The 42,952-nt window shown below is 60.4% G+C and carries 38 protein-coding genes and 6 pseudogenes; 28 read left to right on the top strand and 16 right to left on the bottom strand.

Annotated features, from left to right (window positions below; genetic code table 11):
* A partial coding sequence (locus AC0L2R_RS31815; RefSeq protein WP_473513641.1) for a YciE/YciF ferroxidase family protein occupies window positions 1–519 on the top strand: 519 nt, incomplete at its 5' end.
* Here AC0L2R_RS31815 and AC0L2R_RS31810 read toward each other — a convergent pair.
* Window positions 516–827, bottom strand: coding sequence for a hypothetical protein (locus AC0L2R_RS31810; protein WP_473513639.1), 312 nt, complete (start codon window positions 825–827; stop codon window positions 516–518). The genes AC0L2R_RS31815 and AC0L2R_RS31810 overlap by 4 nt on opposite strands.
* Before the next feature lie 128 nt (window positions 828–955).
* Here AC0L2R_RS31810 and AC0L2R_RS31805 point away from each other — a divergent pair, with 128 nt between their 5' ends.
* Both AC0L2R_RS31805 and AC0L2R_RS31800 read left to right on the top strand, forming a co-directional pair.
* Window positions 956–1,186 (top strand): hypothetical protein, encoded by a 231-nt coding sequence (locus AC0L2R_RS31805; protein WP_473513637.1) that lies wholly within the window; start codon window positions 956–958, stop codon window positions 1,184–1,186.
* 186 nt (window positions 1,187–1,372) lie between these two features.
* On the top strand, window positions 1,373–1,882 hold the full coding sequence (locus AC0L2R_RS31800) for a ferritin-like domain-containing protein (protein ID WP_065008846.1): 510 nt from the start codon (window positions 1,373–1,375) through the stop codon (window positions 1,880–1,882).
* 89 nt (window positions 1,883–1,971) lie between these two features.
* On the opposite strand, the gene AC0L2R_RS31795 is transcribed toward AC0L2R_RS31800, so the two are convergent.
* Window positions 1,972–2,370: a YdbL family probable chaperone protein gene (locus AC0L2R_RS31795; protein WP_473513635.1), complete on the bottom strand. Its 399-nt coding sequence runs from the start codon at window positions 2,368–2,370 to the stop codon at window positions 1,972–1,974.
* A 726-nt stretch (window positions 2,371–3,096) separates the two neighbouring features.
* Between AC0L2R_RS31795 and AC0L2R_RS31790 the strand changes: the two genes are divergently transcribed.
* From AC0L2R_RS31790 to AC0L2R_RS31780, 3 genes are all read left to right on the top strand, one after another.
* On the top strand, window positions 3,097–3,336 hold the full coding sequence (locus AC0L2R_RS31790; protein WP_473513634.1) for a hypothetical protein: 240 nt from the start codon (window positions 3,097–3,099) through the stop codon (window positions 3,334–3,336).
* 99 nt (window positions 3,337–3,435) lie between these two features.
* Window positions 3,436–3,723 (top strand): DUF6894 family protein, encoded by a 288-nt coding sequence (locus tag AC0L2R_RS31785; RefSeq protein WP_473513633.1) that lies wholly within the window; start codon window positions 3,436–3,438, stop codon window positions 3,721–3,723.
* Window positions 3,724–3,990: 267 nt separating this feature from the next.
* The gene (locus tag AC0L2R_RS31780; protein WP_473513631.1) at window positions 3,991–4,569 is read left to right on the top strand and encodes a Crp/Fnr family transcriptional regulator; all 579 of its coding nucleotides are present in this window, start codon (window positions 3,991–3,993) and stop codon (window positions 4,567–4,569) included.
* A gap of 283 nt (window positions 4,570–4,852) precedes the next feature.
* On the opposite strand, the gene AC0L2R_RS31775 is transcribed toward AC0L2R_RS31780, so the two are convergent.
* The 5 genes and pseudogenes from AC0L2R_RS31775 to AC0L2R_RS31755 all read right to left on the bottom strand — a co-directional run bounded on the left by AC0L2R_RS31775 (window position 4,853) and on the right by AC0L2R_RS31755 (window position 8,532).
* Window positions 4,853–5,707, bottom strand: coding sequence for an inorganic diphosphatase (locus AC0L2R_RS31775; RefSeq protein WP_473513629.1), 855 nt, complete (start codon window positions 5,705–5,707; stop codon window positions 4,853–4,855).
* A 103-nt stretch (window positions 5,708–5,810) separates the two neighbouring features.
* Window positions 5,811–6,227, bottom strand: a pseudogene (locus AC0L2R_RS31770) (DUF983 domain-containing protein).
* 1,106 nt (window positions 6,228–7,333) lie between these two features.
* The gene (locus AC0L2R_RS31765; protein ID WP_352966219.1) at window positions 7,334–7,510 is read right to left on the bottom strand and encodes a hypothetical protein; all 177 of its coding nucleotides are present in this window, start codon (window positions 7,508–7,510) and stop codon (window positions 7,334–7,336) included.
* A 79-nt stretch (window positions 7,511–7,589) separates the two neighbouring features.
* On the bottom strand, window positions 7,590–8,141 hold the full coding sequence (locus AC0L2R_RS31760; protein ID WP_473513627.1) for a response regulator: 552 nt from the start codon (window positions 8,139–8,141) through the stop codon (window positions 7,590–7,592).
* Window positions 8,142–8,352: 211 nt separating this feature from the next.
* Window positions 8,353–8,532: a DUF3606 domain-containing protein gene (locus AC0L2R_RS31755; RefSeq protein WP_473513626.1), complete on the bottom strand. Its 180-nt coding sequence runs from the start codon at window positions 8,530–8,532 to the stop codon at window positions 8,353–8,355.
* Window positions 8,533–8,973: 441 nt separating this feature from the next.
* On the opposite strand from AC0L2R_RS31755, the gene AC0L2R_RS31750 reads away from it, so the two are divergent.
* The 3 genes from AC0L2R_RS31750 to AC0L2R_RS31740 all read left to right on the top strand — a co-directional run bounded on the left by AC0L2R_RS31750 (window position 8,974) and on the right by AC0L2R_RS31740 (window position 10,617).
* Window positions 8,974–9,468, top strand: a complete 495-nt coding sequence (locus tag AC0L2R_RS31750; protein ID WP_473513624.1) for a DUF2243 domain-containing protein — start codon at window positions 8,974–8,976, stop codon at window positions 9,466–9,468.
* Between the two features lie 157 nt (window positions 9,469–9,625).
* Entirely contained in the window at window positions 9,626–10,366 is a 741-nt protein-coding gene (locus AC0L2R_RS31745; RefSeq protein ID WP_473513623.1) for a Crp/Fnr family transcriptional regulator, read from the top strand.
* Entirely contained in the window at window positions 10,366–10,617 is a 252-nt protein-coding gene (locus tag AC0L2R_RS31740) for a DUF6894 family protein (protein ID WP_473513621.1), read from the top strand. The genes AC0L2R_RS31745 and AC0L2R_RS31740 overlap by 1 nt, the downstream gene beginning before the upstream one ends.
* Before the next feature lie 102 nt (window positions 10,618–10,719).
* Here the strand turns inward: AC0L2R_RS31740 and AC0L2R_RS31735 are convergent, their stop codons facing one another.
* The 3 genes from AC0L2R_RS31735 to AC0L2R_RS31725 form a co-directional block, all read right to left on the bottom strand.
* Entirely contained in the window at window positions 10,720–10,959 is a 240-nt protein-coding gene (locus AC0L2R_RS31735; RefSeq protein ID WP_473494795.1) for a hypothetical protein, read from the bottom strand.
* Window positions 10,928–11,146 (bottom strand): hypothetical protein, encoded by a 219-nt coding sequence (locus AC0L2R_RS31730; RefSeq protein WP_065008840.1) that lies wholly within the window; start codon window positions 11,144–11,146, stop codon window positions 10,928–10,930. Before AC0L2R_RS31730 ends, AC0L2R_RS31735 begins: the two co-directional genes overlap by 32 nt.
* Window positions 11,147–11,365: 219 nt before the next feature.
* Complete coding sequence (locus AC0L2R_RS31725) at window positions 11,366–12,040, bottom strand: Crp/Fnr family transcriptional regulator (protein WP_473513645.1); 675 nt, start codon at window positions 12,038–12,040, stop codon at window positions 11,366–11,368.
* A gap of 1,910 nt (window positions 12,041–13,950) precedes the next feature.
* On the opposite strand from AC0L2R_RS31725, the gene AC0L2R_RS31720 reads away from it, so the two are divergent.
* On the top strand, window positions 13,951–14,883 hold the full coding sequence (locus tag AC0L2R_RS31720; protein ID WP_473513620.1) for an alpha/beta fold hydrolase: 933 nt from the start codon (window positions 13,951–13,953) through the stop codon (window positions 14,881–14,883).
* Between the two features lies 1 nt (window position 14,884).
* Here AC0L2R_RS31720 and AC0L2R_RS31715 read toward each other — a convergent pair whose 3' ends face one another.
* On the bottom strand, window positions 14,885–15,226 hold the full coding sequence (locus tag AC0L2R_RS31715; protein ID WP_065008838.1) for an acetyl-coenzyme A synthetase N-terminal domain-containing protein: 342 nt from the start codon (window positions 15,224–15,226) through the stop codon (window positions 14,885–14,887).
* 604 nt (window positions 15,227–15,830) lie between these two features.
* Here AC0L2R_RS31715 and AC0L2R_RS31710 point away from each other — a divergent pair.
* A complete protein-coding gene (locus AC0L2R_RS31710) occupies window positions 15,831–16,463 on the top strand; it encodes an alpha/beta fold hydrolase (RefSeq protein ID WP_473513618.1) in 633 nt (210 codons plus the stop codon).
* A complete protein-coding gene (locus tag AC0L2R_RS31705; RefSeq protein ID WP_473513616.1) occupies window positions 16,463–16,774 on the top strand; it encodes an alpha/beta fold hydrolase in 312 nt (103 codons plus the stop codon). Before AC0L2R_RS31710 ends, AC0L2R_RS31705 begins: the two co-directional genes overlap by 1 nt.
* Window positions 16,775–16,801: 27 nt before the next feature.
* Here the strand turns inward: AC0L2R_RS31705 and AC0L2R_RS31700 are convergent, their stop codons facing one another.
* Window positions 16,802–17,290, bottom strand: coding sequence for an Lrp/AsnC family transcriptional regulator (locus AC0L2R_RS31700; RefSeq protein WP_432430957.1), 489 nt, complete (start codon window positions 17,288–17,290; stop codon window positions 16,802–16,804).
* A 127-nt stretch (window positions 17,291–17,417) separates the two neighbouring features.
* Here AC0L2R_RS31700 and AC0L2R_RS31695 point away from each other — a divergent pair, with 127 nt between their 5' ends.
* Window positions 17,418–18,437, top strand: coding sequence for a 1-aminocyclopropane-1-carboxylate deaminase (locus tag AC0L2R_RS31695; RefSeq protein ID WP_473513614.1), 1,020 nt, complete (start codon window positions 17,418–17,420; stop codon window positions 18,435–18,437).
* Window positions 18,438–18,489: 52 nt separating this feature from the next.
* Complete coding sequence (locus AC0L2R_RS31690; RefSeq protein WP_473513612.1) at window positions 18,490–20,886, top strand: transketolase; 2,397 nt, start codon at window positions 18,490–18,492, stop codon at window positions 20,884–20,886.
* A gap of 43 nt (window positions 20,887–20,929) precedes the next feature.
* Here the strand turns inward: AC0L2R_RS31690 and AC0L2R_RS31685 are convergent, their stop codons facing one another.
* Entirely contained in the window at window positions 20,930–21,112 is a 183-nt protein-coding gene (locus tag AC0L2R_RS31685) for a hypothetical protein (protein WP_141246630.1), read from the bottom strand.
* 156 nt (window positions 21,113–21,268) lie between these two features.
* Between AC0L2R_RS31685 and AC0L2R_RS31680 the strand changes: the two are divergent.
* The 12 genes and pseudogenes from AC0L2R_RS31680 to AC0L2R_RS31625 all read left to right on the top strand — a co-directional run.
* Window positions 21,269–22,918: pseudogene (locus AC0L2R_RS31680) on the top strand (acetoacetate--CoA ligase); the annotation flags it as partial.
* A gap of 100 nt (window positions 22,919–23,018) precedes the next feature.
* Window positions 23,019–23,618 (top strand): annotated as a pseudogene (locus tag AC0L2R_RS31675) (recombinase family protein); the annotation flags it as partial.
* Window positions 23,619–24,190: 572 nt separating this feature from the next.
* Entirely contained in the window at window positions 24,191–24,760 is a 570-nt protein-coding gene (msuE, locus tag AC0L2R_RS31670; RefSeq protein WP_473513610.1) for an FMN reductase, read from the top strand.
* 24 nt (window positions 24,761–24,784) lie between these two features.
* Window positions 24,785–25,885: a dimethylsulfone monooxygenase SfnG gene (gene sfnG, locus AC0L2R_RS31665; RefSeq protein ID WP_473513608.1), complete on the top strand. Its 1,101-nt coding sequence runs from the start codon at window positions 24,785–24,787 to the stop codon at window positions 25,883–25,885.
* Window positions 25,886–25,939: 54 nt separating this feature from the next.
* Window positions 25,940–26,842, top strand: coding sequence for an ABC transporter ATP-binding protein (locus AC0L2R_RS31660; RefSeq protein ID WP_473513606.1), 903 nt, complete (start codon window positions 25,940–25,942; stop codon window positions 26,840–26,842).
* Entirely contained in the window at window positions 26,842–27,738 is an 897-nt protein-coding gene (locus AC0L2R_RS31655; protein ID WP_473513604.1) for a branched-chain amino acid ABC transporter permease, read from the top strand. The genes AC0L2R_RS31660 and AC0L2R_RS31655 overlap by 1 nt, the downstream gene beginning before the upstream one ends.
* A gap of 3 nt (window positions 27,739–27,741) precedes the next feature.
* The gene (locus tag AC0L2R_RS31650) at window positions 27,742–28,836 is read left to right on the top strand and encodes a branched-chain amino acid ABC transporter permease (RefSeq protein ID WP_473513602.1); all 1,095 of its coding nucleotides are present in this window, start codon (window positions 27,742–27,744) and stop codon (window positions 28,834–28,836) included.
* Window positions 28,833–30,163, top strand: a pseudogene (locus AC0L2R_RS31645) (ABC transporter substrate-binding protein). The gene AC0L2R_RS31650 and the pseudogene AC0L2R_RS31645 overlap by 4 nt, the downstream one beginning before the upstream one ends.
* A gap of 64 nt (window positions 30,164–30,227) precedes the next feature.
* Window positions 30,228–31,019, top strand: a complete 792-nt coding sequence (locus AC0L2R_RS31640; protein ID WP_473513601.1) for an ABC transporter ATP-binding protein — start codon at window positions 30,228–30,230, stop codon at window positions 31,017–31,019.
* Window positions 31,016–32,263: an SfnB family sulfur acquisition oxidoreductase gene (locus AC0L2R_RS31635; RefSeq protein ID WP_473513599.1), complete on the top strand. Its 1,248-nt coding sequence runs from the start codon at window positions 31,016–31,018 to the stop codon at window positions 32,261–32,263. The genes AC0L2R_RS31640 and AC0L2R_RS31635 overlap by 4 nt, the downstream gene beginning before the upstream one ends.
* A gap of 31 nt (window positions 32,264–32,294) precedes the next feature.
* Window positions 32,295–33,469 (top strand): annotated as a pseudogene (gene ssuD / locus AC0L2R_RS31630) (FMNH2-dependent alkanesulfonate monooxygenase).
* Complete coding sequence (locus AC0L2R_RS31625; protein WP_473513597.1) at window positions 33,466–34,932, top strand: FAD/NAD(P)-binding protein; 1,467 nt, start codon at window positions 33,466–33,468, stop codon at window positions 34,930–34,932. Before ssuD ends, AC0L2R_RS31625 begins: the two are co-directional and overlap by 4 nt.
* 483 nt (window positions 34,933–35,415) lie before the next feature.
* Here the strand turns inward: AC0L2R_RS31625 and AC0L2R_RS31620 are convergent, their stop codons facing one another.
* Window positions 35,416–36,396 (bottom strand): class I SAM-dependent methyltransferase, encoded by a 981-nt coding sequence (locus tag AC0L2R_RS31620; RefSeq protein WP_473513643.1) that lies wholly within the window; start codon window positions 36,394–36,396, stop codon window positions 35,416–35,418.
* A 276-nt stretch (window positions 36,397–36,672) separates the two neighbouring features.
* Here AC0L2R_RS31620 and AC0L2R_RS31615 point away from each other — a divergent pair, with 276 nt between their 5' ends.
* Both AC0L2R_RS31615 and AC0L2R_RS31610 read left to right on the top strand, forming a co-directional pair.
* Window positions 36,673–36,864 carry a hypothetical protein gene (locus AC0L2R_RS31615; RefSeq protein ID WP_473513595.1) on the top strand — a complete coding sequence of 64 codons (192 nt, stop codon included), beginning with the start codon at window positions 36,673–36,675 and terminating at the stop codon, window positions 36,862–36,864.
* Window positions 36,865–38,471: 1,607 nt separating this feature from the next.
* A complete protein-coding gene (locus AC0L2R_RS31610) occupies window positions 38,472–39,137 on the top strand; it encodes a methyltransferase family protein (RefSeq protein WP_473513593.1) in 666 nt (221 codons plus the stop codon).
* A 22-nt stretch (window positions 39,138–39,159) separates the two neighbouring features.
* On the opposite strand, the pseudogene AC0L2R_RS31605 reads toward AC0L2R_RS31610, so the two are convergent.
* Window positions 39,160–39,360 (bottom strand): annotated as a pseudogene (locus AC0L2R_RS31605) (EamA family transporter); the annotation flags it as partial.
* Between the two features lie 272 nt (window positions 39,361–39,632).
* Window positions 39,633–41,651, bottom strand: a complete 2,019-nt coding sequence (locus tag AC0L2R_RS31600; protein WP_473513591.1) for an LTA synthase family protein — start codon at window positions 41,649–41,651, stop codon at window positions 39,633–39,635.
* Between the last annotated feature and the right edge of the window lie 1,301 nt (window positions 41,652–42,952).

Raw genomic sequence — 42,952 nt, 5'->3', positions numbered from 1 at the left:
ACGAAAAAGGAATCGCAAAGCAAGGCCAAGGGCCTCGAAGATCTTTTCCACGACGGACTGAAGGACGTCTACTACGCTGAGCGCAAAATCCTGGTTGCGCTGAAGAAGATGGCGAGGGGTGCCGAATCCGACCAACTGACCGCCGCATTCGAAAAGCACCGCGACGAGACGGAGGCTCAGATCGAACGGCTGCAGCAGGTCTTCGAGATGTTCGGCAAACGGCCACAAGGAAAGACATGTCCCGCGATCGATGGCATCATTGAGGAAGGGCAGGAGATACTTGAGGAATTCAAGCAAGCTCCGGCTCTGGACGCTGGTCTTGTGGCGGCGGCGCAAGAGGTTGAACACTATGAGATCGCCCGCTACGGCACCCTGGTCACCTGGGCCGGATTGCTCGGCCTAAAGGATGCCGTGCCGCTGCTCGAGGAGACGCTCGAAGAGGAAAAGGCGACTGACGAGGCGCTGACGCAGCTTGGAGAGACCAGCGTCAACGAGAGAGCGATGCAGGAAGCTGCCTAGGTAATCGGCGCTTCGACGGAATCAATGAGCACGTCATGAACAATAGAGAGACCGCGCCTCCGGACGACGGTGGCGCGCCTTTGTCGCCGGTGCCGGCCGGCCAGGCGCCAAGCCTGCGGCAACTCCTGTTCGAGCCTAACATCTCGGTCAACGGTCTGATCGACGACGGCACTGTCGTCTTCTTTCTTGGTCGCCTGGAAGCCGTACGCCAGAGCGGCGACGACCTCATCATGGAGCTCAACACCAACGGCGGGGATGCCGATGCGGCCCCGCGGATTGCCCTCGAAATTCGGCTGTTTGGGCAGCATTCAGGCCGGAATGCGTACTGCGTCGGCAAGACGAAAGTGTATTCGGCGGGGGTGACTATCTTCGCGGCTTCCCGAAGCCGTTCCGCTTCCTCACCACGGACGCGGTTCTCCTGGTGCATGAGCGGTGTATGCAGACGAGTGTCGAACTGAATGGCCCGATGAAATCTTCCATTCAGATCGTGCGCGAGCAGCTTGCGCTACTTGAGACAGCGGAGCGACTGGAAATGGAGGGTTTTAAGGAACTCGTTGAGGGCAGTTCGCTTAGCATTGACGAACTCTACCGCCGAGCGACAACGAATTCCTACATCCACTCTGAAGAGGCCCTCGACCTGGGGATAGTCGCAGATCTGCTGCGCTAGCATAGCCGTTCAGGCGAGATATCCGCGGCGATATCCGGAGTATCGGATTGACAATGCAAATCCCGCGCTTCTTGGGAGAGAGCACGGGCCACGAGTATCGACTGCACTTGGCGGGCGATCGGAACCAACGGTGGGTGGCGACGTTGCGATGGCAGTAAAACTAATGCTGACCCAACGGAGACCAACATGACAGAGCCCAAGGAACGTCTGGTGCAGTGGCTTCGCGACGCTCACGCCATGGAAGAACAGGCCGAGACCATTTTGAGCGGCCAAATCGAGCGTCTGGAAAACTATCCCGAGATTCGTGACCGGATGAACACGCATCTCGAAGAAACGAGGCAACAGGCGAAACGTCTCGAACAATGCCTCGACCGGATTGGCGATGGATCTTCGACCCTGAAGGATGCCGGGGGTAAGATAATCGCCTTCGGACAGAATATCAGCGGCATTTTTGCAGGCGACGAGGTGATGAAAGGATCGCTAGCCAGCTACACGTTCGAGCATATGGAAATCGCCAGCTACAAGATGCTCATTGCCGCAGCCGACGAGGTCGGCGACCTCGAGACCCAAAGCGCGTGCAAAGCAAATTTGCGCGAAGAAGAGGCGATGGCCGACTGGCTGGAAAACAGGCTCGGCACAGTCACCAGCGAGTTTCTCAGACGCGACGAGCGGGACTCTGACACCGCGAAACGGTGACGTGCAGAGGCGCCGCTCTATTTGCGCTTAAGGGCGAGCTGTCGCGACCCATACGCGGGGGAATGGCGAGCCCTTCACCTGCTACGAGCCTATTGCTCCGGAACCGCGGAGGTCTGCGGATGATTTCGCGCGGCCTCGGCAATCTCGGGGATGTATTTGGTCGCGGTGCAGCTTCGGTTCGTGTTCGAGCGCGCATCGAACACCTCTTTTTCGCAGACCCGCTCAGCGAGCTCGATGGGAACATGTACAGCCAGAGGCACCTCAGTCTCAGAGATTCCGAGCTTGGCTGCGATTTTCTGTTTCACCTCTTGCCTACCGAGCGAAACGTCAACGCCGACGTCTTGCGGGTCCTGAGAATCTTCCGTCGTCGGCGATGCGCCTTGCCCGGGTAGATCGTCTTGCTGCCCAGTCTGAGCAAATGTCTGAACGGTAAAGAGCAGCCATGTAATCACAGCCGGCAGCAATAATCGGTGGGGGAGTGTTTTCATGCCCAGCCTCCTGCAGGTGCCTTGAACAACGGGCAAAGTGGTCGAAGCGTTCCAGAGGAGCGGCGTGCGCTTTGGGGAGCCGATGCAGCCCGCCGTGCCGAAGAATGTGGCAATTTTTGTGCTGTGCTGTTGGAACCTGATTTGGCGACAATTTCAGTGCGGCGACACGCGCTGTGCTGTCGGATCGGGGAGAACAATGCGGCAAAAGGCAAGCATTCACCGACAAAGAAAAACAAGACAGAAAGGAGCGCACGTCGGATGCTGCGCGGGAATTGATCGAGGTCGAGCGCGCGGCACGAAATGCAAAGACGGCTCGGCTCCGGCAAAAACCGCTCTTGCTGGGGCACCGGCACCGCAACCGAAGAGGGATTGGAAGGTGAAGAGGTGGTAGTAGTTACGCTGCACGTGGCGCTCTCCAATCATCCGCGGCGGTGCCGGAAGGCGCCGGCTTCCTGCGCCGCTTGGCCGGCGGCGAGATTCGGCGTGCGCAAAAAGAAGGGCTTGGTGCAGCTCACGCAAGCTTTGCCGCCTCAGACCTCAGCATAGGAATTAATGTACGGGAATTACCAAGCCGTAGCCGCCTTGGAACGAATAATCCGGCTCAAGCTTACTTGGGCGATCCAGGTCCCTCACTCGGATCACCGGTCACTCGATCGGATTGGGCCCGCCCTCGCACAGGGGCGGGCCATTGTTTCGGGGCGACCTGACTGACAGGAGTGAACAACAATGTTTGCAGATGAGATTGCGGCAAGGCGTCTGAAATCCCTGGTCGACCACTATATGGAGACCAGGAAAAGGCGGCACGATGTGGTTTCAACATCGAGAGCTGAAACCGCCATACGGGAAGTCCTCCCCAATTGCCCTGTGTCCGGCAAAGCCCTTGATGACATGATCGCCGCCTGTGCCGTCGAGCATGGCCTCGGCGTGCTGTTCGACAGGTCAGAAATCACCGACAGCGTCAGCTGATCCGCTGGCCTGCGAAGGCGCTCAAGCAGTCCGACACGTCGAGTGTCCGGTTCATATATCCCCCGGTTGGTACGTTTCCGACACTATCCATGAGCCTCCATGCATCTAGATAGCCATGGAGGTGGAGTGAGCATGCCGAGATATTTTTTCCATATCCGGAGCGAGGACGGGCACCTCGTGGAGGACCTCGAGGGGCAGGAATTCGCGGATATGGCGCAGGCTGAGGAGAACGCGATGGCCTCCGCCAAGGAGATCCTGGCGGAAGGACTGCTCAGCGGGAAGCCAGTGCTGACAGGCGCAGTCTTTGAGATATGCAACGAAAAACACGCATTGGTGTTGCGATTTCCTTTCTCGGATGCCGCTACAAAGCCCGGTGCCCGCCCTTAATGCCTAAGTGACTGGCTTTCGGACTTTAGCACCCCATATGTAGTTTCATCGTTCGCACGTTGTCACGGGCGCGAACGGCTGGGAGATCAGAAAGCTCTTGCCCTACCGAGGGTGGAGCTATGTTTAACCAGCCCAGTATTCCCTATCAGAATGCTTTATTACGGCGACTTTCCCCTGGCGATCTGGCATCGCTCGAACCCAACATGGAACGGGTAGCGCTGCAGATGCGGACCCAGCTTGAGTCGACGAAGTCCGTTATCGAAAAACGTGTATTTCCTGGAAGACGGCATCGCGTCGGTCGTCGCCAAACTACCTAAGGGCCGGGATACCGAGGTCGGCCTGATCGGCATGGAAGGCATGACCGGAGCGTTAGTGGCCCTAGGCGGCGATCGCGCCGCACATGACACCTATATGCAACTGGCGGGAAGCGGCTTGCGAATTCCAGCCTCGGCACTGTCGTCTGCTCTGTCTGAGAGCACTACGCTGAAGGCCCTTCTGCTTCTCTATGTCCAGACCCTCTATATTCAGACCAGCTACACCGCCCTGGTAAACGCACGGTCGAAGTTGGACGAACGTTTGGCTCGCTGGCTTTTGATGTGCCACGATCGCGTCCGCAACGACCGGCTTGCAATCACCCACGAATTCATGTCCGTCATGCTGGGTGTGCGGCGACCGGGTGTCACGGTTGCTATCCAGGAGCTTGAGGGCAGGGGCCTAATCAAAGCCACGCGGGGTGAGATCGTCATCAGGGATCGTGATGGTCTGTTCCAGTTGGCCGATGGCACCTACAGCGAGCCGGAGCGGGAATATGATCGGTTGCTGGGGACAATCGACAAGCCGCTATGATCGGGGGCTTCGGCGAAAGTCACGTTAGCGACGAGCGCCACCATTGTCGGCAATTCAAACGACGCCTCGCGCTGGCGCTCCCCACCGCCTAACCCTTTCGCCATCCATATTCTTCACGGCATAAATCGCTTTCGCGAACCGGCACTTGCATGATCTGGGACTTCGCTACCCAGCGGCAGTTTGCGTGTGCACTTCGCCGAAGTTGGACCCGAGAAGGTGCCCATCCGGCGTCCAGGCAGCCTTGTGTTCTCAAGTTACATTCTTATCAATATTGTGGGAGCGCTCAGAGACCGGCGGCTCGTTGTTTCCGCTCGAAAGTTCTCATGGCCCGATGGATGTTCCGGAGAGCTTGGCTGGAATCGTGCCACCCTTCGAATTCGATCTGCTTGTCGGTGCCGGACACCGACGCCAGGAAAAACTGCTCGATCTCGGATCGCAAACGATCCGGAATATTCTCGCCAAGGAGAGACTCGCTATGCGCATCTTGCTTGTGCGGGCAAAATACATAGCGATCGTTTCTCACGGTCTCGCCGTTCTCCGTTTGCATGACACGAAGGGCCGCCAGCAGATCGCACTTGATGACAACACCGGGAGCGCTGGCTGCCTCATGGATGACTAGACCGTCGAGGGCGTCGCCATCGTCGCCGAGCGTAGAAGGCAGAAAGCCCCAGTCGTAGGGGTAGGCTAGGCCTGCTGGAAGCGGCCGCGTAAATTCGAAAAGCTTCTTCTTGGGTTTGTAAGTCAACTTTGCTTCGGTGCCACGCGGTGTTTCCACGACTACCCTGATCCGACCCTTCGATGTAGTCGTAGGCAGTGTCAGATAATTCGCCACGTTTGGTCCTCGCCAGTCCATCCCAATGGCCCTAGACTTCTCTAAGCGGCGGATGGCGGATTTGTTCCGAACGTGCCTATCCGCGTCTTCACAAAAAACCGGTGCGGATTGGACGCGCAAATACACTGGGCTCATCGAAGCCGCCAGAGAGCTTGAGGTCGAGAATGCGATCATCGACGGCAAGGCTTCAGGAACACGCCGGTCCACTGCCCAAAGAGTTGAGGAAACGGCCGGCGAAGCAGTCGGCCAGAGGCGGTGAAGCTGCATATCGAGCACCTCCGCGGCGAGCAGGGTTATATCCGACACGGTTCCGTGCTGGGAATCAGCGACGAATGGGAACCGAGGTAGTTGGGAGCATTGGCTGGCTGAAAAGGTGCGGCAGCTCTACATACGTCCTTGGCCCATAGCTTCACGTATTCGGCGGCTGCTGCCGATGGCGCTCAGCTTCGGCTGCATGCCATTCTCGGTCGATGGAGCCTTCCTCAGCCTTGTGGAAGTACTGCGAGCAAACTAGCCAGCCTTTGAGCGGCCTTAGCAATGCAACACACGCTCCAACGGTGAGGGGTAAGGTTGTGAGCGCATGCATCCAGTAGGACGGCTCATACGTGAGCTGAAACCATAGTGCGAAAGCCAGCGCCGGGAATGCCACAATCGACATGGAAAAGAAGGCCGGGCCGTCAGCCGGATCGGCGAACGAGAAATCCAAACCGCATACATCGCAATGGTGCGCCAGCTTGAGATAGCTGCTGAACAGATGCTCCTGTTGTCAGCGGGGGCAACGCCCCTTAATACCGGTTAGGACGGGGTTGGTCGTTTCGCTAGGCATTCTACAAAACCACATCGCCCCGGCATTAGTTCCGAGGCAGGCTGCGTCCTTGTTGGGGTTTCGGCGACGAGGAGTAACTGGTTTTGCTCGCGCCAATGTCGCGTAGATAGCGCAGCTTAAGGAATCTAGCAAAACCCCTAGCTCCGCTCGCCGAACTCTGTCCCGTTCCAGGCGTCCAGCGACGATCGTCGGGTGGAATCTGGATGCCTGGTGCGGCCGAACTCACGGCCAATTTGAAATCCCGCGTAAATGAACAGCCGCTGGGTTCGAACAGCGCGTAATAACCGATGATGGCAGGCGTCGAACGTGCGAACATTTTGGCGCGGCAAGCTTCCGTTCCTATAGGCGGGAAATTCAATCAATTGCAGGAATCGAGCGCTAGCTGTTCGCCCACCTCAGTGGACGCAGACAGTGGCCAACAGCACTGCAGGATCCATGTTGAAACACTCTCCAGATCGCTGCCGAATAGCTGGAGCCAAGCGTCCTGCGCGCGGTAGGCGAGAACTTCGCGCTGAGCTCGGCCGCTGAAATGCGAACGATGAACTCTGACGCCGATGCAGTGCGCCAAGCACGATCTGGGTGCTTTTGGTCTCAACGAGATTGCGATAGGCGGCAATACATGGGATCGCGGTTCTGGCGTCATTGCCTCATAGCGGTAGCAGCTCGTACATGAGCGCGGATGGCAGTGGCGTCTCTGATCTCCATTCGGAGTAGGGCGATCTCACCGCGCAAGACGACCATTCGCACCCGATGATGCGTAAGGCTGGCACGCAGAACCCGCGCTAGCTCGATCTCGTTAAATGGGTAAATTTCGCCCATGTAGCACGGCTTGTCGGGTATCTGCTAATTGGGTCTGTCAAAGGCGGCGCTCGTCAGCTTTGTTTTCATCGCGTCGCCTTCCGCCAGCGGCCGATCGCGCCCCGGCCTCGCTGCAAAACCACCGTTCACCTTTGCTCGAGGTAATCAGCGTCTCATTGTAATATTCTTGGCCTGGTACACGGTAGATATGCTCACCAGAGTTCACGCCGATGTTGCCTTTAAAGTTGCAACCTGAGCCGAGAAGGCTGACGCCCGTCGATGACTCGCGGACCGTCTGCAGGAAAGCCTTAAAGCTTCGGCCCTAGATCACGGCGCATGAGACGCGCTTCTCTCAGGATCGAGGCACGATCAAGTCCGATCAGCGATACAATGTCGCGTATTTGCTGCTCGGTGGCACCTGTTTCCTGCGCAAGTGAGCGTACATAGTCGTCTGTCAGGCGGGCCCGCCCTGCTTCTTCTGCCATCGGACAATGCCTTACGTTTGGGGCAGGAGTCCGATGGTCGCTCCCAAGCGTCAGCGCCCATTGTGTGTGGCTGGCGATCTCACACTGTACCGACTTGCCTAGATTTTATCCAGATGGAAGCGTGCTCGCCAGCCGCGGATGCCCTGGCCATCGAACTCGCCAAAGCTACGAGCACGGAATCGTCGGCAGGTTTCTCGACAAAAGTTCCGGCCTTGAAGGCCTCACCTCGGCCCTCGATGTCCGTGGCACTATAAATCACAAAGGGGATGTTGCGGGCCACCAGTTCTTCAGCAACCGAAGAGCTGACGCCGTCCTGCAAGAGCACGTCCAGTATAACGACGTCCGGCTCAACCAGGGCCAAAATTTGTCTTGCACGAACGCAACTCGGCTCTGAGGCTACCGCAAATCCGGCCTGTTTAAGGGACGCCTCAATGTCAACGACGATCATCGGCTCGTCCTCAACAATAAGTGCTAGAGGCTTTCTCATGTGCTCCTCCTTGCTGGGCAGGAGCACGATGTGCGCTGACACCACGGCAATCAGTTCATAAGCCTGTCCGGACCAGAGTGCATGCTCATTTGTTAAAGCGAGCGAAAACACATCGCGCCAAGAGACATGGAGCCAGGCTGTCATGCGATCGTCGACTGCATGCTGGATGCCGGACGGGTACGTCGGGAGATCATGCGCTCGCTCCGGCCGATCGCCGCCGACAACACGCCAAGGTCGAGGAGTGCAATGATCACTGCCGGGCCGGCCTATTTGAGTCACGACCGGTCTCAAAAGGCGTACACTTCACAGGTCGCCCACACTTCCGCGGCAAAGGGGCCGGAGATCGGGAACCCGACTATTCGTCTTTCTTCAACTCTTCAGCTTCGTGCTTCAGCCGCTGCCAGTCCGCGCCGTGCTTGCGAAGCAATGCCCGCGCCTGTTTGGGCGTCACATCTGTCACCTCCGCCAGGTGCTCAACTTCGAGTTCTGCACCCTTCTTAACTCGGCTCGTGTCGCTCGTCCTCTTGTGCGCCATCTGTTGCGTCCTCCTGACCCACGGTCAGTGCAACGGATGTTCAACGTTGTGGTTCCGCCCCTGTGGAACTAACTGCCGGCCGTGTAGTTTTACCGCCGAATGAGATCCCAAATGCTTCGGTTCTTAATCGGTCTTGGCGCGCTGTATGCGGCATTTCAAATCGGCCGGGAGTTTGGCCGCACAGACGCGGAGGTCATCCAGACTCCACCCGACGATCGTCGCACGACGCCTGGAAACGGGCAGAGTTCGGCGAGCGGAAATAGGGGTCTGGTAACTCCTCAAGCTTGCGCTATCTACGCGACATTGGCGCGATTACGCACTTATTCGGTTCTCGGCGATCGGCTTACATTAGCCAGAGTGAACGGAACGGGTTCCGCTGGGCCGCGGCAACGAAAGTTGGTCGTCGGCGTTGCGCTTGTTCGCCCGAGGAGGAAATAACTTGTGCCAAGCCTGGATGCGAAGCCCCGCCAGTTTCCCACGCTCGCAGGCATTCTGTTTGGCCTTGGTTTGGGCGGCTTTTTCGACGGCATCGTCTTTCATCAGCTGCTCCAGTGGCACCACATGCTAACCAGCGCCGGCTATCCCGCCGACAGCGTCGAAAACCTACGATTCAACACGCTCCTCGATGGCCTGTTCCACGCCGCCACCTATCTGTTCGTTGTGCTTGGGCTGCTCCTGCTCTGGCGCGCCGCGCATCAATCGCACCTTTGGTGGTCGGGAAAGATGCTGGTCGGCACAATGCTCATCGGATTTGGCTTGTTCAACCTCGTCGAAGGGCTGGTGGATCACCAGATCCTGGCCATCCACCATGTCAACGAGACCGTCCCGCGGGAGCAATGGATCTACTGGGATTTGGGTTTCCTGCTTTGGGGTGCGCTTATGTTGGTCGGCGGGTGGAGGCTGTGGAGGCAGGGCAGGCGTGCCTCGCGAGGCTAGTTGCGTTGAGGTGCCTGCCTAGTAGCGCGATCGCCGCGCAGATGCCAGATGCGCAGCTTCATCTCGGGCGTGTCCACCTCTTATCCGCATCAGCAGCGTGGAACATCTGAGGCGAATGCAAGTTCGGCCGGTAACACCCACGGAGGTAACCAAGTCCTTGTGTCCAGCTTTCTCCTCGGACGTGCTCATCCGCAAGCTGCGTGGCATCGCTGAGATCAGCGATGATGACGCCGCAGCCTTAGGAGGCCTCACGATTCAGGAGAAGGATGTTCCGGCTAACAGGGATATCCTCATAGAAGGCGATCGGCCAACCAACTCATTTGTCGTCTTGGACGGCGTAGTATGTTCATACAAGCACACAGGTGAGGGAAAGCGGCAGATCACCAGCTTCTTTGTCGCCGGCGATCTCCCGGATCTGCACGGCATCCATCTGGCAGTCATGGATTGCAGCTTCTCCAGCATGACGCCGGGCAGATTGGGGTTAATCCGCCACAGCGCTCTTCGCTCGATTTGCGAACAGCGCCCGCGCGTTGCAGCCGCGTTCTGGCGATCGACCCTGATTGACGCTGCAATCTACCGGGAATGGGTCACCAACGTCGGGAGACGGGACGCCTACGCTCGTATGGCCCACATGTTATGCGAACTCATTGTGCGGTTAAGGTTTGCTGGACGCATTGAGGACCACGTCGCGGATCTGCCGATCACCCAGGCAGCATTTGGTGATGCGGTGGGTTTGTCCGTGGTTCACGTGAACCGCACGCTTCAGGCGCTACGAGGCGACGGGCTGATCGCGATGTCAGGTACAAAGTTCCGTGCCGTCGATTGGCCGGGTTTGGTTCAGGCAGGGGACTTTGATCCGACTTACCTGCACCAGAAGGACCCGGACGTGGCATTCTAATGACGGAAGCCAATATGCCAAGGTATTTCTTTGATAGCGGCGATCGCCAGCATCTCGTGGAAGACAATACGGGTCTGGAATGCGAGGGGATTGAGGCAGCGCGCAATGCAGCCGTCGAAGGATTGACCGAGCTGGCAAAGGACGAACTGAAAGGTCTCGATGGGCAGCAACTCATCATGGATATCAGGGACGAGAGTGGCAGAAAGGTTCTGAGGCTTAGCCTGTCGCTGGTGATCGAACCGCTTGAGTAAATGCCGTCTCGCCGACATCCAACAAAGATGAACCTCGACGTCGCGGTTGAACATGCGGCGCACCAGCCGCTCGTAGCTGTGCAGTGAACGAGGACCGGGCTTTTAGCCGACCTCGCGGATCAAGGCGGTGCGGGCTTTGCCGAGCGATACGAACAGCCGATCTAAAAGGCCTTCGTCCACTTCGGAAGCCAGGCCGAACCGCCGGTCGTGCTCAACGATCCTGTCTTGGATCGACACGAGGATTTCATACCGAGCGACAAGGCTCGTCAGGACTTCCTGATGTTGGGAGGTCAACGCTTTTCTTTCCGCGCTACAATCGGGCATAGAGTCGAAGGCGTTCATAAAGAACTGCCGTCTCGTCAAATTCGCCATCTGAGAAGAGTTCCATTGCGCTAACGCTCAGGCGCTCCGCCTGCTCGCTACCGACGGGAATACCTTCCTCAACGCAAACACGATCAAAGACCTGCTTCAACAAAGTCAGGTCACTAGGAAAGGCAATGCCACTCTTTGCAGACTTAAGGCCGACCATATGCCTTTCCTCTCATTGGGGCGGAATCGCGTTAGTCGCTAACCGCGGGCGGTACCCGAGAGTGATTAGCGCCGATCGGAAGAGGGTAAGGCAATGGGCGCATAGAGTCTTGAAAAACGTTTGTACGTTTTTATCAAATGCCGTGGCTCTTAGAAACCAAGTGCGACCTTCCGATGTCTCGGCATACAGGAGACGGCCGCCGTGACCGTTGCCCTGAGATCATGTGGATGCCGGATCACCGATCAAGCGGGCATACTCTGCCTCCGGCTGCCCATATGAGCCGTCTGCCAAGGCGATGAGCCCATCTCGGTCGCGGACAATAACCTCTCCACGATTTGACCTGATCAGGCCGCGGCCCTCCAGCAACTGAAGTGCCACGGTGACGCCCGGCCGTCGTACTCCCAACATGACTGACAGGAACTCATGGGTAACCGGCAGCCGGTCGCCTTCGATGCGGTCGTCGCACATGACCAGCCAACGTGCCAGCCGTTCTTCTATTTTCAAGCGCGCATTGACCAGGGCGGTGTAGCTCGCCTGGATATGCGCGTAATGCACATAGCGCAGCAGAAACAGCCGCAGCGTCGGGCTGTCGGAAAGCGCTTCATTGAATGGCTCGGCGTCCATGCTGAGAACCTCGGCCTCCACCTGAATGTAGCAGTCGTGCGGGGATCGATCGCTACCCATGATCAGCGCCGAGCCGGTCATGCCCTCGAAGCCGATGAGGCGAACCTCGGCATCAATCACCGGACGAAGCTTCGCCACCACCGAGCCGATTCCCGCCTCAAAGAAGTGGACGGCCTCGATCGCGGCGTTTGCGGTTTCGAGCTGAGTTCTCAGAGGCAGAAAGCTGCTTTGAAGGTGAGGCCTCAGCAATCGCAGGTCGGCCGGAGCCATGCGTCGCAGCAAATGATTTCTATATGCAGTTTCTGGGCGGCGAGTTGGCTGCGGGCGGGCGCGGTCCTTTGAAAGGACGAGGCCAATTTTTGAGGTGTTGGGGCTGCTCATAGCTCCCTCCCGAATTGGGGCGGAAGCACGATGCTCGCTCACAGCCAGCGATGCCCGTGAAATCTATCGCCGATAAGAGAAACCTACGCCGATCGGCGCGGAGAGTCGATGCTGTCTGACTGGTCGACACCGATGGCTTTCGTGGATGCCTCATGCTGCCGGGAAACGGCACGATAAACCTTTAACTGTCCAGGCAAGCAGTGCGACGCCGATGGCTAGGAAACCAGAACAACCGCCAACCCGGCCCAAGGCCTGTGTCTGCCAAAGCGGCCACTCGCTGAGAAGTCGCTTCATGCCGGCGAACGCACACGCCTGGTGTTCCGTGCGGGCAATAAAGCCCGCGCCCCTGGAGGGAGAGGACGCGGGCCGATCGGTGCATCGGGCCGATCTGCAGCCGTTCATTGGGAGGGAACAATAGCTGCACGTGCCGAACTTTCGTGTCGAGCATGTGTTCCTGAAGTAGGGCAAAAAACTTGCGAAAAATTAGGATCGCAACGTACAATACTCGCGAGGCCGGCACACACCGCGTCCGCAAAAGTAAGGAACCGTTACAGGGATTGCGCATTACAACCGTAGCGGTCGATCCCTCTCCAGGATATAGCCGCGAAGGTGCTCCTCAAAGGCCCGCTGCGGTCCCCTCCCGCGGCGGGCTTTCTTGTTGCCGATCGGGTGCCTCTTCGGTTTGCCACTATTGCAGCAGGACGATCGGATTTAGCCTTAAGTCGTTGCTCTCGCAACCGAGTCGCCTTCGCATCTCTTGCGCCGCGCTCAACCTGTGAATGCCCGTGCAGCATCCGTGGTGCGCTCCTGTCTGTCGTGTTTTTCTTTTTCCGTTACGCCTCTTCTTTCCCGCTGGTTTGTCCTCCGATCTGTCGGTACAGGCGCCTTTTGGCGAGCGGTTAGGCCGCACTTGCTGAGCCGGCGGATGGCGCATGTCGGAGGCCCTCGCTCTTGACAGCGCCTCCTGAAGCCGAGCTACCTGTTCGGGTGTGAGTGAGGAGCGGATGATGCGCCCTTTGAACCGGAGAGCCGGCGCACCGGAACTGCGCCCGCACCAAGCGCCGTGACCACGGCGGACAATCCGGGAAATCCGATTTGGTAGCCCCTTATCGAGGCTCTTCCCGCTGCATAGAACGGATGTCGGCCGCAAGATCGTTGCACTCTGCGCTCGCAGCATGCGAAGCAGCCTGCGCCAGGGCTTCGTTCCAGACTGCCCGTGCGACGCGATCCGTTTTGAGCAACTCCTGAACATCGACTGCACCGATCCGAAGCGGCACCCATCCGGGCGGATCCGCTCGCCGGAAAGGACTCCAGGCTTGCCTCGTAGACGGGATCGTCGACAAACTGCTCGCTATCTTTTCCTGCCATCTCGCATCCTCTTCTTGTGCGTTAGCTCAACAAGAGCCGGAGATTCCTCGCCTTATCTACGGGTGCGTTGCATCTGCTCGGATCGGCAATGGTGCGACCCGATTTCTATGCTGCGCGGTCATGGTTGGGATCCCTTTCGGTGCCAAACGTCTTAACCTGCGTCCCACTCAAAGTTCCCCTTTGAAAGCTCAGACGAGCGGAAAAACCAGCTGAACCTCTTCAGGGGGAACAACTGACGATCAGGTGGGTTAGGCTGCCGCCGAGAAATCGGAGCTATTCAATCGGAGAGCAAAGATGCACTTGGTAAGCGGCGCGCCGACATGCGCGGCAGTTCGGCAACAGCAAGGCATGTCGAGAGTGGTAACGTCTGTTCACATTGCGCGCGGTGGCCGCTAGTGGTCCGCGGCACTAATAAGGCAACAGCAGCCGCCATGCTGCTTGGCGCCGGGTTGGCTGGCCTTGCGTTGTACAACGGCGCGCGCGCCAAACGCGCGCTTTTCTCGCATCTGTCGGGGCGCTTCGTCGAGGCGGCAGGAGTACGCCTGCACGTCCTTGAGCAGGGCAGCGGGATGCCGTTGATCCTGCTGCACGGAAACGGCTCGTCGGCGGAGGATTTCAAGACCAGCGGCATCTTCGACGCGGCGGCTAGGAAATACCGGGTACTCGCCTTTGACCGGCCGGGCTTCGGCAGGAGCGCGCGGCCGCGAGGCAAATGGTGGACGGCGGCCGCGCAAGCCGATCTCATTCATGCCGCCGTCGCACAGCTTGGGATCGAAAGATATCTCGTTCTAGGACATTCCTGGGGTGCGTCGGTGGCTATCCAGCTGGCGCGCCTTCGTCCCGCCTCGGTCGCCGGCATCGTGCTTGTTTCCGGCTACTATCATCCACCGCCGCGCCTGGGCCTCGCACTGGCGGCGCTGCCGGCCTTGCCTGTCGCCGGTGGTGTTGTCCGCCACACTTTGCTGCCGCTGCTTGTGCGGCTTACCTGGCCGCTGGCCATGGCCAAGATATTCCGCCCCGGCATAATCTCTGCAGAGTATGCTTCATCGGCAAAGGACGTCGCCAGCCGGCCCTCGCAACTGCGCTCGATCGCTGCGGAGTCGGCATTGATGCTGGTCGCAGCACTGGCCGGCGGCCGCTCCGCCCGGTACAATGAGCTGTCGCTGCCCACCGGTATTGTTGCCGGCGCTGGCGACCGGCTGTTCGACGCCCAGGCCGAGGCTGTTCGACTGCAAGCCGAGATTCACGGTTCCTTTGCCGATATCATCCCGCAGGCCGGCCACATGGTCCACCACGCTGCACCGCAAGCTATTCTCGCCATGATTGACAAGGTCGCCGCTGCGGGCGGCGGGGACCCTGCATGATCTACTTCACCGCCGACACGCATTTCAGCCACCCGCGCGCGGACCACGCCGGCAAGATGCGCAGGAGGTTTTCGGCGAAGTTCAGGCTGGCGTCGGGGAAGAAGCGAGCGTGGAGCATAACATCGCCGTTGATGAGATCGCGTGGCCCGGGCTGTCCAATCACGCCGCAATAATCCCAGACGGCAGACCAGAAAGTGCCGCGTTCATCGATTGACCATTGATGAAACGCATCATGGTCGGGTAGATCAGCCTTGTAGGTACAGGTGCAGAATTCGCGAAACCTCGTGATTGCGCTCGTGCGAATCTCGTCTGTGCTGGGCTGAAATAAGGGTGAGTCGATCATCGACGAGTTCCTTTGAACCAAATGTTATGCGGCCGCGGTGTAGATAACAGGCCGATGCGTCGCAGGCGCCCAACACCACCAGATTTCGCCTTAGTGCCACTAGGTGCCTTCTCGGCGTTTAACCGAACAGATTAACGCCCGCGTCCCGCGGCTCGCCGCTTCCCACAGCTGATGCGCGACCATCTCCCTTGCAATCCTTCGGCCGATAATCCGCTTTGTCGGCTACCTCGAGGCGGCGCCCGGCGCGAACGGGGGTGCTGAAGGCGGCCGGACACCACCGCACTGAGCTGGGCCAGCTCTCATCGACCTCATGCTGATCGAGTAGCCTGCTCATCCATCGGGGCGCGCATCGCTTCGGCGAGTTCAAAACCCGCCGCGAACAATCTCATACTCCTGAATGATTCTTCCAATTTTTATTGGTTTTCTGCGCGATCAGAACATTCTTACGGCTCTATTAGCTCAATTCATAATATCCAGCAGTAAACAATGAAAGTACATTTCAGCCGCTGTTCGTTAATATCCATGCCATCCTGCGCCTTCGCGGCGGCAGGAGAGACGTCCGTGTGGTCAGATCGACGGGCTCAGTCGATGAAGGAGAAATGAAATGGACAAAGATGAAACCTCGAAGAAAGCTGCAATGACCCGACGCGAGGCGATGCTGGCCGGAGTAACTGCCTCCGCCGCGGTGCTGACCGCCAGCATAGCTGCGAACGCACAAGAAAAAGCCGCTGCGCCCAAGCTGGTTGGCAAATATCTGGCGGTCGAACCTGGTGTCGATCTCTACTACGAAGAGGCAGGCGAAGGCCCTGCGATCGTCTTCGTGCCGGGCTGGACGTTAACCACCAGGGTCTTCGAGCATCAGTTCGCACATTTCGCCGCGACCAACCGGGTGATCTCATTCGACCCGCGCAGCCACGGCCGTTCGACCGTAACGCTGCAAGGCAACAACTATGCGACCCACGCACAGGATCTGGCTGCGCTGCTCGGTCAGTTGAAAGTTGAGAAACCCGTCCTCGTCGGCTGGTCCGCCGGCGCGCTGGCTGCATGGCACTATGTGAGAAACAACGGCACCGACAAGCTCGCCGGCTCGTCAACATCGACATGCCGCCGGTCGGCACGACGACCGAACCCGGCGTCTGGATCGAAGGCGGCTTCAAGGATCTCGCTGGCTTCTTTGGTGGCGTTCAATCTCAGAAGGGATTGCGTGACGTCATCGTGTGGTATGCCGACAACGTAATGATCCAGAAGGATCTCACGCCGGAAGTCACGGCATGGCTGCTCGAGCAGTCAAATGCAGTGCCGGCTCTGATCGCGGCGAACCTCATCGCCGATGTGTCCTTCGCCAACTACCTGGCCGAGGCCAACCTGGTGGACAGCAAGATCCCCTCGCTGCATGTCGCCGCTGAGCACTGGTCGGCGGTCGCCAAGCCGTTCATCGCCGCGAACTGCCCGAAGTCAACGTTCGAGTCATTCGGCGGCCACATGATGTTCTGGGAGTATCCCGAGAAATTCAACGCAATCCTGTCGAAGTTTGTGAAAAAGACCTGATCGGTCTCATCGTACCTCCTGGTCAAGTCAGAACGAAAGGCGGGCGTTCTCCTTGACCTCCTTCATGACGAAGAAGGTGCGCGTCTGCCGGACGCCCGGCAGCGCGATCAGCTTCTGGCCGTGCAGCTTGTTGAAGTCCGCCATGTCGCGGACTCTGATCTTCAGGAGGTAGTCAAAATCGCCAGCGACGAGGTTGCAGTCCAGTACGTCCTTCATCTCGAGCACGGCGCCTTCGAAGGCGGCGAAACTCTCCGGCGTCGAGCGATCGAGCACCACGCCGACCATGACCAGAGCGCCGAGACCGACCGCCGCGGGCGCGATATCGGCGCGCACACCGGTGATGTAGCCGTCTTCGAAAAGTCGCTGCGTGCGCCGGTGGCAGGTGGCCGCGCTGACGTTGACGCGCGTCGCGAGCTCAGCATTCGTCAGACGGCCATCATTGTGCAGCGCGCGCAGGATTTTGACGTCGATACGGTCCAAAGCGCCTGAGAAAGAATCTTCCACTTTCAGGCCCATCGCTAAGGTGAACTTTCGGACAATCTATCATAGCGCTGGTAAATATGGAATACAGAAGCCAAATTTCGAGAGCACCTTCCGCGAAGAAATGTCTACAGTTTGCTCACAAATTCACGGAGACGAGCCGATGTCCCTTCTCGACAGATTCGATCGCTATCCTCTGACTTTCGGCGCCACGCCGATCGAGCATCTACCACGCTTGACAGCGGCGCTGGGCGGCAAGGTCGAGATATATGCCAAGCGCGAAGACTGCAACTCCGGTCTCGCCATGGGCGGCAACAAGTTGCGCAAGCTGGAATACATCGTGCCGGATGCCATCGAAACGGGAGCCGACACACTCGTGTCCATCGGCGGCGTGCAGTCGAATCATACCCGTATGGTGGCCGCGACCGCGGCGAAGATCGGCATGAAGTGCGTCGTTATCCAGGAGAAGTGGGTGCCCCACTACGACGCCGTCTACGACCGCGTCGGCAACATTCTGATGACCCGCCTGATGGGCGCTGACAGCCGCCTCGTCGACGACGGCTTTGACATCGGCATCCGCAAGAGCTGGGAAGACGCCATCCAGTCGGTGAAGGATGCCGGCGGCAAGCCCTATCCTATCCCGGCCGGCGCCTCTGTGCACAAATACGGCGCGCTGGGCTATGTCGGTTTCGCCGAGGAAGTGGCCGAGCAGGAAAAGGAACTCGGCATCAAGTTCGACTACATCGTCGTATGCGTCGTCACCGGCTCGACCCAGGGCGGCATGATTGTCGGCTTCGCCGCGCAGGACAGGGCCGACCGCGTCATCGGCATCGATGCGTCGGGCACGCTTGATCAGACCCGCGCGCAGGTTCGCTCGATCGTCGACAAAACGGCTGACCTGATCAGTCTCGGCCGCAAGGTCCGGGAAGACGAGATCGTCATCAACCCCGACTATGCCTATCCGGCCTATGGCGTGCCGTCCGAAGAGACTAACGAGGCGATCCGGCTTGCCGCGCGCACCGAGGCGATGATCACCGACCCGGTCTATGAGGGCAAATCGATGCAGGGCATGATCGATCTCACCCGCAAGGGCTTCTTCCCGGAGGGCTCGAAGGTGCTCTACGCGCATCTCGGCGGCGCCCCGGCGATCAACGGTTACAGCTATTATTACAAGGAAGGCTGACCCCCGCCCTGGGAATCGCCCAACCGGTATCGCAGTTGGCATCGGAGTACAGATGACATTTTCTCATCGACAGCACCTCAAGACCATCGAGCAGCGGCTTCTGTGGCTGTCGCATTGGATGATCCACAACGCCAATCATATCCGCCCCAAGGTGGATGGCATCAAGATCGGCGGCCATCAGGCGAGTTCGGCCTCGATGGTGTCGATCATGACGGCGCTCTACTTCTCAGCACTCAAGCCTGATGACCGCGTCGCGGTGAAGCCGCATGCATCGCCGATCTTCCATGCGATCCACTATCTGATGGGCAACCAGACGCGGGAGAAGATGGAGAACTTCCGCGGCTATGGCGGCGTTCAGAGCTATCCGAGCCGGACCAAGGACATTGACGATGTCGATTTCTCCACCGGCTCGGTCGGGCTCGGGGTCGGCATCACGGCGCTGGCCTCCATCGTGCAGGACTTCGTGAAGGCGAAAGAGTGGGGCGCGGACTTAAAGCTCGGCCGCATGGTCTCGCTGATGGGCGATGCCGAACTGGACGAAGGCAACATCTACGAGACGCTGCAGGAAGGCTGGAAGAACGACCTGCGTAATTGCTGGTGGATCATCGACTATAACCGCCAGTCACTCGACGGCATTGTGCGCGAAGGCCTGTTCGAGCGCATCGAGAAGATTTTCGACGCCTTCGGCTGGGATGTCGTGAGGGTAAAATACGGTGCCTTGCAAAGCGCGGCGTTCGACGAGCCGGGCGGAAACAAACTGCGCGACTGGATCGACCGCTGTCCCAACCAGGAATACGCAGCGCTGACCTTCATGGGTGGCGCCATCTGGCGCAAGCGCCTAATGGACGACCTCGGCGACCAGGGCGACGTGTCGGCGCTCATCGATCACCGCAGCGACGCCGAACTCGCCGCGCTGATGGAAAACCTCGGCGGAAACTGCGTGGAGAGCATGGCCGACGTGTTCGCCTCAATCGACCACGACCGGCCGACCTGTTTCCTGGCCTACACCATCAAGGGCTGGGGTACGCCTATCGCCGGTCACAAGGACAATCACGGCGGTCTAATGAACAACAAGCAGTTCGCTGACTGGCAAGCCCATATGGGCATCGCCCCGGGCCAGGAATGGGAGCCATTCGCCGGCGTCAAGGATGTCGCCGGGCTGAAATCCTTCCTGGCCGACGTTCCGTTCTTCTCGAAACGACGCCGCCGCTATGACGACGCCCGTCTCGACGTGCCGTTGATCGAAGTCGACACGTCGCGCGAAGTGTCCACTCAGACCGCCTTTGGCAAGATCCTCGACGACCTCGCCAAGGGAAAGAGCGTGCTGGCCGAACGCATTATGACGACGTCGCCAGACGTGACCGGCACGACGAGCCTCGGGCCATGGGTCAATCGGCGCAAGCTGTTCGCACGCCAAGCAATGGCCGACGCCTTCATCGAGCATCGCATTCCTTCGACCGCAAAATGGGAATTCAAGCCGACGGGCCAGCATGTCGAGCTCGGCATCGCCGAGATGAACTTGTTCCTGCTGCTCGGCGCCGCCGGCCTCAGCCATTCCCTCTTCGGCAAACGACTGATCCCCATCGGCACGGTTTACGACCCGTTCGTGTGCCGTGGTCTAGATGCTCTCAACTATGCCTGCTACCAGGATGCGCGTTTCATTATCGTTGGGACGCCTTCCGGCGTGACGCTGGCACCAGAAGGCGGCGCGCACCAATCCATCGGCACGCCGCTTATCGGCATGAGCCAGGACGGCCTTGCCGCCTTCGAGCCGGCCTTCGCCGACGAGCTTGCCGTCATCATGGAATGGGCCTTTGACTATCTGCAGCGCGACGGTGAAGGCAACCGCGATGAGCGCACCTGGTTGCGCGACGAGACCGGCGGCTCCGTCTATCTGCGGCTGACCACCAAGCCGTTGGAGCAGCCGGTGAAACGCGTCGACGATGCGTTCCGTCAGGGTGCAGTCGATGGCGCTTACTGGCTGCGCAAGCCAGGGCCGAACTGCTCAGTCGTCATCGCCTACCAGGGTGCGGTTGCCGATGAGGCCATCGCCGCCGCCGGCATGATCGGCGAGACGAGGCGCGACATCGGGGTGCTGGCGGTGACATCGGCTGACCGGCTCAACGCCGGCTGGACCGCTGCGCAGCGCGAGCGGGCGCGCGGCAATGCCAATGCGAAGAGCCATATCGAGACGCTGCTCGACCCGCTCCCAGGCAATTGCGCAATCGTCACCGTCATTGACGGCCACCCGGCGACACTGTCATGGCTTGGCGCTGTCGTCGGCCGCAAGACGATCCCACATGGCGTGGAGCATTTTGGCCAGACAGGCACGATCGGCGACCTCTATAGCCACTTTCGCATCGATCGCAACGCGATCATCGCATCGGTCAATGCACTCACTGAGGGGCGACCAGCGAAATTTGATCCGTTGGTGCTGTCTTTTCCATAAAACTTTACAATGTCGAAAACGGCCTAGAGCTGCCGGTGCGGGGCTATCTGCTGTCCAGCATCATCGGCGTATCCAGCCAGATAATAAGGCAGGATCGGTGATGCGAGAAGCGGAACCACAGCGATTGCCGGTATGTTTGCCGGCCGTTGCCAACGAGCTTCTGTCGTCCTGGATCGGCCGGCACGCTGCCTTTCACGCGGTTCCACCACTCGTGATGCTTCGACATTGCTTGCCGGAGGTCTCCTCATTGCAAGCAACCGATCTCCATCTGAACGGTGATCAGGAAATCCGCCTCGCCAACATGTTCGCCACCGAGCCGGCCGTGGTGCGTCGAATGACCTCCACAAATGTCGCGCAATCATCGCATCGGCTCATCAAGCACGGTCCCCAAGACGCGCTGATCTTCCGTGGTGGTGAGGACAAGATGAGCTATCGCTGGAGCTGGGATCAGCTCCATTCCACCGTATCCAAGCTACAGCAAGCCTTCCGCGCGATGGGCATAGGCAAGGGCGACCGTATCTCGGCCATGATGCCGAACATGCCGGAGACAATCGCCTGCATGCTGGCCGCCGCCTCCGATTGGTGCCATCTGGTCGTCCTGCTCGCCCGATTTCGGCGAGCAGGGCGTGCTCGACCGCTTCGGCCAGATCGAGCCGGGGCTATTCATCACCTGCGATGCCTACTGGTACAACGGCAAGCTGCAGGACGTCTCCGACAAGGTCCGGAACGTCGCGCCCAAGCTCGGCTGCCCCGTCATGGTCGTGGGTTACGCCGGCGACGCCGAATCGCTGGCCGCATCGCTCGCCGATGGCCGCATGATGGATGCCGCGACCATTCCCTTCACCGCGAGGCCCGTGGAATACGAGCCGCTGACATTCGCCCACCCGCTTTATATCCTGTTCTCCTCGGGCACGACCGGAGTGCCGAAATGCATCGTTCATTCTGCTGGCGGCACGCTGCTGCAACACCTCAAGGAACACCGCTTCCATTCCGGCGTCGGCGATGGTGATCGCTTCTTCTAGTTCACGACCTGCGGCTGGATGATGAGGAATTGGCTGGCCTCGGGTCTGGCGAGCGGCGCCACGCTCGGCTCGCCCTTCGCGCCCTCGGGCAATATCCTGTGGGACTATGCAGCCGAGGAACGCTTCGCCATCTTCGGCACCTCGGCCAAGTATATCGATGCGGTGCGCAAGGGCGGCATCGAGCCGCTCAAGACACACGATCTCTCCGACTTGCGCCTGATCACCTCCACTGGCTCGCCGCTTTCGCCGGAAGGTTTTTCATTCGTCTATGAAGGCATCAAGCCGGACGTCCAGCTCGCCTCCATCTCCGGCGGCACCGACATCGTCTCCTGCTTCGTGCTCGGCAATCCGATCAAGCCGGTCTGGAAGGGCGAGATCCAGGGGCCGGGCCTCGGCCTCGCAGTCGACATCTGGGACGATGAAGCAAACCGGTCCGTGGCGAGAGGGGCGAACTGGTCTGCACCAAAGCCTTCCCCTCCATGCCAGTGGGTTTCTGGAACGACCCTGATGGCGCCAAATACCGCGGCTTATTTCGAGCGCTTCGACAATATCTGGTGCCAGGGCGATTTCGCCGAATGGACCGAACACGGCGGCCTGATCATCCCGGCCGCTCGGATGCGACCCTCAATCCCGGCGGCGTGCGCATCGGTACCGCCGAGATCTACAACCAGGTCGAACAGCCCGATGAAGTCGCCGAGGCCATCTGCATCGGCCAGGACTGGGACGACGACGTCCGGGTTATCCTCTTCGTCCGTTTGGAACCGGGCCTGACGCTCGACGCCGATCTCGCAAACAAGATCAAGACCAAGATCCGTATCGGTGCGTCACCGGGTCATGTACCGGCCAAAGTGATCCAGGTCGCCGACATTCCGCGCACCAAGTACGGCAAGATCGTCGAGCTCGCCGTGCGCGAAGTCGTCCACGGCCGGTCGGTGAAGACCAAGGAGGCGCTGGCCAACCCGGAAGCGCTGGAGCTCTATTCCGGGCTGGAAGCACTCTGCAGTGATTAATAAGCGGTCTGGCGCAAACATCATGGCCACTCGAATGTATTTCGGCATCACGAAGCAAGTAACGACGGGGTTGTAGCAGCGGAGTGGCGCCCGCCTACGAATTCCGTTTCCTTATCAGAAGCAATCTCACTTTGCAGATTGCAAAGCCTATGCCCGCGTCTCGACCATCGGCCAGACGGTTTGACAACCAGATCTTGGAATCCCAGTCGGCGGGGCTTCCATGTCGAATCCCGTCGCATCGTCTCCGAAACCATCTCCGGCAGCACTGCCATTGCCCAGCGGTCAGGCTTCCGCCGCCTGATTGATCGTTTGGAGCATGGCGATGTTCTGGTCGTCACCAAGCTTGATCGTCTCGGTCGCAACGCGATTGAAGTCAGCACCACCGTCGCTCAGCTCGAGGAGATGGGCGTGAAGGTTCACTGCCTCGCACTTGGCCGCGTCGATCTGACAAGCTCAGCCGGTAAGATGACGATGAACGTCCTCAACGCTGTCGCCCAGTTCGAGCGGGATCTTCTCGTCGAACGCACCCAGACCGGCCTCGATCGCGCCAAGGCTGAAGAAAAAACACTCGGGCCGTCCCGTCCGCCTCAACGCAAAACAACGCGCCGCAGTGTTCGACGGACTTGCCAACGGAAAAGGCGTGTCAGCCCTTTGCCAGGGAATCCAAACTAGCAGGCAAACGATCATGCGGGTCAGGGACCTGTGCTTGTCGTTTCGCCCTCCCACAAACGACCCCAGGATCCGGAACTGCTGCTCGAGGTTTGGGAGCAGTTCAGAACGACGATCGTCTTCGTTACGCATGATATCGACGAAGCCTTGCTGCTTTCGGATCGAATGTCGTCATGCAGGCACAGCCAGGTCGCATCCACGAAGAAATCACTGTGGCCTTCGAGAGGCCGAGGACCACGGACATCATCGCGTTCCGCGAGTTCTTGCGTTTGAAGCAACGTTTCCTACAGCTGCTTCGTAGCGACAGGCGGGGGGATACCCTGGCCAGGCTGTCGCCGCTTGGTGATTTGAGCTGTGCTTCGCGGATTCCCCTTCTCGGCTAAATTTCCAACTGCGAGTGCGCCGCCGCTGATCCGGCGTGCGTTTGGCGCCGCATCCCGCTCCTAAACCGTCAACCCTTTGCCATGCGGCTAACGCGCCGTTTTTCCCACTGACGTGAAAACATCAGAATAAAGTACCTTATCTCTACAGATTTTATAGAATATCGTTTGCCTTGATTTGGTGCTGGCCTAGCGCGCATGCAAAGTGTGGGAGATTGATGACTTGGCACGATTATCGGTTCTCGGAATATCGGGCGGCGTAAGCACGCCTTCCCGCACTACGGCGGTGGTGAATGCGCTGGTCAAGGCGGTCGCGTTGCGTGTGCCTGCAGACACCGGTCTGATCGAGATCACGGAGGCAGCACCCTCGCTATTCGCCGGGCTATCGCGCGGCGCACTTGGCGCATCCGGCGAAGCGATCATCCAGCGCGTCGAGAAGGCCGATTTGCTCGTGGTCGGAACGCCTGTTTATAGGGCTTCCTACACCGGCGCCCTAAAGCATCTGTTCGACCTCGTCGACTATCGTGCGCTGACCGGCAAGACCGTGCTTCTCGCGGCGACCGGCGGCAGCCCATATCATGGCCTGGTGCTCGAACATCAGCTCCGGCCATTGTTCGGCTTTTTCGGTGCCGTCACCGTCCCGACCGGCGTCTACGGCGCGCCCGACGATTTCATCCATGCCGAAATCGTCGGCGCCGCGATCACCGAGCGCATTTCACGCGCCGCTACTGAAGCGGTTTCCTTGCTCAATTCCAGTCATGCAAACGCTGCCGTCGCCACGCGCGTCGGCTGAGCCAATCAAAGGGGAAACGACGACATGACCTCGCATTCCGACAGCCTCAAATTCGCCTACTGGGTGCCGAATGTCTCCGGCGGACTGGTCATCTCCAATATCGAGCAGCGGACAGGCTGGGATATCGATTACAACCGCAAGCTTGCCCAAATCGCCGAGGCCAACGGCTTCGATTACGCGCTGAGCCAGATCCGCTTCACGGCCGGCTATGGGGCCGACAACCAGCACGAATCGGTGTCGTTCAGCCACGCCTTGCTCGCCGCCACCACAACGCTGAAGGTCATCGCAGCGATCCTGCCCGGCCCGTGGAACCCTGCGCTGGCGGCCAAGCAGATCGCTACCATCAACCACCTGACCAATGGCCGCGTCTCCGTCAATGTGGTGAGCGGCTGGTTCCGTGGCGAGTTCGCCGCGATTGGCGAACTCTGGCTCGACCATGACGAGCGCTATCGCCGGTCAGAAGAATTTATCCGAGCGCTGCGTGGCATCTGGACGGAGGACAGTTTCACTCTGAAGGGGGATTTCTACCGCTTCACCAACTATTCGATGAAGCCCAAGCCGATCGAGCCCTTGCCCGAGATCTTCCAGGGCGGCTCGTCGCGCGCCGCGCGCGACATGGCTTCGCGGGTCTCCGACTGGTATTTCACCAACGGCAACACGCCGGAGGAGATCCGGAAGCAGGTCGACGACATCCGCGCCAAGGCGAAAGCAAATGGCCACAAGGTCAAGATCGGCGTCAATGCCTTCGCCATCGCGCGAGACAGCGAGCAGAGAGCGCGCGCAGTGCTCGACGAGATCATCGCCAAGGCCAATCCTGAGGCAGTCCAGGGTTTTGCCGATCAGGTCAAGAATGCCGGCAAGGCCTCGCCGGAAGGCGAAGGCAATTGGGCGAAATCCTCCTTCGAGGATCTGGTGCAATACAATGACGGTTTCCGCAGCGATCTCATCGGCACGCCGGAACAGATCGCTGAACGCATCCTCAAGCTCAAAGACGCCGGCGCCGACCTGATCCTGCTCGGCTTCCTGCATTTCCAGGAAGAGGTCGAGTTCTTCGGCAAGCGCGTCATTCCGCTGGTGCGCGAACTGGAAGCGGCTCGCGACAGGGAGCTTGTCGCCGCGGAATAGGTCAGGCGCGGCCCTTGGGCCGCTGCCAGCTCTCCTTCAAATCAGGGACGTTTCATGATTGGTGCTTCGCTGGGAGCCGCCGCATACGAGCGCGCCCCCGAAATTTCCGCCATCCTCGCGGTGACAAACCCCGTCGGCGACAGGCGTCCGGCATGCCTCTCGTCACGGCCGGATGCGGTTCTCGCACTGAGCGGGATCGGCATATCCTTTGGCGGCGTCAAGGCGCTGAGCGACATTGATCTCCAGGTCAAAGGCGGTGAGATCCGTGCCATGATCGGCCCCAACGGCGCCGGCAAGTCGTCGCTGATCAACATCATCAGCGGCCTCTATCACGCCGACCACGGCACGATCGCGATTGACGGCCAGTCCATCTCCCGGGTGCCGGCGAGCCGCCTGGCACGCCTCGGTGTCGCCCGCACCTTCCAGAACCTGGCGCTGTTTTCCGGTCTTTCGGTTCGCGACAACATCGCTTCGGGCCGCGTCCACACCAGACGCGCCAACTTCGTCGAGCATATTGCCGGTCTGCCACGCGCCCGGCTTGAAGATGCGGGAATCGCCGAAAAGGTCGATCAGACAATCGCGTTCCTGCATCTCGAGGCCGTTGCCGATCGTCTGGTCGCGACGCTGCCCTACGGCCTGCAGAAGCGGGTCGAGCTGGCACGAGCGCTGGTCGCCGAGCCCAAGATCCTGCTGCTTGACGAGCCGATGGCCGGCATGACGGCGACAGAGAAGGCCGAGATGGCCGGGTTTGTGCGCGCCGCGCGCGACCGACACGGCGTCACCATCATCCTGATCGAGCACGATATCGGCGTGGTCATGGGGCTCTCCGACCGGGTCGCCGTGCTCGACTACGGCCGCAAGATCGCAGACGGGACGCCAGCCGAGGTCAGGGCCGATCCGGCAGTGATCCGGGCCTATATCGGCACCGCCGAGGGCGGGAATGGCGAGGACATCTAATGAGCTACCATGATTTCCTCTTCGTCATCGAAGTGCTGGTCGGCGGCCTGCTCTCTGGCGTCATGTATTCGCTTGTCGCCATCGGTTTCGTGCTGATCTACAAGACGTCGGGCGTGCTGAACTTCCCGCACGGGTCGATGGTGCTGTTCGCAGCGCTCACCTTTGTCAGCCTCGTCGAACGCGGCATCCCCTTCGCGCTTTCGCTGCTCATCACCTTCGCGGTCATGGTCGCGCTGGGCTTCACCATCGAGCGGACTGTGCTCAGGCCGCTGGTCAATCGCTCGCCGATGACGCTGTTCATGGCTACGCTTGGGCTGTCCTACATCATTGAGGGCGCTGCTCAGCTGATGTGGGGCACGCAGGTGCACGGGCTCGATCTCGGCATAGACGACACACCCTTTGAGGTCGGCGGCATCCTGATCTCGTCGTTTGACGTTCTCGCCGCGGGCATTGCCGCGGCGATGGTGGCGGGCTTGAGCGCATTTTTCTATTGGACCCGGATCGGGCTGGCGTTTCGCGCCGTCGCCGACGACCAGTTTGCGGCGCTCGCCGTCGGGCTGCGGCTGCCCCGGATATGGGGAACGGTGTGGACGGCCGCGGGGTTCGTGGCGCTGGTCGCGGGGCTGCTGTGGGGCGCTCGTCTCGGTGTCCAGTTCTCTCTGTCGCTGATCGTTTTGAAGGCGCTGCCGGTGCTGGTGCTTGGCGGCTTCGATTCCATTCTCGGCGCCATTGTCGGCGGCCTCATCATCGGCGCCAGCGAAAAGCTCGCAGAGGTCTATCTCGGTGCCTTCGTCGGCGGCGGCATCGAAGGCTGGTTCGCCTATGCGCTGGCGCTGGTGGTCCTGCTGGTGCGCCCCTCCGGCCTGTTCGGCCAGAAAACCGTCGAAAGGGTCTGACCGATGGCCGTGCAAGCGCTCGATGCCGCAAGGCTTCCAATCGACTGGCAGAGGTTAGCTCTGCCGGCCGTGCTGGTCGTCGTCGCCTACGGCCTGATCCCCGCCTATGCGTCGAGCTATCTCGTCGAGGCAATCCTGCTGCCTTTTCTGGCGCTCAGCCTGGCGGCGGTCGGCCTCAACCTTTTGACCGGCTACTGCGGCCAGCTTTCGCTCGGCTCTTCCGCCTTCATGGCGGTCGGCGCTTTCGCCGCCTACAATTTCAACCTGCGGATCGAAGGACTGCCGCTGCCAGCGACCATGATCCTGGCCGGGATTTCGGCCGCCGGGATCGGGGTCGTGTTCGGCCTGCCGAGCCTGCGGCTGCGCGGCTTCTATCTCGCCGTCTCGACGCTCGCCGCCCAATTCTTCGTGCAATGGGCGCTGACCAAGTTCGGCTGGTTCTCCAACGACAACCCATCGGGCGTGATTTCGGCACCGCATCTCATCGTCGCTGGGTTCCCGCTCGACGGCGCCACCGGCCGCTACCTGCTTTCGGTCACTACGGTCACCGTGCTGACCGCCGTCGTCTGGCGTCTCGTCAACAGCGCGACCGGCCGCAACTTTATTGCCGTGCGCGACAACGAAACCGCGGCGCGCGTCATCGGCGTGCCGGTGCTGCGAACCAAGCTGCTGGCCTTCGCCATCTCGTCCTTCATCATCGGTGTCGCCGGTGTGCTGTGGGCCTTCACCTATCTGCGCACCGTCGAGCCGGCCGGCTTCAATCTCGACCGCTCGTTCCAGATCCTGTGCATCATCATCATCGGCGGGCTGGCCTCGATGCGCGGCGCGTTTCTGGGCGCGGCCTTCATCGTCGTCTTCCCGCTCGTTCTGTCCCGCATCGGCGCCTTCGCGTTTGGCGGCCTGTTCGATTCGGGCGTGCTCGACATGAGCCAGCGCATCGTGCTCGGCGCCCTCATCATCATCTTCCTCATCGCGGAACCGAACGGCCTGTCGGCCCTCCTGGACCGCCTCAAACGACGGATCGGCTCAAGGTCCAGCTGGAGTGCCGCTCGACATTCTCCCCTCACGGACCACAACCTTAGGAGACGCAACCCATGACCTTCTTCAGTCACCTACGGAAGGCGGCGATCGCCACGGTCTTCGTGCTCGGCGCGACGGCTGTCCACGCCGACGAACAGTATTTCCCCCTGCAAGCTATCGCGTCGGCCCCTATGCCGCCGGCGGCACCGGCTTCTTCGGCGGCTTCATCGACTACCTCAACCTGATCAACATCCGTGACGGTGGCGTCAACGGCGTCAAGCTGACCTGGAGCGAAGGCGAGACCCAGTATGAGGTCGAGAAGGGCGTCGAGGTCTATGAACGATTGAAGAACAATCCGGGTATCGCCGCCTGGAACCCGCTTTCGGTCGGCATCGCCTACGCCATGATCGACCGCATCACTGACGACAAGGTGCCGCTGATCACCATCAACCACGGCCGCACCGACACCACGGACGGGCGCGTGTTCCCTTACGTCTTCCCGCTGCTGCTCAATCCCTACAGCGAGACTTCCGGCATCGTGAACTACATCGCTTCCAAGGAAGGCAGTCTGGACAAGCTCAAGGGCAAGAAGATCGTGGTGCTCTATCACGGCTCGCCCTACGGCAAGGAGACGATCCCGATCTACGAGCTGCTGGCGCAGAAATACGGCTTCGAACTGTCGCAGATCGAGGTTCCGCATCCGGGCAACGAGCAGCAGGCACAATGGCTGACGATCCGTCGCGAGCGTCCCGACTATGTGGTGCTGCGCGGCTGGGGCGTGATGAACCCCGTAGCGTTGAAGACTGCGCAGAAGACCGGGTTCCCAGCCGATCACATTGTCGGCAATGTCTGGTCGAATTCCGAAGAGGACGTCATCCCCGCGGGCGATGCCGCCAAGGGCTATACGGCCATCACCACCCAGGCCTCGGGCGAGCAGTATCCGGTGGTCCAGGAGATCGTGAAAACGGTCTACGGCGACGGCAAAGGCAATCTCGAGGACAAGAGCCGCATCGGCTCGGTCTACCACAATCTCGGCATCGTCAATGGCATCCTTAATGTCGAGGCGGTCCGCCTCGCGCAGGCCAAGTTCGGCAACCGCACACTGACCGGCGACGAAGTGCGCTGGGGCTTCGAGCATCTCAAGCTCGATCCGGCGCGCGTCGAGGCGCTCGGCGCCGAGGATCTGTTCCACTCGATCAATGTCTCCTGGGACAATCACGAGGGTGACGGCTACGTGACCTTCCAGCAGTGGGACGGCACGAAGTGGAACGTCGTGTCCGACTGGATCGCGCCCGACTGGAAGCTGCTGCGCCCGATCATCGAGAAGTCGTCCGAGGCTTATGCCAAGGACAAGGGCATCAAGATTCGCACGGTCGAGGACGCCGACGCAGTGGTCAGCAACTGAGTTTGCAATGGCGTGGCCGACAAACTGGCCAGTCGCGCTATCCAGCTTCCCAACGGAGTCATCGATGTCCAGCCCGCAATATCCGATACTGTCAGTCAGCAGCGTGGAAGCTGTCTACAACGGCTTCATTGCCGCCCTGCACGGCGTCGACCTGTCGGTTGGGAGGGGCGAGATCGTCGCGCTGCTCGGCTCCAACGGCGCCGGCAAGACCACCCTGCTGCGCGCCGTATCCAATCTCCTCCCGGCCGAGCGCGGCGCTGTTACCGCCGGTCGGATCACCTTCGATGGTGAGGATGTTTCAAGAGCAAGCCCCTCGCAGCTCGTCCGCAGCGGCCTCGTTCAGGTCCTCGAGGGCCGGCATTGCTTCCGTTCGCTGACGGTCGAAGAGAACCTCTTCACCGGCGCGCTCGGACGCTCGTCCTCTCGCACCGGCGTCAAGGCCGACCTCGATCGTGTCTATTCACTTTTCCCAAAGCTCGCCGAGAAGCGGCGAACCCGGTCCGGCCTCACTTCCGGGGGCGAGCAGCAGATGACGGCAATCGGCCGCGGTCTGATGTCGCGGCCGAAACTCTTTGTTCTGGACGAGCCGTCGATGGGGCTCGCGCCGCTGATCGTCGACGAGATCTTCAACGCCCTGAAACGGCTAAACCGCGACGAAAGCCTTTCGATCCTGGTTGCCGAACAGAATTCGGCGGTCGCGCTGAAATACGCCGACCGCGCCACCGTGCTCGAGAACGGCGTCAGCGTCCTCGAAGGATCGGCTGCCGACCTGCGCCAGCGCGCTGACATCAAAACCTACTATCTCGGCGGCTCGCCGCTTCCATCCGACCATTTCCCCAAGGAGACCGCAGCATGACAATCCAATCGAAGCAGCCGTCCGAAATCCGCAGCGCCGTGCCACCGGTCGAGCGTCCGTCAGCCAAAGCGCATGTTATCGGGACCGACGCCGAGGCGATCGCTGTCGCGGAAAAACTGGCCGCCGAATTCGCCAAGGATGCCTCCAAGCGGGACCGTGAACGCATCTGGCCGACGGAAGAGCTCGATGCGTTTTCGCAGAGCGGCCTGTGGTCGATCAACGTGCCGAAAGCCTATGGCGGGCCGGAGCTCTCCTATGTGACGCTGTCGAAAGTGATCACCATCATCTCGGCGGCCGATCCGTCGCTGGGCCAGATTCCGCAGAACCATCTTGGCGTTGTTGCCGCCATCCGCACCGTCTCCGACGAGGCGCAGAAGAAGCTGCTGTTCGCCGAGGTGTTGTCCGGCACGCGCTTCGGCAACGCGTTCTCCGAATTCGGCTCCAAGCGGGCGGCCGACTTCGAAACCAAGTTCGTCGACGCCGGTGACCATGTCGTCGTCAACGGCCAGAAATTCTATTCGAGCGGCGCGCTACTCGCGCATCTGGTCCCGATTGTGGCGCTCGATGACGAGGACCGCGCCTGGTATGCCATCGCCGATCGCGGCGCGCCCGGACTGACGGTCATCGACGACTGGTCGAGCTTCGGCCAGAAGACGACGTTGTCCGGCACGGTCCTGCTCGACAATGTGAAGGTGCCGAAGACGCATCTGGTTCCCGGCTATAAGGGCTACGACCGACCGACGGCCGATGGAGCCATCTTCCAGATTATCCAGGCCGCGGTCGATCTTGGCATCGCCAAGGCGGCGATTGACGAGACGGTCGATTTCGTGCGCACCAAATCGCGCGCCTGGATCGACAGCGGCGTCGATCATGCCTGGCAGGATCCTTATACGATCCAGTCGATCGGCGACCTTCGTCTGCGCGCCAATGCGGCAGAGGCGGTTCTGGAAAAGGCCGGGCTTGCCGTCGATCGCGCCGTCGCCGACCCGAACGAGAAGACCGTTGCTGAAGCGCAGATCGCTGTGGCGGAATCCAAGATCCTCACCACCGAGATCGCCATCAATGCCACCAACAAGCTGTTTGAGCTCGCCGGCACGCGCTCGACGCTGGCCGAGCACAATCTCGACCGGCATTGGCGCAACGCCCGCACCCACACGCTGCACGATCCGGTGCGCTGGAAATACGCGATCCTCGGCAACTACTACCTCAACGATGTCAATCCGCCGCTCCATGCCTGGAGCTGAGCGAGGCGCGTCAAGTCACAGAGGACCATTTATGAGCACTGCCACCCCCGACAGGATCAAGGTCCTGTGGTTTCTTCCGACCCATGGCGACAGCCGCTATCTCGGCACCTCCAGGGGGGCAGGGCGGTCGACTTGCCCTACCTCACCCAGGTCGCCAAGGCGGCCGATGCGATCGGTTACTATGGCGCGCTGCTGCCGACCGGACGCAGTTGCGAGGACAGCTGGGTCGTGGCTTCGGCGCTGGCGCCGCTGACCCAGCGGCTTCGCTTCCTTGTCGCCGTCCGGCCGGGCCTGCAATCGCCGACGCTCGCCGCGCGCATGACCTCGACGCTCGACCGCATTTCCGGCGGACGCCTGCTGATCAATGTTGTCACGGGCGGCGACCCGGTCGAGAACAAGGGCGACGGCATCTTCCTCAGCCATGACGAGCGCTATGAGGTGACGCGGGAATTCCTCGACATCTACAAGGCCGTGCTGCGCGGCGAAACCGTCGCTTTCGAAGGCAAGCATTTCCGCATCGCGGACGGCCGCCTGCTGTTTCCACCTATTCAGTCGCCACACCCGCCGCTCTATTTCGGCGGCTCGTCAGAGGCAGCCAATGCGGTTGCCGCCGAGCAGATCGAGAAATATTTGACCTGGGGCGAACCACCTGGAGACGTCGCCGCCAAGCTCGACCATGTGCGCGGCCTTGCTGAGAAAGCTGGACGCCAGGTGAGCTTCGGCATCCGGCTGCATGTCATCGTTCGTGAAACCAACGACGAAGCCTGGGCCGATGCCGACCGGCTGATCAGCCGGCTGAACGACAAAACGATCGCCGAGGCGCAGAAGGTGTTCGCGCGCATGGATTCTGTTGGCCAGTCGCGCATGAGTCGCCTGCATGGCGGTCGTCGCGACAAGCTCGAAATCAGTCCCAACCTGTGGGCGGGCGTCGGCCTGGTTCGCGGCGGCGCCGGCACCGCCCTGGTCGGCGATGCGGCCACGGTGGCGGAACGGATCGACGAATACCGGCGTATCGGCATCGATACCTTCATCCTCTCCGGTTATCCGCATCTGGAGGAGGCCTATCGCTTCGGCGAACTGGTGTTGCCGTTGCTGCCGCTCGATCACGAAATCTCGACGCGACCGACGGCCGTGAACATGGGGCCCTTCGGCGAAACGGTGGCCGGAGACCATCGACCGTCGGCACTGCAAGCGAGTCAATCTTGAGCGCCAGAGAATCGGGCAGAGGGCCGGTCGTAGTCATCATCGGCGGCGGCTTTTCCGGTGCGGCGACTGCGTTTCATCTTGCGCGGCTTCTGCCCGCCGGAGCTGCCGATATCGTGGTCGTCGAGCCCCGCGAGGGGCTCGGCTATGGTCTGGCCTATTCGACGCCCGATCCTTCACACCGCATCAATGTGCCGGCGTCGAGGATGACGCTGATCTCCGGCCAGGACAGCCACTTTGCCGACTGGCTGGAGCAAACTGGCGCCACTGCGGACGACCCCGAAGCCATTGCCGCCAATGGAGCGCTCTACCCGCAGCGTCGCGTTTTCGGGCGCTACGTGCAATCCCATCTTCAGCCCTTTCTATTCGGCAAAACGATCCGCCATGTCAGATCCGCGGTCGCGTCAGCCGAACTCAGGGGCGAGGGCTACCACCTGATCCTCGCTGATGGAGGAACGCTCGCAGCGGACGCCCTGGTGATTGCGACGACGCATCCGCCACCGACCTTGCCATTGCCCCTGCAGTCCGTAGCTGGTGCAGCCGGGCTGGTAGCCAATCCCTATGATCTCGAAAAGCTGGAAGCGATAGGACGCTACGACCATGTGCTTGTCGTCGGCACTGGACTAACGTCGGCGGATGTCATCGCAACGCTCGACCGCAATGGCCATCGCGGTCGCATCACAGCACTTTCGCGCCATGGCTACCGGTCGCGAGGCCATGCGGCTACGCATGCCGATCCGATCGGCGACTTCACCGGCCTGCCTTCACGCAGCGCCACCGTGCTGCTCAGGCGTATCAGGTCGACCATCGCAACCGCCGCGCAGCAGGGCGAAGGCTGGCACCCGGTGCTCGACGCAGTCCGGCGACAAGGGCAAATCATCTGGCAGGCCCTGCCGCTCGCTGAGCAACGCCGCGTCGTGCGCCATTTGCGCGCGCTGTGGGATGTGCATCGCTTCCGCATAGCGCCGCAGGTCGCAGTCGTGCTCGATCGCCGGCTTGCTGAAGGCACGCTCGCCTATCGCGCTGCATCGATGACTGGCGCCGAGCGGGTCCACGGGCGCGTTGGTGTCACGCTGCGGCCAAGGCGCCAACACACCCAGACGATCGAGACGTTCGACGGAGTGATCGTCACAACCGGGCCGGCGCATGCCGATATTTTCCGGACCAACGCGGCAATAGCCGCTCTCGGGCGAATGGGACTGGTCCGGCTAGACCCGATTGGTCTTGGCTTGGCGACCGACAGCCAAGGCCGTGCGGTCGGGACATCCGGCCGACCGTCCGACAGCATTTTCGTCAGCGGGCCTCTGGCGCGCGGCAGTGTCGGTGAATTGATGGGAATTCCCGAGGTCACCGCGCACGCCGAGCGCATCGCCGATGAAATTCACCAATGGCTAGGATACAGACTGCGTTGCCTCGCAAGGCGTCGTGAAGCTGCAGACACGATGAGCCTGTTCAGATGGCAGTGACGGAACGCATTGCGAAGATGGAAAGCGCTTTCGAGTTGATAAATAGGCCACTGGTCGCGTGGCGCTCCTGGCGCTGTTGGGTTTCTCGCGGATAGGACTTGACGTTGCGAGGTCTGGGGCGGGTCCGTTCGACACTCCCGTCCAGATCCGCTCGACCTCGAGGTGCCGATCTCCTTCCCAGACTTCGTATCGGCCGCCTGCTTGGCGGCAACCGCAATGATGACGACGACCAGAGACGATCAGCCCATCGCGGCGGGTCGAGAAAGCACTGGGCGGGAAGACGCCTACATCGAGGCCCCCCCGCCTTGTGACCGCAGCAAGGGAAAGAATCTGCCGCCGGACATCGACGTCAGTGGTTTAGAGAAGGCGGCTCGGCAGCGAGCTCTGCGTAAACCCAGACGCCTTGAAAATTTGCCGATACACGTGCGTCCGGATTTTGGCGGTGATCTTCACGATGAGCTACAATTTCTAGCGACGGCCGCGCTAGGGGCGAGCCTCTAGCACCATGTTGAACGGCGTCTCCGCGGCGCGACGGAATCGCTTGAAGCCGCCGGCGGTCACCACCTTGCGCAACCTCGCCTCGCCGGCCTGGGCGCCAAGCCCAAGTCCGACTTCCTGCGACAGCGAAGCGGGCGTGCACACGAATGTGGAAGCGGCATAATAGACGCGTCCGACGGAATTGAGGTTCGCCGCTAGATGGTCATGCGCCAACGGCTCGACGATCATCCAGGTGCCATTCGGCTTGAGCGACCCGCGGACATGGGCGGCGGCGCCCTCTGGATCGCCCATGTCGTGAAGGCAATCAAAGAAAGCGACGAGGTCATAAGTGCCGGGATAGGTCTTGGCGGACGCGACCTCGAAGCGCGTGTTGGCGCCGACGCCGGCTTCCTCGGCCGCCTTTCGGGCACGCTCGATCGAAGCGGAGTGATAATCGAAGCCGACGAAGCGCGAATTGGGGAAAGCACGCGCCATGAGCACGGTCGATGCGCCGTGACCGCATCCGACATCCCCGACCTCCGCGCCGCGTTCGAGCTTCTCGACTACGCCCTCCAGCGCCGGCAGCCAGGAGTCGATCAGGTTGGCATTAAGAAATGCCTGCCTCACCTTTGCTTCATCGAGCCACAGCGCGGACAGGAACTCGAATGCGCCAGCCATGAAGGCCGAGCTATCTTCATCGGCAAACACCGACTCCTGCTCGGCGTTGAGATAGAACTCGTCGTTGGCTTCATCGTAGTCGACGTAGCCCGCCGCTGCCTGCCCGGAAAGCCATTCCCTTACAAGGCGTTCCTGGGTGCCGGTCCGTGCCGAAAGCTCGGCGGCCGTCATCTTGCCGCCTTCGCGCAATGCCTTGAACAGGCCGAGCCTGTCCCCCAGCACGACTCCCGCGCCCGTAGCAATCGCGCCGAGATCGCCGACCAATTTCCCCAAGAAGGCGTCCAACTTTTCCTGACTCGCTTCAGGCATCGATGTTACCGTCCGCAGGCCTTTGTTCGTGAACCGTGTCTGATCGACCGCGCATGAAAACGTGCGAACTTTCATGGTGGCGCACCACGAAACGCTACTGCAGAGCCAACCGAGCCCGGCCGGCGACGTCAGCAAGGGGCTCACGTATAAGACAAGCCGGGGTCCGGATTTCTCCCAGATCATCCACGATTTTAAATCAAATTCGCCTTTGGATATTGACGATTGCGCGACCCTCACCTCGTAGATGGCCAGCGCGGGCGGCAACTGAGAGGTCATATGACAAGCGATTTTTCCGCCGCGCGAGTGCATCTAGATCGAGCGTATCATTACCTGCGAGGCGATGACCCGATGAGCCAGAGGGGGCGCGAAGCCTTGGATTTGCTGATCGAGGCGGTTGCTGTCGAAGAGTTCAAGCAGCCGCGCCAAAACGCGGAGGTGCTAACGTTTCCGATTAAGCGCCGCTTCTGAGGCGATCTCCATTGTGGCAATCCATCAACATGGTGTGCAAACACCCTCAGAACACTGCCCGTCCGGCTGGAGCCGAGCCTGTCCTCACAACCATCCGAATTGAGCTGCCGTTAGTGTAGGTTCCATCATCGATGTCGGCGGCAGCTATTCCGGAATGGCCGCCGCCCTGCAGTTCCGCCGCGCCGGCGCCAGGTTCCAGTGATCGACGCCGGGCTGCGGCGGACGCTTTTTGCCAGTCATTCGCCTGCTTCCTGCCCCAGGACGACGTCGATCCGGCCAAAATCGCGAACGGTCGCCTGAGCAGCTTTCGCGCTGCGAGACGCTCGCCTGGTACGACGGAACGGCCGAACGGGTGAGGGGAGCCGCGACTCTTTCGGCTTCCGACTCGCCGACGGGCCTCGGCGGAGGGCCGTTGTAATGGACGCCCATGTTTGCCCGCTGCAAAGGCTGCAGAGAACTCTGCCCTGGAGCAGGCGGATCCTTCGCGGACTGTCCCGGCGCGGCGCTGCATTCCATAAGCTTGTTCGTTGGTGGCGACACGCTCCGGGTTGGCCTTGAAGCGCTCCCAGTCGATATAACCCGGATGCAGGTCGGCATCCGCCACTCGGCCATATTATTCACCTTGATCTGCGAGAGGCCGCCGCCCGGCCGGGGACGACCACGCGTTCGACCGTAGAAGAAGGCGCCGGCATATCTCGGTTATGCAGGACCCGGATGCGGCCGTGCTGTGGCGGCGCCCACATGCGTTCGCTGCGGTTCCTACGCAGTCGTCGCGGGAACAGGATGCCGTTGTCGAGTGTCACCTGCCGCTGACGAGCCTCTCGCCGCTCGGTGTCACCCAGCACTCCCAGCGATAGCGCATCACCCCGGCCAACAAAACCAGATCGCGCACAAGGATCGTCTTGTATCCCTTGAAGCGTGAGTCCGCAGGAGCGCTCTTCGCAACCGTCACCTCGCGGCTCACGCGACCGGCCGTCGCGCTTGGCGCCGCGACGGCGTCGCTTCCCCTCCGGCTGCGTTGCCCATTCCGACGGCTTGGTCGGCTTGTCCGGAGGGCGATCCTTGAGGGTCTGGATCTCGGCGCGCAGCGCCTGGTTCTCGATCTCAAGGCTCTCGACTCGGCCTTGAAGACCGCGCACTAAGCCGATCAGCGCAGCGAACGGCCCGCGGAGCTGAGCAAGCGACAGGCCGTCAAGCGGATTAGTCGGTGGTGGCGTCCGCAAATGGTGAATCACGAACGCGCTCGCCGCAAACCCCCTCCGCCAAATCTGATCCGGTTACGGCTCTCGACGTGACCCAGAGAGCTGGAAGAAGCCTCTGCGAGACTACAAGTGTAACACCATATTGGTTTAGCAGATCAAGCTTCGGTGGTAACCTACGTGGGGTAGAGAAACGACTTTGGAAGCTGAGCAACGGATCGCGATAGCAAACGGACACGTGCAGCTGGAAGTTCATCCCGCGACTGGAGGAGCGCTGGCCGAGGAACCCCGTAACCACCTTGACCTTCCAGACGGGCCATTGACCAATGTTGCAGAACGGTTAGTAACCGCTAACCCGCGCGATACAGCACGCGATCTTGAGAGCTTCAAACCTGCGGAGAGGACTGCTTGGCGCGAGTCCCCGAAAAAGCCTTTGTCGAAGGAACCATGATGTCCGCTTCCATTGCCCCGCAACCATTTAATCAGCGGAAGAGACTTTTGGTCGTCCAGGCCCTGAGCATAGCGGCGATTGGGTCGCTGCTATTCTCTCGCCCCGGTTGGGATGAAGCATCTAGCCTTCACGAGGTCGTCGAGATGATCGGTTTTGTTCTGATCCTCGTCTGCATATTCGGGAGGTTGTGGAGCATCCTCTATGTCGGGGGGCGGAAGAACAGCGAGTTGGCAGTCAGCGGGCCGTACTCGATCACCCGCAATCCCCTATATCTGTTTTCGACGATCGGAGCATTCGGCATCGGCCTCATGTTCGGATCGCTCATCGTTGCATCCGCTCTGGGGGGGTGCACCTATGCGGTTTTCGGAATGACTGCCCGAAAGGAAGAGACGTTTCTTCGTGACAAATTTGGTCCGGAGTTCGAAGCATATGTGGCAAGGACGCCGCGGTTCTGGCCCAAGCCGTGGCTGCATCAGGACAAGCATCAGCACACGTTCTCCACAAACGCATTAAGAAGCACATTCTTCGATGCCCTCTATTTTCTGGCGATCTTTCCAGCCATCGAAGGCATCGAATACCTCCAGGTAGCTGGCTACCTGCCCACCTTTTTTTGGCTGTTCTGATCCTAAAGACGGAGCAATAAGCTTTGTAGCGTACCAGAACCGCGCCTGTTGCGATCAAGGCAACCCCTGCCCAGTTCGACGACGATGTTCCTTGAGGAATGTCACTCCGAACACCGCCACCAGCACGAGGCTCAGTTTGTCGACAGGGGCAACGCGTGCTGCGCCTCCCAAAGTGGAGCGCGCGAAAGTAGCAGATCCACGATGCACCTGTCGCCACCCCGGATTGTCCTGCGTCACGTAATCCTCCAGGCACTCGGGAAGCAGTGCCGCTTGCCGGCGATCCTCGCCCTCGACAAACCGCTTTAGCCCGACTCACCTCGCTGATCGGGAATCACGTTATCAAATCAACGTATTTCCACGACAGGCTGGACCCGTTCCGGCCATTGCCGTTGCCACCACGAAGGGTCTTGCAAGGGATTGTTAAGGTCCTCACACCTCTTGGCGATCACCGGAGCAGACCTGGCATTCCTAAGACGTTGTGGCACGGTGGCTTTGTTAGCGCACAGGTATGGTGGGTGTGGTCCTGGACGGAGGCGCGCGTCGCTTCGGGTTTGGCAGGCGATGCACACCGAACCGGCCGAGTGCCAGCGTGCCGTTGTCAAGAACACTTGGAATGCGGCGTGAAATGTCGCGCCAGTGCGAGGCATATTGATAGACGGCTACGGTATCTTCGACCGCGTTGTGGTCCACGGCGCTTTCAGGTTGCACCTCCTCACCCTTCATCTGGACGATTTGCTTCTTGGGCTCAAGGATCGTCGTGCGGCCATGCAGGATCATGGCCACCTTCTGGTAGTTGGAGATGTAGACCGGCCGCTCCGGTTCGTCCGCTTCGATCAGGTCGTCGCCGAAAAAGCGGCTGCGATAGCTAGCCTGCAGCAGGGCAAGCAGCGACGGCGCAATATCCACCTGGCTCGCCAGCCGGTTGATCCGGCGGGGCTCGACAAAGCCCTGCGACCAGATGATGCACGGTATGTGGTATTTGTTCATGTCGAGCTCGACCTTGCCTGCAACGCTCGCCGTATGATCGGCGACAAAGACAAAAACGGTACCCCTGAACCACGGTTTCGCCGATGCCTTCTTGACCAGTTCCCCGATCGCGTAGTCGGAATATTTGACCGCCCCGTCGCGCCCGCCCGGCGATGGGATGTCTATGGCGCCGGCTGGATAGGTAAAGGGCCGGTGGTTTGACGTGTTCATGACGAAGCTGAAGAAGTTCTTGCCGGCTTTCGCCGAGGCGTCGGCTTGGCGGATCACCTCGTCATAGAGATCCTCATCGCTGACGCCCCACGCATTGGCGAAATGCACATCGCCTGCCGCCATCGTAGCGCGGTCGACGATACCGAAACCGTTACCGGAAAAGAACGCGTTCATGTTGTCGAAATAGCCGTAGCCGCCATAGAGGAAGCGCGTATCGTAGCCCGAATCCTGGAACACAGAGCCAATGGTGAAGAGATTGTCGTTGCCGGGGCGACGCAGGATCGATTGCCCCGGGGTCGGCGGGACTGAAAGCGCGATCGCTTCAAGCCCGCGCACGGTGCGCGTGCCGGTCGCCCGCATTTCCGTGAAAAGCAGGCCTTCAGACGCCAGCCGGTCAAGGTTCGGTGTCAGTCTTTTCGGATTGCCGAATGTGCCCATGAACTCCGCACTCATGCTTTCCATGCCGACCAGGATGACGTTCTTGCGCAGCATCGGCCCCTCGGCTCGAATGTCACGCGTGATGTCGTTTAAATCGGTGCTTTCGAACGGCTCGTGATCTTCCGCTAAAAGGTCGCGTGTCCGTTCGGCCGCCTGTTTCTCGGGCATGGTCCGATAGAAATTCGCGAAATCGATCTCATTCGAGAAGAAGGCGCTAACCAAACCATAGAGTCCGTTGCCCCCGAGTTCGCGGGCGATCGCGCTCGGCATCGGCCGTGTGATCGAATCGGGGGTCACCAACACGCCGGCGGCGGCCATTCCCGTTATCGTCGCAAAGACCGCCAGCCGCTTCATGAACGGCGGATGCGGCGCGAAGCCTGCCTTCACCTGGCGGCGGAGCAGATAGGTCCCGCCGACCGCCAACAGGCCGATGCCGGCAAGCAGCGGCACCACCGGATAGCTCTCCATAATGTTCTGGATCACTTCCTGCGTGTACACGAGGTAGTCGACCGCGATGAAATTGAAGCGCGTCGTGAATTCGTCCCAGAAGAAATACTCGCTGACCCCCTGCACGACCATCATAAACAGGAAGATTGCGAAGCCCGAGAGCCCAACTGCGCGGTCAAACCGCTTTCCGGCCCACGAAACTGGCAGGAGCAGCGGGAAGAGGAGAAAGACCACGAGGATTGGAAGCAGCGTGACGATATCGAACCAGAAGCCAGTGAAGAAAGGAACCAGCCAGTCGGCCGGATGGAAAGACAGGTCTTTGGCCGAAACCAGCGACAGCGCCAGCCTGACGAGGAACTGAGTCAACAGGAAAAGCAGGATGAACGGCTTCAGCCGACGAAAGAACGCACCGACCGATTGAGCAAAAGTCATAGCAAGCCTCCGAAGCAGCTGGATGTGTGGGCAATTATGCCTTGTTTTCAACCTTGGCAACCGTCGGGACGAGATCGATCGCATGGCTGCGATGCCGATCCCCGATTTGGCCCGCGCGAGTCCGAAACTTTATCGACGGTGGTGGTAGCGGGACGATGTGAAAGGTTCGCGCGAAGGTGATTTGTTCTCCACTTTGAAGGCGCTGCATCCCAATCTCCCCTGTCTGAGAAGGTGGATGGGCACGAAACGCCGAGCACCGTCCTGATGTTGCCGGGCCTCACTCGAGCATCACCCGAGCAGCATCACGATCAGCGTCACCTGGCGTTCGACAGCTTTCTTGTCGCCTCTTCGCCTTTCCCCTCTTTGCCGAAATATCCCCAACAAACCGCTGCTCTATCGCCTGGGGATCTTCTGGTTCTCTGCCTTCACGCTCGTTGCCGCCGTCACCTACGCGCTCGAGTGTCGAACGCCTCACTCATCGACCAGCTATTTGTCGGTCGGGAGCGACCAGCAGCAACAATCGAGAGGATCATCTGACATGAAACAACTGCTTTAGGCCGCAAGCGGGCTTGCCGCTGTCACCTTCTGCCGAGCACCGCAATGGCTCAGGATGCCTCTTGGGGGTGCCAAGTTCTGTTGTGCGCGGCTTCGTGCAATCCATCCTGGCACGGCGGTCCGTACCGCGTTCCGCCCATGAAGAAGCTGATCTCTGCCATGGCGAAGCCCGGTTTCTCTTGGCCCGGTATGCCACGAAGCGAACGCCGCAGAGCCGGGCCGCCAAGAGTACGCCGACCTGCCCGGAAGGCTCGGACGTTGGCTACAGCGAGCGTGGCCGGGGGGAAACCGCACGGAACCGAACAGATACACAAAGACGGCCAAACACTCAGCGGAGACGCATCCGAGACTGCCAATTCTGCCACCAAAATGGCGGTCTTTCTGTTTACCGATACGCATCTAAGTTCTCCGTTCTTCTCCATAACGATTATTACTGTGCCGGTTTACCGCTGTACCAAGAAGTACCCCCCCGCGGAAAGCTGCATCATGGTCCATTTAGGCACGTTCGGCTTTGTCCGATAGCCGACAATGTCGGGTACGTAACGTAATAGAATCTGACCAATCACGTTTCTGAATGCTTTCTGCTTTGGCACGGTACATGCGAGGCAACCCGCAAAACGAGTGCGGACGAAGGAAAAGTCTCCCATGGTAACGAAAACCGCTGCGAAGGATCACAATGGGCACGAACAATCCGCCGCTTTCGCCCGAGGACGTCGAACGCTTCGGGCCTGATCCCCTTACCAGCT

The organism is Mesorhizobium sp. WSM4820 (assembly GCF_055811075.1).
Note: the sequence above shows the minus strand (reverse complement) of the source record. Positions and strands in the feature narration are given on the sequence as shown.

What these genes read in the sequence shown, in the direction of transcription:
- AC0L2R_RS31810 (WP_473513639.1), bottom strand. Translation starts at nt 827, where the DNA reads ATGCTGCCCAAACAGCCGAATTTCGAGGGCAATCCGCGGGGCCGCATC.
- AC0L2R_RS31805 (WP_473513637.1), top strand. Translation starts at nt 956, where the DNA reads ATGCAGACGAGTGTCGAACTGAATGGCCCGATGAAATCTTCCATTCAG.
- AC0L2R_RS31800 (WP_065008846.1), top strand. Translation starts at nt 1,373, where the DNA reads ATGACAGAGCCCAAGGAACGTCTGGTGCAGTGGCTTCGCGACGCTCAC.
- AC0L2R_RS31795 (WP_473513635.1), bottom strand. Translation starts at nt 2,370, where the DNA reads ATGAAAACACTCCCCCACCGATTATTGCTGCCGGCTGTGATTACATGG.
- AC0L2R_RS31790 (WP_473513634.1), top strand. Translation starts at nt 3,097, where the DNA reads ATGTTTGCAGATGAGATTGCGGCAAGGCGTCTGAAATCCCTGGTCGAC.
- AC0L2R_RS31785 (WP_473513633.1), top strand. Translation starts at nt 3,436, where the DNA reads ATGCATCTAGATAGCCATGGAGGTGGAGTGAGCATGCCGAGATATTTT.
- AC0L2R_RS31765 (WP_352966219.1), bottom strand. Translation starts at nt 7,510, where the DNA reads ATGGCAGAAGAAGCAGGGCGGGCCCGCCTGACAGACGACTATGTACGC.
- AC0L2R_RS31760 (WP_473513627.1), bottom strand. Translation starts at nt 8,141, where the DNA reads ATGACAGCCTGGCTCCATGTCTCTTGGCGCGATGTGTTTTCGCTCGCT.
- AC0L2R_RS31755 (WP_473513626.1), bottom strand. Translation starts at nt 8,532, where the DNA reads ATGGCGCACAAGAGGACGAGCGACACGAGCCGAGTTAAGAAGGGTGCA.
- AC0L2R_RS31740 (WP_473513621.1), top strand. Translation starts at nt 10,366, where the DNA reads ATGACGGAAGCCAATATGCCAAGGTATTTCTTTGATAGCGGCGATCGC.
- AC0L2R_RS31735 (WP_473494795.1), bottom strand. Translation starts at nt 10,959, where the DNA reads ATGAACGCCTTCGACTCTATGCCCGATTGTAGCGCGGAAAGAAAAGCG.
- AC0L2R_RS31730 (WP_065008840.1), bottom strand. Translation starts at nt 11,146, where the DNA reads ATGGTCGGCCTTAAGTCTGCAAAGAGTGGCATTGCCTTTCCTAGTGAC.
- AC0L2R_RS31725 (WP_473513645.1), bottom strand. Translation starts at nt 12,040, where the DNA reads ATGGCTCCGGCCGACCTGCGATTGCTGAGGCCTCACCTTCAAAGCAGC.
- AC0L2R_RS31720 (WP_473513620.1), top strand. Translation starts at nt 13,951, where the DNA reads ATGCTGCTTGGCGCCGGGTTGGCTGGCCTTGCGTTGTACAACGGCGCG.
- AC0L2R_RS31715 (WP_065008838.1), bottom strand. Translation starts at nt 15,226, where the DNA reads ATGATCGACTCACCCTTATTTCAGCCCAGCACAGACGAGATTCGCACG.
- AC0L2R_RS31710 (WP_473513618.1), top strand. Translation starts at nt 15,831, where the DNA reads ATGGACAAAGATGAAACCTCGAAGAAAGCTGCAATGACCCGACGCGAG.
- AC0L2R_RS31705 (WP_473513616.1), top strand. Translation starts at nt 16,463, where the DNA reads ATGATCCAGAAGGATCTCACGCCGGAAGTCACGGCATGGCTGCTCGAG.
- AC0L2R_RS31700 (WP_432430957.1), bottom strand. Translation starts at nt 17,290, where the DNA reads ATGGGCCTGAAAGTGGAAGATTCTTTCTCAGGCGCTTTGGACCGTATC.
- AC0L2R_RS31695 (WP_473513614.1), top strand. Translation starts at nt 17,418, where the DNA reads ATGTCCCTTCTCGACAGATTCGATCGCTATCCTCTGACTTTCGGCGCC.
- AC0L2R_RS31690 (WP_473513612.1), top strand. Translation starts at nt 18,490, where the DNA reads ATGACATTTTCTCATCGACAGCACCTCAAGACCATCGAGCAGCGGCTT.
- AC0L2R_RS31685 (WP_141246630.1), bottom strand. Translation starts at nt 21,112, where the DNA reads ATGTCGAAGCATCACGAGTGGTGGAACCGCGTGAAAGGCAGCGTGCCG.
- sfnG (WP_473513608.1), top strand. Translation starts at nt 24,785, where the DNA reads ATGACCTCGCATTCCGACAGCCTCAAATTCGCCTACTGGGTGCCGAAT.
- AC0L2R_RS31660 (WP_473513606.1), top strand. Translation starts at nt 25,940, where the DNA reads ATGATTGGTGCTTCGCTGGGAGCCGCCGCATACGAGCGCGCCCCCGAA.
- AC0L2R_RS31655 (WP_473513604.1), top strand. Translation starts at nt 26,842, where the DNA reads ATGAGCTACCATGATTTCCTCTTCGTCATCGAAGTGCTGGTCGGCGGC.
- AC0L2R_RS31650 (WP_473513602.1), top strand. Translation starts at nt 27,742, where the DNA reads ATGGCCGTGCAAGCGCTCGATGCCGCAAGGCTTCCAATCGACTGGCAG.
- AC0L2R_RS31640 (WP_473513601.1), top strand. Translation starts at nt 30,228, where the DNA reads ATGTCCAGCCCGCAATATCCGATACTGTCAGTCAGCAGCGTGGAAGCT.
- AC0L2R_RS31635 (WP_473513599.1), top strand. Translation starts at nt 31,016, where the DNA reads ATGACAATCCAATCGAAGCAGCCGTCCGAAATCCGCAGCGCCGTGCCA.
- AC0L2R_RS31620 (WP_473513643.1), bottom strand. Translation starts at nt 36,396, where the DNA reads ATGCCTGAAGCGAGTCAGGAAAAGTTGGACGCCTTCTTGGGGAAATTG.
- AC0L2R_RS31615 (WP_473513595.1), top strand. Translation starts at nt 36,673, where the DNA reads ATGACAAGCGATTTTTCCGCCGCGCGAGTGCATCTAGATCGAGCGTAT.
- AC0L2R_RS31600 (WP_473513591.1), bottom strand. Translation starts at nt 41,651, where the DNA reads ATGACTTTTGCTCAATCGGTCGGTGCGTTCTTTCGTCGGCTGAAGCCG.